Origin of the sequence: Neobacillus sp. 114, assembly GCF_030127045.1 — a bacterium.
Lineage (GTDB): Bacteria > Bacillota > Bacilli > Bacillales > Cytobacillaceae > Neobacillus > Neobacillus rhizophilus.
Map to the genome: position 1 here is coordinate 6,040,899 of NZ_CP126144.1, position 57,671 is coordinate 6,098,569.

General features: G+C 39.0%; 57 protein-coding genes and 5 pseudogenes (1 of these 62 only partly in view). 14 read left to right on the forward strand and 48 right to left on the reverse strand.

Features of this window, described 5'->3' with window-relative positions; translation table 11 throughout:
- The first annotated feature begins 171 nt into the window (after positions 1–171).
- The 3 genes from QNN06_RS29480 (at position 172) to QNN06_RS29490 (ending at position 1,008) form a co-directional block, all read left to right on the forward strand.
- A complete protein-coding gene (locus QNN06_RS29480; RefSeq protein ID WP_213117303.1) occupies positions 172–390 on the forward strand; it encodes a DUF1659 domain-containing protein in 219 nt (72 codons plus the stop codon).
- A gap of 142 nt (positions 391–532) precedes the next feature.
- Positions 533–751 (forward strand): DUF2922 domain-containing protein, encoded by a 219-nt coding sequence (locus QNN06_RS29485; RefSeq protein ID WP_213117302.1) that lies wholly within the window; start codon positions 533–535, stop codon positions 749–751.
- Between the two features lie 119 nt (positions 752–870).
- Positions 871–1,008 carry a YvrJ family protein gene (locus QNN06_RS29490; protein ID WP_217032843.1) on the forward strand — a complete coding sequence of 46 codons (138 nt, stop codon included), beginning with the start codon at positions 871–873 and terminating at the stop codon, positions 1,006–1,008.
- Positions 1,009–1,176: 168 nt separating this feature from the next.
- On the opposite strand, the gene QNN06_RS29495 is transcribed toward QNN06_RS29490, so the two are convergent.
- On the reverse strand, positions 1,177–1,698 hold the full coding sequence (locus tag QNN06_RS29495) for a GNAT family N-acetyltransferase (protein ID WP_284036587.1): 522 nt from the start codon (positions 1,696–1,698) through the stop codon (positions 1,177–1,179).
- Positions 1,699–1,900: 202 nt separating this feature from the next.
- Between QNN06_RS29495 and QNN06_RS29500 the strand changes: the two genes are divergently transcribed.
- Positions 1,901–2,362, forward strand: a complete 462-nt coding sequence (locus tag QNN06_RS29500) for a GNAT family N-acetyltransferase (protein ID WP_213117300.1) — start codon at positions 1,901–1,903, stop codon at positions 2,360–2,362.
- Between the two features lie 125 nt (positions 2,363–2,487).
- Here QNN06_RS29500 and QNN06_RS29505 read toward each other — a convergent pair whose 3' ends face one another.
- From QNN06_RS29505 to QNN06_RS29525, 5 genes are all read right to left on the reverse strand, one after another.
- Entirely contained in the window at positions 2,488–3,096 is a 609-nt protein-coding gene (locus QNN06_RS29505) for a transglutaminase-like domain-containing protein (RefSeq protein WP_284036588.1), read from the reverse strand.
- 182 nt (positions 3,097–3,278) lie between these two features.
- Positions 3,279–4,217: a class A beta-lactamase gene (bla, locus tag QNN06_RS29510; RefSeq protein ID WP_481819230.1), complete on the reverse strand. Its 939-nt coding sequence runs from the start codon at positions 4,215–4,217 to the stop codon at positions 3,279–3,281.
- A 218-nt stretch (positions 4,218–4,435) separates the two neighbouring features.
- A complete protein-coding gene (locus QNN06_RS29515) occupies positions 4,436–6,481 on the reverse strand; it encodes a peptidoglycan D,D-transpeptidase FtsI family protein (protein ID WP_284036590.1) in 2,046 nt (681 codons plus the stop codon).
- Between the two features lie 121 nt (positions 6,482–6,602).
- Positions 6,603–8,399 carry a BlaR1 family beta-lactam sensor/signal transducer gene (locus QNN06_RS29520; protein ID WP_284036591.1) on the reverse strand — a complete coding sequence of 599 codons (1,797 nt, stop codon included), beginning with the start codon at positions 8,397–8,399 and terminating at the stop codon, positions 6,603–6,605.
- Complete coding sequence (locus QNN06_RS29525) at positions 8,399–8,788, reverse strand: BlaI/MecI/CopY family transcriptional regulator (RefSeq protein ID WP_284036592.1); 390 nt, start codon at positions 8,786–8,788, stop codon at positions 8,399–8,401. Before QNN06_RS29525 ends, QNN06_RS29520 begins: the two co-directional genes overlap by 1 nt.
- A gap of 300 nt (positions 8,789–9,088) precedes the next feature.
- Between QNN06_RS29525 and QNN06_RS29530 the strand changes: the two genes are divergently transcribed.
- Positions 9,089–9,499 carry a hypothetical protein gene (locus QNN06_RS29530; RefSeq protein ID WP_213117295.1) on the forward strand — a complete coding sequence of 137 codons (411 nt, stop codon included), beginning with the start codon at positions 9,089–9,091 and terminating at the stop codon, positions 9,497–9,499.
- Positions 9,500–9,721: 222 nt separating this feature from the next.
- Here QNN06_RS29530 and QNN06_RS29535 read toward each other — a convergent pair whose 3' ends face one another.
- Positions 9,722–10,714, reverse strand: coding sequence for a zinc-dependent alcohol dehydrogenase family protein (locus tag QNN06_RS29535; protein WP_284036593.1), 993 nt, complete (start codon positions 10,712–10,714; stop codon positions 9,722–9,724).
- Positions 10,715–10,799: 85 nt separating this feature from the next.
- Complete coding sequence (locus QNN06_RS29540; RefSeq protein ID WP_284038001.1) at positions 10,800–11,891, reverse strand: low temperature requirement protein A; 1,092 nt, start codon at positions 11,889–11,891, stop codon at positions 10,800–10,802.
- A 62-nt stretch (positions 11,892–11,953) separates the two neighbouring features.
- Between QNN06_RS29540 and QNN06_RS31305 the strand changes: the two are divergent.
- Positions 11,954–12,106: pseudogene (locus QNN06_RS31305) on the forward strand (NADPH-dependent FMN reductase); the annotation flags it as partial.
- A 348-nt stretch (positions 12,107–12,454) separates the two neighbouring features.
- The gene (locus QNN06_RS29545) at positions 12,455–12,730 is read left to right on the forward strand and encodes a GNAT family N-acetyltransferase (RefSeq protein ID WP_213117292.1); all 276 of its coding nucleotides are present in this window, start codon (positions 12,455–12,457) and stop codon (positions 12,728–12,730) included.
- Positions 12,731–12,971: 241 nt separating this feature from the next.
- On the opposite strand, the gene QNN06_RS29550 is transcribed toward QNN06_RS29545, so the two are convergent.
- Both QNN06_RS29550 and QNN06_RS29555 read right to left on the reverse strand, forming a co-directional pair.
- Complete coding sequence (locus tag QNN06_RS29550; protein WP_284036594.1) at positions 12,972–13,865, reverse strand: putative RNA methyltransferase; 894 nt, start codon at positions 13,863–13,865, stop codon at positions 12,972–12,974.
- 393 nt (positions 13,866–14,258) lie between these two features.
- A complete protein-coding gene (locus QNN06_RS29555) occupies positions 14,259–14,807 on the reverse strand; it encodes a hypothetical protein (RefSeq protein WP_284036595.1) in 549 nt (182 codons plus the stop codon).
- A gap of 380 nt (positions 14,808–15,187) precedes the next feature.
- On the opposite strand from QNN06_RS29555, the gene QNN06_RS29560 reads away from it, so the two are divergent.
- Complete coding sequence (locus QNN06_RS29560) at positions 15,188–15,886, forward strand: VIT1/CCC1 transporter family protein (protein ID WP_213117289.1); 699 nt, start codon at positions 15,188–15,190, stop codon at positions 15,884–15,886.
- 184 nt (positions 15,887–16,070) lie between these two features.
- Here QNN06_RS29560 and QNN06_RS29565 read toward each other — a convergent pair whose 3' ends face one another.
- Positions 16,071–16,559 carry a DinB family protein gene (locus QNN06_RS29565; RefSeq protein ID WP_284036596.1) on the reverse strand — a complete coding sequence of 163 codons (489 nt, stop codon included), beginning with the start codon at positions 16,557–16,559 and terminating at the stop codon, positions 16,071–16,073.
- Between the two features lie 167 nt (positions 16,560–16,726).
- On the opposite strand from QNN06_RS29565, the gene QNN06_RS29570 reads away from it, so the two are divergent.
- Positions 16,727–17,194 carry a hypothetical protein gene (locus QNN06_RS29570; RefSeq protein ID WP_284036597.1) on the forward strand — a complete coding sequence of 156 codons (468 nt, stop codon included), beginning with the start codon at positions 16,727–16,729 and terminating at the stop codon, positions 17,192–17,194.
- 101 nt (positions 17,195–17,295) lie between these two features.
- Here the strand turns inward: QNN06_RS29570 and QNN06_RS29575 are convergent, their stop codons facing one another.
- The 7 genes from QNN06_RS29575 to QNN06_RS29605 form a co-directional block, all read right to left on the reverse strand.
- Positions 17,296–17,862: an MOSC domain-containing protein gene (locus QNN06_RS29575; RefSeq protein WP_284036598.1), complete on the reverse strand. Its 567-nt coding sequence runs from the start codon at positions 17,860–17,862 to the stop codon at positions 17,296–17,298.
- Positions 17,863–18,114: 252 nt separating this feature from the next.
- Positions 18,115–18,546, reverse strand: a complete 432-nt coding sequence (locus tag QNN06_RS29580; RefSeq protein WP_213117285.1) for an SRPBCC family protein — start codon at positions 18,544–18,546, stop codon at positions 18,115–18,117.
- Positions 18,547–18,671: 125 nt separating this feature from the next.
- Positions 18,672–19,187 (reverse strand): SRPBCC domain-containing protein, encoded by a 516-nt coding sequence (locus tag QNN06_RS29585; RefSeq protein ID WP_217032735.1) that lies wholly within the window; start codon positions 19,185–19,187, stop codon positions 18,672–18,674.
- 267 nt (positions 19,188–19,454) lie between these two features.
- Complete coding sequence (locus QNN06_RS29590; RefSeq protein WP_213117283.1) at positions 19,455–19,778, reverse strand: ArsR/SmtB family transcription factor; 324 nt, start codon at positions 19,776–19,778, stop codon at positions 19,455–19,457.
- An 870-nt stretch (positions 19,779–20,648) separates the two neighbouring features.
- A complete protein-coding gene (locus tag QNN06_RS29595; RefSeq protein WP_213117282.1) occupies positions 20,649–21,356 on the reverse strand; it encodes a hypothetical protein in 708 nt (235 codons plus the stop codon).
- 876 nt (positions 21,357–22,232) lie between these two features.
- Complete coding sequence (locus QNN06_RS29600) at positions 22,233–23,099, reverse strand: RNA polymerase sigma-70 factor (protein ID WP_213117281.1); 867 nt, start codon at positions 23,097–23,099, stop codon at positions 22,233–22,235.
- Entirely contained in the window at positions 23,090–24,385 is a 1,296-nt protein-coding gene (locus tag QNN06_RS29605; RefSeq protein WP_284036599.1) for a phytoene desaturase family protein, read from the reverse strand. Before QNN06_RS29605 ends, QNN06_RS29600 begins: the two co-directional genes overlap by 10 nt.
- Before the next feature lie 470 nt (positions 24,386–24,855).
- On the opposite strand from QNN06_RS29605, the gene QNN06_RS29610 reads away from it, so the two are divergent.
- Positions 24,856–25,755 carry a VanW family protein gene (locus QNN06_RS29610; protein ID WP_213117280.1) on the forward strand — a complete coding sequence of 300 codons (900 nt, stop codon included), beginning with the start codon at positions 24,856–24,858 and terminating at the stop codon, positions 25,753–25,755.
- A gap of 237 nt (positions 25,756–25,992) precedes the next feature.
- Positions 25,993–27,252, forward strand: coding sequence for a glycoside hydrolase family 18 protein (locus QNN06_RS29615; protein WP_284036600.1), 1,260 nt, complete (start codon positions 25,993–25,995; stop codon positions 27,250–27,252).
- 813 nt (positions 27,253–28,065) lie between these two features.
- Here QNN06_RS29615 and QNN06_RS29620 read toward each other — a convergent pair.
- Positions 28,066–28,533, reverse strand: a complete 468-nt coding sequence (locus QNN06_RS29620) for a GNAT family N-acetyltransferase (RefSeq protein WP_254124368.1) — start codon at positions 28,531–28,533, stop codon at positions 28,066–28,068.
- Between the two features lie 199 nt (positions 28,534–28,732).
- Here QNN06_RS29620 and QNN06_RS29625 point away from each other — a divergent pair, with 199 nt between their 5' ends.
- Positions 28,733–29,827 carry a mechanosensitive ion channel family protein gene (locus tag QNN06_RS29625; RefSeq protein ID WP_217032729.1) on the forward strand — a complete coding sequence of 365 codons (1,095 nt, stop codon included), beginning with the start codon at positions 28,733–28,735 and terminating at the stop codon, positions 29,825–29,827.
- A gap of 153 nt (positions 29,828–29,980) precedes the next feature.
- Here the strand turns inward: QNN06_RS29625 and QNN06_RS29630 are convergent, their stop codons facing one another.
- The 11 genes from QNN06_RS29630 to QNN06_RS29680 form a co-directional block, all read right to left on the reverse strand.
- Positions 29,981–30,961 (reverse strand): quinone oxidoreductase family protein, encoded by a 981-nt coding sequence (locus QNN06_RS29630; RefSeq protein ID WP_217032727.1) that lies wholly within the window; start codon positions 30,959–30,961, stop codon positions 29,981–29,983.
- A gap of 177 nt (positions 30,962–31,138) precedes the next feature.
- Positions 31,139–31,330, reverse strand: a complete 192-nt coding sequence (locus QNN06_RS31510) for a multicopper oxidase domain-containing protein (protein ID WP_217032835.1) — start codon at positions 31,328–31,330, stop codon at positions 31,139–31,141.
- Positions 31,331–31,337: 7 nt separating this feature from the next.
- The gene (locus QNN06_RS29635) at positions 31,338–31,847 is read right to left on the reverse strand and encodes a multicopper oxidase domain-containing protein (RefSeq protein WP_284038003.1); all 510 of its coding nucleotides are present in this window, start codon (positions 31,845–31,847) and stop codon (positions 31,338–31,340) included.
- Positions 31,848–32,134: 287 nt separating this feature from the next.
- Positions 32,135–33,154, reverse strand: coding sequence for a histidinol phosphate phosphatase domain-containing protein (locus QNN06_RS29645; RefSeq protein ID WP_284036601.1), 1,020 nt, complete (start codon positions 33,152–33,154; stop codon positions 32,135–32,137).
- Complete coding sequence (locus QNN06_RS29650) at positions 33,151–33,948, reverse strand: DeoR/GlpR family DNA-binding transcription regulator (RefSeq protein WP_213117275.1); 798 nt, start codon at positions 33,946–33,948, stop codon at positions 33,151–33,153. Before QNN06_RS29650 ends, QNN06_RS29645 begins: the two co-directional genes overlap by 4 nt.
- Entirely contained in the window at positions 33,945–34,946 is a 1,002-nt protein-coding gene (locus QNN06_RS29655) for an ABC transporter ATP-binding protein (RefSeq protein WP_284036602.1), read from the reverse strand. Before QNN06_RS29655 ends, QNN06_RS29650 begins: the two co-directional genes overlap by 4 nt.
- Position 34,947: 1 nt before the next feature.
- Positions 34,948–35,733, reverse strand: a complete 786-nt coding sequence (locus tag QNN06_RS29660) for an ABC transporter permease (RefSeq protein ID WP_213117273.1) — start codon at positions 35,731–35,733, stop codon at positions 34,948–34,950.
- A complete protein-coding gene (locus tag QNN06_RS29665; protein WP_213117969.1) occupies positions 35,730–36,557 on the reverse strand; it encodes an ABC transporter permease in 828 nt (275 codons plus the stop codon). The genes QNN06_RS29660 and QNN06_RS29665 overlap by 4 nt, the downstream gene beginning before the upstream one ends.
- 95 nt (positions 36,558–36,652) lie before the next feature.
- Entirely contained in the window at positions 36,653–37,471 is an 819-nt protein-coding gene (locus QNN06_RS29670) for an alkaline phosphatase family protein (RefSeq protein WP_284036603.1), read from the reverse strand.
- Positions 37,461–38,558, reverse strand: a complete 1,098-nt coding sequence (locus QNN06_RS29675; RefSeq protein ID WP_213143751.1) for an ABC transporter substrate-binding protein — start codon at positions 38,556–38,558, stop codon at positions 37,461–37,463. The genes QNN06_RS29670 and QNN06_RS29675 overlap by 11 nt, the downstream gene beginning before the upstream one ends.
- A 271-nt stretch (positions 38,559–38,829) precedes the next feature.
- On the reverse strand, positions 38,830–39,000 hold the full coding sequence (locus QNN06_RS29680) for a hypothetical protein (protein ID WP_284038013.1): 171 nt from the start codon (positions 38,998–39,000) through the stop codon (positions 38,830–38,832).
- A gap of 17 nt (positions 39,001–39,017) precedes the next feature.
- Here QNN06_RS29680 and QNN06_RS29685 point away from each other — a divergent pair.
- Positions 39,018–39,260, forward strand: a pseudogene (locus QNN06_RS29685) (DnaB-like helicase C-terminal domain-containing protein); the annotation flags it as partial.
- Between the two features lie 613 nt (positions 39,261–39,873).
- Here the strand turns inward: QNN06_RS29685 and QNN06_RS29690 are convergent.
- The gene (locus tag QNN06_RS29690) at positions 39,874–41,151 is read right to left on the reverse strand and encodes a hypothetical protein (RefSeq protein WP_284036604.1); all 1,278 of its coding nucleotides are present in this window, start codon (positions 41,149–41,151) and stop codon (positions 39,874–39,876) included.
- 354 nt (positions 41,152–41,505) lie between these two features.
- Here QNN06_RS29690 and QNN06_RS29695 point away from each other — a divergent pair, with 354 nt between their 5' ends.
- Positions 41,506–42,432, forward strand: a complete 927-nt coding sequence (locus tag QNN06_RS29695; RefSeq protein WP_284036605.1) for a hypothetical protein — start codon at positions 41,506–41,508, stop codon at positions 42,430–42,432.
- Positions 42,433–42,672: 240 nt separating this feature from the next.
- Here QNN06_RS29695 and QNN06_RS29700 read toward each other — a convergent pair whose 3' ends face one another.
- From QNN06_RS29700 to QNN06_RS29780, 17 genes and pseudogenes are all read right to left on the reverse strand, one after another.
- On the reverse strand, positions 42,673–43,338 hold the full coding sequence (locus QNN06_RS29700) for an HAD family hydrolase (RefSeq protein WP_284036606.1): 666 nt from the start codon (positions 43,336–43,338) through the stop codon (positions 42,673–42,675).
- A 126-nt stretch (positions 43,339–43,464) separates the two neighbouring features.
- A pseudogene (locus QNN06_RS29705) lies at positions 43,465–43,672 on the reverse strand (ABC transporter permease); the annotation flags it as partial.
- A 147-nt stretch (positions 43,673–43,819) separates the two neighbouring features.
- Complete coding sequence (locus tag QNN06_RS29710; protein ID WP_213117265.1) at positions 43,820–43,963, reverse strand: hypothetical protein; 144 nt, start codon at positions 43,961–43,963, stop codon at positions 43,820–43,822.
- Between the two features lie 237 nt (positions 43,964–44,200).
- Positions 44,201–44,548 (reverse strand): annotated as a pseudogene (locus QNN06_RS29715) (ABC transporter permease); the annotation flags it as partial.
- Positions 44,549–44,550: 2 nt separating this feature from the next.
- Positions 44,551–44,823: pseudogene (locus QNN06_RS29720) on the reverse strand (FAD-dependent oxidoreductase); the annotation flags it as partial.
- 245 nt (positions 44,824–45,068) lie between these two features.
- A complete protein-coding gene (locus QNN06_RS29725; RefSeq protein WP_284036607.1) occupies positions 45,069–46,088 on the reverse strand; it encodes a DUF2804 domain-containing protein in 1,020 nt (339 codons plus the stop codon).
- Positions 46,089–46,259: 171 nt separating this feature from the next.
- On the reverse strand, positions 46,260–47,429 hold the full coding sequence (locus tag QNN06_RS29730) for an iron-containing alcohol dehydrogenase (protein WP_284036608.1): 1,170 nt from the start codon (positions 47,427–47,429) through the stop codon (positions 46,260–46,262).
- 21 nt (positions 47,430–47,450) lie between these two features.
- Positions 47,451–47,621 (reverse strand): hypothetical protein, encoded by a 171-nt coding sequence (locus QNN06_RS29735; RefSeq protein ID WP_284036609.1) that lies wholly within the window; start codon positions 47,619–47,621, stop codon positions 47,451–47,453.
- Positions 47,581–49,245, reverse strand: a complete 1,665-nt coding sequence (locus QNN06_RS29740) for a glycerol-3-phosphate dehydrogenase/oxidase (RefSeq protein ID WP_284036610.1) — start codon at positions 49,243–49,245, stop codon at positions 47,581–47,583. The genes QNN06_RS29735 and QNN06_RS29740 overlap by 41 nt, the downstream gene beginning before the upstream one ends.
- Before the next feature lie 303 nt (positions 49,246–49,548).
- Positions 49,549–50,130, reverse strand: a complete 582-nt coding sequence (locus QNN06_RS29745) for a glycerol-3-phosphate responsive antiterminator (RefSeq protein WP_217032710.1) — start codon at positions 50,128–50,130, stop codon at positions 49,549–49,551.
- A gap of 36 nt (positions 50,131–50,166) precedes the next feature.
- Positions 50,167–51,189, reverse strand: a complete 1,023-nt coding sequence (locus QNN06_RS29750; RefSeq protein ID WP_284036611.1) for a DUF2804 domain-containing protein — start codon at positions 51,187–51,189, stop codon at positions 50,167–50,169.
- A gap of 28 nt (positions 51,190–51,217) precedes the next feature.
- A complete protein-coding gene (locus QNN06_RS29755) occupies positions 51,218–51,928 on the reverse strand; it encodes an ABC transporter ATP-binding protein (RefSeq protein ID WP_213117257.1) in 711 nt (236 codons plus the stop codon).
- Positions 51,903–52,646, reverse strand: coding sequence for an ABC transporter ATP-binding protein (locus tag QNN06_RS29760; RefSeq protein WP_213117256.1), 744 nt, complete (start codon positions 52,644–52,646; stop codon positions 51,903–51,905). Before QNN06_RS29760 ends, QNN06_RS29755 begins: the two co-directional genes overlap by 26 nt.
- 24 nt (positions 52,647–52,670) lie before the next feature.
- Positions 52,671–53,663, reverse strand: a complete 993-nt coding sequence (locus QNN06_RS29765; protein ID WP_217032706.1) for a branched-chain amino acid ABC transporter permease — start codon at positions 53,661–53,663, stop codon at positions 52,671–52,673.
- 73 nt (positions 53,664–53,736) lie between these two features.
- Positions 53,737–54,612, reverse strand: a complete 876-nt coding sequence (locus QNN06_RS29770) for a branched-chain amino acid ABC transporter permease (protein ID WP_213117254.1) — start codon at positions 54,610–54,612, stop codon at positions 53,737–53,739.
- Between the two features lie 183 nt (positions 54,613–54,795).
- Positions 54,796–56,052, reverse strand: coding sequence for an ABC transporter substrate-binding protein (locus QNN06_RS29775; RefSeq protein ID WP_284036612.1), 1,257 nt, complete (start codon positions 56,050–56,052; stop codon positions 54,796–54,798).
- Positions 56,053–57,568: 1,516 nt separating this feature from the next.
- A protein-coding gene (locus QNN06_RS29780) for an ABC transporter permease (protein WP_284036613.1) crosses the window boundary here: on the reverse strand, positions 57,569–57,671 show its final stretch. 650 nt of this gene lie beyond the right edge of the window; the window shows 103 of its 753 coding nt (coding positions 651–753); its start codon lies beyond the right edge, outside the window — the gene reads right to left on this strand; the stop codon is at positions 57,569–57,571.

Here is a 57,671-nt window from a genome sequence, read left to right on the forward strand (position 1 = left end):
TTGCTAGAGCAACCCGCTTACACCATAAAAACCGACAATCTTAATCATTTCAATCTCAATTCACCTACACAAACATTTATTCCTCAAATTATAAATTTTTTAAAATTAACCCTCCCCCTGTCCTTTTCCCAAAAAAAACCATAAATAAAGAGCGAAAGGAGGTGAGAAACAATGGCACAAGCATTGTTAGAAGGCTCAAAACTTCGATTGGCATTCCAGGTGGATCTGGACGAGAAGGGAAATCCTGTTCTAAAAACCAAAACATTCAGCAACATCAAAAAGGAATCGACGGTTGACCAGTTATTCCAAGTAGCAACCGCCATCTCTGCTTTATGCAACGATTCGTTAAACAAGGTCGAGCGCAGCGACAGCACAGAACTCACTGCGTAAGATTGATGCAGAGGGACGGTTCTAGTGTTTCAAATAGCTAAGGCTATACAACAACGAAACTGCAAACTTAAAAAGGAGGTAATCTGTTAAAAATGAGGCAAAAGAACCGTCCCCATGCCTCAAAGAAAGGAGGTGAACAAGAATGGCAAAGACATTGGAGTTAATGTTTGGTACGGAGTTTGGCAAGACTGCCCGGATTGCGGTGGATAATCCGAAGGAACCGGTTGATGAGGCTGCTGTCAAACAATCGATGGAGCAGATCATTGCTGCGGATGTATTTACATCTGCCAGCGGCAGATATGTTGCCGCAAAGGGTGCAAGAGTGATCGACCGCAATGTGGTTGAGTATGAAATTGTTTAATAGTTAGGTAGTGAATTTGCGGGGCAATCTAGTTAAATCAATACGTTTAAGTGGGAGGCCGGATTCCAATGCGAAACCGGCCTCTTTTAAAATATGAATCGGAAAGGAGAGAATTTGCAGTGGAACAAATCATCTCATTTATCAATGAGGTTGGCTTCCCTATCGTTGTGACCCTCTATCTGCTATATCGAATAGAATCCAAGCTTGATTTAGTCGTCCATTCGATCCAGAGCCTGCCTGAGCGCATGAAGGGGTGAAAGTAATACCGCCCTTAGGAAATCCTAAAATGACTGAAGCCACCTACCTTTTCTATGGGGAAGTTGGCTTTTTATACACAAATATTTCTTAAAAACTTGCATATTTTAGATCTTTAAACTTATCCTTTATTATTCTGTTAAGGCACTCTTTATTTGAAGAATAAAAAATTAAAATATATTCCTAATATCTTCCCAACCATACACTAGTTCGGAAAGTTTCCTGCCAGCGATTTCAACTTCAATTTTATCAATTTTTTTACCGCCAAGTGCCTCGTAAAATAGACGAGAACTATTATCTTTCAGTACAAGAACTAGCATAGAATGGATTCCCAACGCTTTAATTTCATCTATTATTGGTTTAACAAGAGCTGATCCAATACCTTTGCCCTGGTATTCTTTTAAAATATATATTGCATATAGCTCTCCATCAAATCCACTGTATTTACCGCTTCTTTCTTTACCGCCAGACGAAAAACCCACAATTTCACCTTCATCATTTTCAGCTACATATACACCGCCGTTAGGAATGTTATCTACCCATAACTGTTCTCGACTTTCAAATATTAAATTATTTAGATATTCGTCTGGAACTATATTGGCATATGTTGTTTTCCAACTGTCAACGTGTACTTTAGCTATTCCTTTCGCATCGGCTAAAACTGCTTTTCTAATTTTAATAAGCCCATCCACTTGTCACATCCCCTTTATATAATAAATTGTACCATTTATTGTATCTTCCTTTTTTCAACTAAAATGCCCAGTGGGTTAATGAAAAAAAGCATGGTTTTCAAGCGAAAGTCCTTATTTTCGATATCTGAGGATCATTATCATGTAATTAAACAATGTGGCAGATGTTCATATAATGACAGAAATGGAGTAAGAGGTGGGGAAATTGAAATTTAAGATCATACCATCAAAGCTAGCGGAAGCAAACGAATTGTTAAAGATCCAAAAAGAAGTGTTTCATTCAGATTTAATCAAATATAAGGATTATCATACAAGTCCTGCAACGGAATCATTGGATTACTTTTGTTTTAGAATGCAAAATTCTTTGCACTATTCTATTTTGGTTGGTGGGAGGCTTGCTGGCGGAATTTGTCTTGTAAAGCAAACAAAAGATCATCATTATTTGTATCGTATTTTCCTTGGCTCTGAATTTCAAAATAAAGGATTGGGATCGGAAATTTTACAGGAGTTGGAAAGGAAATTCCCTAAAGTAAAAAAATGGTCACTTGATACCCCTAAGGACAACCTTAGAAATCGCCATTTTTATGAAAAATTTGGCTATAAAAAAATAGGGGAGCAACAAATTAACGAATACTTAACTCTAATTAATTATGAAAAGATTCTTTAACCTTTTTTATGCTCCTTTTATTAAGGTTGATATTCTCAAAAATAAAGTCCCAACTGCCCCGTTAGAGGGTAAAAAGGGATTGCTGCGATCCCATCTTCAACATAAGCTACCCATTAGTGATACAATTACAACCTCTCTGGCAAGTGATATTTATACATTTCTAATGCATTTGTATTATCTTCTAAAACAGCCACAATTTTGGGATGTGGTTTTGCATAGATAACTGGATAATCCTTTTCATCAAGTTCTTCATTAATGGGAAAAGCTAATTTTTCTTCTTCAATTGAAAATTGGGCATCAATTCCCTCTTTATTTCCACGAGCGTCAACCCTAATCCATTTATTAAGTGATTTAAGGAAGATAGCATTCAAAGCGTGAATACAATACCCTTTTTCTGGAGTATCAAATAACATCAATCTTTGATAACAAAAACCTGTTGGTATTCCCTGCGAACGCAATAAAGAAGCTAATAGGTGTGATTTTGCATAGCAAATTCCCTCTTTAAAGTCTAATACTTCTGCAGCATTACAAGTAACTCGGTTCGATTGAATATCCCAAGAATGAGAAATTCCATCACGAACAAATTCAAAAGTTATTCTTGCTTTTTCAATTTCCGTTTGAGATGGATTAAAAAGTTCATCTGCTTTCTTTTTTATAATTGGATTAGAATAATTAACTTCTGTTAATTCGATTAAATAGTCATCTATTTTTTCCGACTCACAAAACAAATTCACAAACCCTTCTCCTCTCAATAAAGTGAATAAATATGTATATATAAACATTATTATACAATTTATTTTCCTATTATTGTAAAGAAAAAAATCAGCCAGCACATACTAATCTTTCTAATGATTGTATGTGCTGACTGAATGATAAGCCCGTTCACTGTTGTTATTAAGAATTGTGGTGAGTGAATTTACTTAAGAGCGTTAAGTGCAATCTTTGCCGCTTCTGCGATCAGCGCATTGTCAAAGGTGGCATTCTGTGTATCGCGGCTGGATAGAACTGCGATGACAATAGGAGCTCTATTTGGCGGCCAAACGATCGCGATGTCATTCCGCGTTCCATAGCTTCCTGCCCCGCTCTTATCAGCGACTTCCCATCCTGTTGGTGCACCAGCCCGAATCAAGGCATCTCCAGTGGCATTTCCTCGCATCCAATCTGTCAGGAGCGTACGTTTTTCAGCGGGGAGCACGTCGCCGACTGCGAAAGCCTGAAGGCTGGTTGCAAGTGCTTTTGGCGTGCTGGTGTCACGTCTGTCTCCAGGAACGGCTGAGTTCAAATCCGTCTCGTAGCGATCAGCTTGGGTTACGTGATCGCCAATCTGCCTCAATGCTGCTTCAAACCCCTCAGGGCCTCCCAGTTTCTCTAATAAAAGGTTCCCTGCAGTGTTGTCACTATATCGAACAGCAGCCTCAATAACTTCCCGAAGAGTCATCCCGGTATCGACGTGAAGGCTTGTGACGGGTGAATACGTAACGATGTCCTCGCTATTGTATGTAACTAACTCGTCAAGCTGATCAATGGAGGAATGCTGCAGCAATGCACCTGCGGCTAGAGCTTTGTAAGTAGATGCGAAAGCGAACCGCTCTTGAGGCCGATAGGAGACCTTCCGATTTGTACCTGTATCGATCGCGTAGACTCCAAGACGAGCATCATATTTGTCCTCAAGTTTTGCAAACTCACGGTGTATTTGGGGTGCTGGTGTTTTCCTCACTACCTTTTCGGTCTTGTCAGAAGGATTATCGGTAGTCATCGACCAGCCGGCAAGCGGTACAATGGCAACTGCCAGCACAAGCAGGGTAACTATAAAACTTTTTATGTTGAAAATATCATCTGTTTTCCTCAAAATCATTACCTCTTTCTATTAATATTAGAAGTTCTGAAAATAGAATAAGCGGCTTATTGCACCTTTTCAGCTCCTTAAAAAACTGCCCCGAAATGCTGGGTAGGAAAAGTATACCTCCTTTCTACAATTTGATTACATGCGTAAGATTAGGCTACGCATGGTAATACTACAAATGTAGTATTTATTACACACTTAATACTACGCTTGTAATAAAATGATGTCAATCATTTTGCAGTTGGCTGTCCTTTTTCCTTAAGGTCAAAATATGCCCGAAAAACCCGCTGGCTGATGATATTCGCTGCACTGTGCGGCTGAGCATAACCATCGCGATAGGCATTTGGCACAATTACGGCAATGGCAATCTCGGGATCATCAAATGGGGCATAACCAGCAAAAGATAGATTCCAAGTCTTCACCCCATTTTTATAGGATTCCGAGGTCCCGGTTTTACCCGCGGCATTGTACGGTTCGTCTTTAAAATATCCTCTCGCTGTTCCTTGAGAACCATGGGTGACCAGCCAAAAACCCTGTTGAACCCGCTTAAGCATCTCCTGACTCATATCCACCTGGTTCAGCACCACTGGTTCGATTTCATCGATTACATTGCCTGGTTCATCGCCATCCACATTGGGTTCGCGAATCTCCTTCACCAATTGGGGCTTCATCCGGTATCCTCCATTGGCAATTGTTGTTATATACTGGGCAATTTGCAGCGGTGTATAGGTATCTAATTGTCCGATGGCAATTTGAAAGTAGGTGCTTGGATTGGTTCCTTTAATTCCCGCCGTTTCATTATCAAAACCAATACCGGTCGGGATGCCCAAACCAAATTGATTAAAATAATAGCGGATCGTTTCAATTTTTTTCGGATCGATATTTAATGTGCCATTGGGGACATACTTGCCGCCCATCATTTCAATTGCAGTTTTCCACATATACACGTTGGAGGAACGCTCCAATGCCTCTAAATCGTTAATTCTGTTCATAACTTGGTAAGAGGAGAAGGTTCCCGATCCCTTAAATCGCATGACTTCATCCAGCTCCGTTTCCCCGAAATCCCTGACACCCGTTTGGTATCCGGTTAATACGGTCGCCCCTTTTACAACGGACCCCTGTTCAAACGCATAAGTGAAGGTTCCTGGGGTAAAATCGGTAAACTGCCCGGACTTCCTGTCATACACTTTTCCTGACATCGCCAGAATCCGGCCTGTTTTTGGTTCCATGGCCACGACAAAGGCAGTGTCAAGGGTATCCGTATGGGGCTTTTGGATGGCATTGACCAACTCTTCCTGCATAATTTTTTCCACCTGGGCCTGAAACTCCATATCAATGGTCAGTACAAGATCCTTGCCGCTCTTCCCTTCCGAAACCGTCTCTGTACTCACCACATTTCCATTTTGGTCGGTCACCGTTTTCACTTTTTCCTTTTGGCCCTGCAGGACGCTGTCATAGAGTTCTTCAATATAACTTTTCCCGACGCGGTCATTCAGTTTGTACCCTTTAGAAGTATAGTAATCTACCTTGTCCGCCGGAAGGCCTTCATCTGCACTCGTTACTTCTCCGAGCATATTCCAAAATGTTTCCCCGTAGGTTCGGCCTCTCTTCCAATCAGTCGTGACATCAACACCAGGCAGGTTATCCAGATTTTCATTAACCTTTGCAAATTCTTCCTCTGTTACATTTTCATTTTTGACTATCGTCGGAGTTAAAGCGGTGGCGGACGAAAGTTTCCGGTAGATAGCCGCCAGGTTTTTGTCCATTCCCTTGAGATCGCTTTCTGTAATGCGGTTCAATTTTAATTGATATAAATCCTTATCATTCAGCTTTTCCTGTTTGTATAATTTCTCCTCCTTCTTTGTGATTAAATCCGTGCCATTGTTATGTTCTAGCAGCCAGATATCTTTCAAATCCCGATCGGTCACTTTATTGATCTCTTTATCCGTCATGACCAGGAAGGTATTTAACTTTTTGGCCAGTTTAAGCAATTCTCCCGGCTGCGGATTTTTCGGCGGTGTATAGATAATCGCCTTTTCTGGAATATTGTAGACTACTAACCTATCGTTCGTGTCGTATATTTTTCCGCGTGGAACAGAATAGCTGACAGGCGTCACATCCGTCTTCTCAGCTTGAGCCGCAAAGGCTTCTCCTTTAAAAATTTGAATAAACCCCAGGCGCAGAATTAAGATGGAAAAAAGGACAAAGACCACTAAAAAAAGACTAGTCAATCTCCATCGAGTTTTACTTTTTACGATATTTTCTTTTTGCTTCAAAACTTATCAGCCCTTTCCTATTGGGAAATTTGTGTAAAAGGTGAACTCTGAATACTACATTTGTAGTATTTGGAGCAAAAAACACCCAAAAAGAAAGATACATCCTTTCTGGGGTTATTTTTTAATAAATCTGTTTATCATGCAGGATCTGCTTGGCAATCTCCGCTGCCTTACTTCCCTGGGCCAGGCCATCCTTATTTTGAATATTAATGGCAAAATAAAAACGATCCTCACCTTTATCGACAAAGCCGATAAACCAGCCATTTACATTCTTTCCATTAACCCTACCGGTTCCCGTTTTACCGTATAACCGCCCATTTCTTTGCTCATCTATAAAAAGTGCCTTTTGTACCGCTTTGATATTTTCCGCTTTAAAACCCCATTGATTTTCATCTAATTGGGATAACAATTGGACTTGTTCAATGGGTGATATTTTTAGAGAAGATTCCATCCAGTAACTGTCCAAATTCCCTGAAAGATCCTCATTCCCGTATTTTATCTTGTGAAAATAATCTTGCAGCGGCTTTCTGCCTACCTCCCGATCGGTATTCTGGAAATACCAATTCACCGAACGGCTTAAGGCAGTCGCCAAGTTTTGATTTTGATTCCATTCTGCAAAGGGATAAATTTTCCCATCCCAAACCTGGTTATTGTTATTCGGGGAAATCACATTGGATTCCAATGCAAATAAGGCCGAATATATTTTATAGGTACTATCAGGAGAAACCCTCTGTTCACTCATCTCGCGATTATAGATTTGATATTGATTTTTAGAAGAGTCATATAAAACAAAGCTTCCCTTGTAGCCCTTAAAATAGGCGCTTAGATCTTCATAGACCGCATTCTTCCCGCTAAACTGATACACATCATTTGGGCTGGCAATAACGTTGGTGAAGGGAGCAAGGAATAGCACCACCATTGCTAAAACAGCAAATATGACCTTGCTTTTCCATTTCAATAACAGAGAATCTTTAGAGTAGCTAGCAATGCACTGGATTCTTTGTTTGATTTGTTTTTTTGTCCCGCCTATACCTGGAGCAATCTGTTCAAAGGGACGACCCTGCTTTTTATCTGCAAAACGAATGATCGTATACCCGTATTCGATATATCCGCTTTCATCCAAAAGATTTAACACGGATGCATCACAGGCCAATTCCCGATCATTTCGGATCCTTTTTGAAGCATACCAGACGACCGGGTTAAACCAATACATAATCTGAACCAGCCACATGACGTAATTAACGAACAAATCTTTGCTTTTATGGTGGTGCAGCTCGTGCAAAAGCACATATTTTAATTCATTTAACGAGAATTCTTCTCGCGTTTTGCTTGGTAAAAAAATATAGGGTTGAAAAATCCCGAACGTGATTGGCGAGGAAATCAGAGAGGTCTCCCGCAGTCTTACGTTTCTTTTTACCCCAACCATCTTTTTGCAAGCTTCTAATAATTGATTTAGCTTTTGGTCATCAATAGCCGCAGCCGACTTTTTGATTTGATAGATTTGATAAGTTGAATAAACAGCAGCCCCTGCAAAAAGAACCACTCCAATGACCCAAACTATAAAAAGTGTATGGTACACGAAATCGGGAGCTGATTTGTTTACCGAGACCGTGAAATCATGTAATAAATCGCTGTTTGGCGCCTGAGAGGCAGCCACTCCATTCATCCCTTCACTCTTCAATGGCGCTTCTCTATTAATAGGAAGTAAGCTTTTTAAATAGCGAACTCCTTCTCCAAAGCGAAAATAATTCCAAGGTAAAAAGGCAGCAAGGAATGGAATGCAAAGAAGATACCAAATATGATAATGTGCTTTCACTGTCATATGATGGTTTAATAGCTTTTTAATTAACAGAATGATGAAAATAAGGAAAGATACCACGATTGTACTTACTAAAATTCGCAGCAGCAGGGTATCCATTATTTCTCCCCTTCTTTCTTTTCCCTCATGGACAATATTTTCTTTAATTCCGATATTTCTTCGTTCGATAACTGATCATTTTCAATAAAATTTAAGACCATTGAATTTAACGTACCGCCGAAAAACTGCTGCAGAAAGGATTTACTTTTTTGCTCAACATATTGGTCCTTTTCAACTAGTGAAGAATATATAAACACTCGACCATCTTTCCTTGCATGCAAAGCCTTTTTCTTAACTAGGCGCGCCAGCATGGTGTGTATGGTATTGGGCTTCCAATCACTCTTATTCGATAATTTCTCCACTACCTCAGGAGTCGAAATCGGCTCATAGTTCCATATAACCTTCATCACTTCATATTCTGCTTCTGATATTTGTGGAATCTCCTTCATGATACCTCTCCTACTTTTACAACTGTAGTATTTATTATAGCAGGAAGGTCCAAGTATATAAAGTATTTTGGGGACCTAGCCTGTGGTAAATAATCCCCTGTGTGTTGAGGATTTATTTTTGATCCTATTTTTACGATATGATTTGGACTTTAATAATTCTATCGTATTTTTACCATTAGCAATGACTTTGCCATCATCCACTAACATGTCAATGGGGAACATCGTGTTTTCTTTGGAATAACACCACTACATTTGTTTTACATACAATAAAGCAAAATTGTAATTCTGGGGTTGTTAATAATGGATAATCCAAAGTTTTGGAGTCATAGTGGAAAAGACTTGAATGATGATTATAGAAAAAAAATACTGCAACTGGAAAAAGAGGTTTCGTTTGGTCTTTGGGTTCAAGTGCTTGGACAGATTATCGAACTTAAAGGTTTATCAGAGCTTTATTATTTAGAGAAAGATTCCAATAAAATAGGTGAACAACAAATACTAACCGGTGTTTGGACTAGGACCATTGGACAAATACTTGAGGCCATATCCGTTTCAAAACAAATAGGTGAAACAGATTTAGAAAAACTTATCCAAGACCAAAAGGTCGCAATCACAGGAGACTTGCTAGTGTCAATCGGTTCAGCGATTGAAGTAATCGGAGGAATTAATGTACTTGAAGAGGAAACAGTCTCCCCTCCAGGAATTGTTCCATAGCATAATCGCCTATGGCATGTCCACAAGTGCCAATCAATTATGTTGACCAATTTTAAGAGTGGTATCCTTTCTATTAAAATAATTTGAGTAAGATTTAATCAATGATCTACCACAAATCTGGCCATGAATTGAAAAAAAAAGAGCGCATCCATGCTCTGGATAGCGCCCTTTATGTAATAACAAAAAGTCCTTTATTACCAATTTCAATTGAAGATTATTAACTCAATAACTAGTTAAAAACACTTTCCCTTTGGTCATTTTAGAAGATTCAACAGCTACAATAGCCCTTTTTATATTTAATAAATCATACTGAGAATCTACCGTCATCAAACGTAATTTTGTATCACTTATTAGATTTATTATGTGGTTAAAGGTTTCTTGCCATTTATCTGCTGAAACATTTTTATTCCAATTCCGTAAATGAAACATATTCGCGTTCACTTTAGCTTTTTTGATAATTTCTGCCCAATTAACTTGGATCCCTGATAAAAGACCGATGGTTAAAAAATTTCCGTTAGGCTGTACACAATTAGCCAATTCGTTTCCATCCGAACCCCCAACAGAGTCAATCGCTGCCTCAGCACCCATTCCATTAGTTAATTCCATAACCACTTCATTTAAGCAATTTTTAGATGTATCAATTACATACGAAGCACCCAGTTCAAGTAATTCCTCTGTATACTTATTATTTCTAGTAACTGCAATTAGTCGAAAACCTAAAACTTTCGATAATTGAGCAAAAATATGCCCAATAGCAGAACCGCATGCGTTAACCAATAAAACATCATTTGGTTTTAATTTTAAAACTTCCGTACAGACTACCCATGCTGTAATTGGATTGATATACATCTGTGCTGCCGTAAAATCATCAATCAAATCAGGGATAGGAACTGCAAATTCTGATGATGTCTTAACGTATTCTTGCCATGTCCCCTCCCCACGCAAAGGTAAAACACGTTGCCCAATAAAATGATGGGAAACTAACGGACCGACATCTTCTACTATTCCAACTCCTTCATATCCCGGAATAGTTGGTAAAGAAATCCGATGTGAATATGCCCCTCTAATCGGTATTAAGTCAGATGGATTGATAGGGCGCGCCAACATTCGGACAAGGACTTCATGATCTTTTGGTGGTTCAATGCTTTTAGACTCAACTCTTAACACATCTATAGGACTACCGAACTCATAAAATTTAATACATTTTACATCCAAAATGAAAGGTCCCCTTTATTAAAAATTAGTTTTATATAAACTAAATTCTCTTACACACAGGTTTTAAAAATATTTAGCATCTCTTTCAAGTAGTTGTTAATTTAGCATAGATGATAAAAAACAGGGTCATTTCTCCCATGATTACAATGTTTGAAACTTCCACTATCAAATTACTAATAAAAAGGGTTGCTAAAATCCCTAAAAATAACGCTAAATGATAATATTTCAAACGGTCTTGTTTAAACCTGTATTGATGAAAAACAATAGTAGTTGTAATAAAGTAGAGTAGTACGGAACCGAATATAAAATATAAGTTAAATGAATAACGAACCTCATTTAGAAACAGAAGCTTGATGGAAGCAGCAATCATGCTCAAAGACATTAATATGAAAAGATGACCATAAATAATGGTTTGTCCGGGTGTTTGGATCGATTTGTCAACTTTCTTTTCCACATTTTCGAAATACTGCCACCACATCGAAATAATTAGGATAAATGATATTATCGAAAATAAGATTGAATCCCAATCCCCTTTTTGTGGCTGTAGCACATAGAGGGTGCTGATGACGGATTCTCCGAAAAGGATTAATGTCAATGAAGCAAAACGTTCTAATAAATGAACAGTATTGGACGAAGCTTTCACCAAATACTTACGTCCGAAAAATGGCACAATAATATCAACAAAAATTCCTGCATACAATACGCTATATCGAATCCATGAATCAAATAAGATAGAAAAACATGATATGATGATTCCAATCCAAAAACGCGTTCCTAAATATTGCGCTACCTTTTTCCTATCCCCTTCTTCTAAACTTCGAACAACCAGATACTGGATCGCTGTAAGTGCTCTTATTCCAATATAGCCAATAAGAAACGGAAGATAATATTGATCAAAGTCAACCGATAAGCTGGATGTCATAATAAGGACAAACAACATCTGAAGAATCGTAAAGATCCGTTGATGTAAAAAATCCTGTCCAAACCGATTAATAAACAACGTTTGTCCTACCCAAGACCACCAGATAGGGATAAATATTAAAACAAACTTCAAAAAATATTCTGGATAAATTTCTCCTTTTTCAACATGAAGTAATACATGAGTCGCAGTCGAAACAGCTGCCGCAAATAACAAATCATAAAAGAGTTCTAACCATGTAACTTTCTTATCTTGCATTATCATCATTCCTTCGAACCCTAATAGCTTATAGTTTAATAAAGTGATTTTTTTAAAAAGAAATTCTTCCGTTTAAAAAAGTACTTATTTCGCAAATACATGAAAAAATTGACTCCAATCAAAAAGGACTTACTGATGAAAAAACTATACGATATCTTCAGAGTTATTTACAACAATTTATTTATTGGATCGATCACACTCCTAATTTAGATTAAAAAGGATAAAAAACAACATCAAAAATAACTTTGAGAATGTTTTTCTTAAAAATACTCTTCCGATTAATAGCATGGAACAATAAGCGGATGATACTAAATATTACGGTGTTTAAGATTCTAACTTGTTTCTTGCTTCAGAAGATTCATAGCTTGTAAGGAGACACTAGGAGATCAGCTGATGTTTGTTAATCCAAAAGAGAGACAAGCAGGAATATAATGATTGCATACAATGCACTTCTACAGTTCCAAAAATAAACCATTTTGCGACAATAGCCATTTACATGATTCATGAGACTTAACAAGGAGCAGAGTTTTTAGAAGACATTTTTATTAGGGAGGAAATGTAAAATGTTTGACATTAAAAAAGAGAACAATACTTTTTATGTAGGAGAACCGAATAACAAGGATGCAGAAATAAGTTATGTCCCAACTGGAAAAGATAAAATTATCGTGGATCATACCTTTGTGTCAGACAGTCTTCGAGGTCAAGGAGTAGGAGAAGCATTAGTAAAGAAAATAGTCGAGTTTGCACGAGAAGAAGGGAAAATGGTTATCCCCTTATGTCCTTTCGCAAAGAATCAAATTGAACGAAATGAAGAATATCACGATATTTTAATAAAATAGTAAGATTCCTCCACAAATCTGGCCTTGAAATGAAAAAAAGAGCGCATGCTTGTTCTAGGATAGCGCCCTTTAACGGAATAACAAAAGTCACCTATTACCAATTTAAATTGAAGATTTTTAACTCAATAGCTAGTTAAAAACACTTCCCCTTTGGTAATTTTGGAAGATTCAACAACTTCAATAGTCCTTTTTACATTTAGGCAGCCTCAACATGAGACTACCTTAATGTTTTATCTACTATTTAAATGATCTTTTTACCGATTAAAATTTCCAAATCAACACTTATTTGAGCAGCATCCTTATTTAAAAAAGATTTTACTCGTTCCTTTGTTGCTGTCCAAGTTAAAGGAGTCATCTGAACCAGCCACTCAATTGAAGATTTGTTAAGGCAACTCGTATAACTTAACCTTACAGAATCTACAAACTGAAAACTCTCATTAAATCTCTCCACAGTCTCTACATTAGAATAATTTTGTTTTTCAGGTTTAGGAAAAATGTGTTCCCTTAACTCTTTTAAATAACCACTTTGAGGCACAATTTTAATGACTAAACCATCTGATTTTAACAATCTATTAAATTCAGTATAATTTGAAGGAGATAAGATATTTAGAATTACATCGAACTGTTTATTCTTAAATGGTGTATTTGCAAGGTCAGCCACAGCCCAAATTTTATTAGAATAGTTCTTAGAAGCCACCATGATCCCTTCTTTAGAAATATCTATTCCTATTCCTACTACACTTTTGAAAAAGTCAAACCTAACCATATCGCAAATAGCAGAAAGATGTGAGCCCTCGCCACACCCCGTATCAAGTATAGATATTGTTTCATTTGTCTTAACAACATGTTCATTTATAATTTTTGCAATTTTATTGCTTAATGGTTTATGAAAGGCACCTTCGGTAATAAGTTTCCTTCGTGCTTCAAAAAGTTCCTTGCCGTATTTCGTTTTCACCGAGCGAGAAGTAAAGTTGATATAACCTTGCTTGGCAAAATCAAACGTATGATGGTTTGCACAGATTAAACTTTTTGACTCCAAAACCTTCATAGACGAATGGCAAATAGGGCAAGCAAAAATAGCTTCATAATGGCTTGCATAATTAGCACTCTTTATTCTTTTATTTTCTTGTAACAAGGAAGTCACCTCATTCATTCGTTTTTTAGATAAATGAAAAAGGCATAGACAAATAAACCCTCGTCATATTTTTCAAAAAAATATGAGTTGGATTTTTTAAGCAGTCTATACCTTTTTTTATCTATAACGAATGAATTGAATAATCATGGTAATAACTCCTTGTTTATCTAGTTAGGGGTTAAACCCCTAACTAATCATAACAAGGCTTTATAAAATTTGTAAATAAATATCCAGCTCTTTTAGAGACTTTTTATTCTCTAACCTGCTTTGTTAGCGGAAGAAGAAAAGCTGACATTTGAAGCACTTTTAAAAATCACTAAGTTGTTACAGTTACGTCCTTACATCTGAAAATAGACTATTTCTCTGACGCTAAAACGGCTTATGCACATGTGTTTATAAAAAAGAATGAATTAAAAATAGAATTGCAAAAGCAACACCAGACCGTAAATGCCACTTCCGGTCCATCCTTTGATATCGAAATAGTCCTGATATAGGAACGGGAAGCAGGACGATCAAGGAAAGCAATCCACTTATATTATTAAAATCAAATTTGAAGCCGTGCATAAAGACAGCTACTGTATGCAAGATAATAAAAGCGATGGCGAGAATGGCTACTGGAGTATGCCATCTTCGGGCAAAGCGCAGTACAGTGGACAACCTTTTTTTCACATTGGCTTGACCTTTTAAATAATCAAGCTTAATAACACGAAGAAGCACATAATAAGCAAGTACAAAAAATAAGGCAATTCTTGCATTGGAGCCAAAATCTTTAAATGTATGTTCGAACTGCTTGCTGTGCAGAGTGGTTAAGGGAAGCTGTAATAGTCCTTTAAGTTCCCAAAGCATGATCGCAGCAGCGATAATAATCGCCACGATTACCCATATGCGTTCTTTTTTAGGAATCCATCCTTGTTTTTGGACCTTGATTGCCCGCGTATTCATTGGTTTGTCCTCCTATTAAATTTTTTCTGCATTTTTAAATCCAAAAGCAACTTTTAGATTCTTAATTTTGGTCATTGTCACCGAATCCTATTTTTTCGGAAAACAAACCACCTAAAGTTAAAATAACCTTCAATTTTATTTAAATACAATGTAGCACGATAAATGAATACATTTTCCAAATTAATGAATTTTTAATTATATATTAATAAATAAATAGATTAATTATTTGCATACTAAATGAAAGTTTTTATTATAATTGACGAATAAAATATTCCCGATTTTATTCGTAGAATTTTTCACAAGCAACAGGAAATACTATAAAAAATTTTTTCTTTTAAGAGGAGTTATGAAAAAATAAAAATTTAGTTGGAGGTGAAAAAATGGATCAACACTTGCATCACGTTGAAGAACATTTTTCTGGGTCTGACTTCATTCGGGATGTTGTAATTGGTATGTCAGACGGATTAACCGTACCATTTGCATTAGCTGCTGGTTTGTCTGGTGCTGTTGATACAACAACATTGATTCTCACGGCAGGGAGTGCTGAAATTGCAGCAGGGTCAATTGCAATGGGACTTGGTGGATACTTGGCAGGAAAAACAGATGCGGAACATTACGAATCTGAACTTGCTCGCGAAAAGCGCGAAGTAATAGAGCTTCCGGAAAGCGAAGAAGAAGAGGTATCTGAAATTTTCAGGGAATATGGACTTGAAGAAGAGCAAATCAAATCTATTACCGAAACCATGAAAAAGAACCCTGAAAAATGGGTGGATTTTATGATGAGATTCGAATTAGGGCTGGAGAAACCAGAGCCTACAAGAGCCAGGAACAGTGCGATTACCATTGCAGTTTCTTATATTGTCGGAGGATTAATCCCTTTGTTCCCTTATTTTATCTTAAAACATCCTGCAACAGCATTAATGGTTTCTGTAGTGGTCACACTTATCGCCTTGATGATTTTTGGATACGTAAAAGGAAGGTTCACGGGAACTTCACCTTTTAAGAGTGCTGTTCAAACCACGATTACTGGGGGACTTGCAGCAGCAGTTGCGTTTGGTCTGGCGAGAATTCTCACTTGAAGGTAGAATTCCGCAAGTGGTAAGCAATAAATACATGCATCCCCTGCCTAATGGTGGGGTCAATTTGTGAAAAAATACCCTTAAATAAACCTGCTTCGTGTACTTTAAGTACGAAACTTCACAAACTTACTCAACAAAAAAGGCAATGTCAAGTAAACATCGCCCAAAATACTTCTAGATTAAATTAATCTTCTGTCCCTAATACATCTGTATTTGGGGGCTCATAACCCATCTGACGGAGCATGGCTACTATTTGTCCCTTGTGATGAAACTCGTGAGTAATGGTGTGCATTAGCAATTTTCGAGGAGTAATAGATAATAGTTCAGGTGCTTCTCTCCAAGGGATCTCTCTCTCAATTAGGACGTTTAATTCATGCCCATGTAGTTCTAATAATTCATTTACGATTGAATCTACTTGTTCAAATCGTGCTTTTATTTCCTCAAAACTGAGATTATTTAATTGTTCTCTTGGAGTAAGAGGTTTTTTTGTCTTCAATAAAACAAATGAGCCAAGCCATGCAACATAGCAATCTGCTATATGAACCAATGTGTCTCTTACACTTTGCCAACCGAAACCATTTGTTTGAGTAAAATGATTAGGATCTAATTTCCCACAAAAATCTAACAAAGTTCCTCTAGTCTGCCGAACCCATTCATATTCGTGTTGAAGCATCAAAACACCCACCCTTAACAGATATAACTACTTATTCTATATACATACAGTAAAATCCTTTCCCTTCTATCACCAAACAGCTTTTCCTAAAAACACATACAAGTTCAATTTTTGGATATCCTAACAAAATAGGAGCAGTTAGCCTAGATTTGAAAAGGATGATCATGATGTCAATAAAGGTTCAAAGGATTTTAAATATTGCTACGGTCTTAATTGCATTGTCAACATTACCTCTTATGGGGTTACAAAATATAAAGCGATTTTTACCTGTTTCAATCCTTATCGGTATTATAGAAGTGATTAATGCACTAATTGGGAAAAAACGTAGATGGTGGGTCTTTTATAATAAACCAAATTCATACTTATTTAATGAATTCCCATTTAATATTGGTTTGTTTTTGGTAACTTCGCTTTGGTTAATGAAGTGGTCATATGGAAAATTCATAAAGTTTATCTTACTTAATGGAATCGGTAATGCCTTTTTTGCTTATCCATTCGCCAAATTTGCGAGAAAAATTAAGTATTTCACATTGGTTCGTCTTAATCATTTACAATTTTTCTTCTATTTCTTTTCTAAGGTATTTCTGTTTTATGGATTCCAATACCTGTTTGAAAAGTACAAAAAGCCAAATTAAACTAAGGAAAAGCATTCTTGAATGATCCTGCCCTTTACATTAAGTACATTTGTCCATAAACAAGATTAATTTCACTAAAGTATAAATACGCACTATGCTGGTTAAACACGTTCAAGCTTTTTAAATGGTCTAGGAGGTAATACAGCGCGGATGGTATCACCTGGTTTCACTTCTCCACTCTGCAATATAACTCCCATTATTCCTGCTTTTCTTATTAGATTTCCGTCTGAATCCTTATCCAAAACAACCTTTAAAAGACACTGTTTAAAATGATCAATTTGAGCACAAGGATTGCGTAAGCCTGTTACTTTAATAATTGCAGACTCACCTATAAATAATATCGTGTCAGTAGGTAATTCAAGAAGATTTATTCCGACAGTTGTTATATTTTCACCCATTTGTCCAGGATTAATATGAAAACGGTCTGCTAACTCTTCGAATAACTCATTTTGAATTAAATGCACTTGTCTTAGGTTCGGTTGGTTTGGATTTTGTGCCACTCTCGATCGATGTTTAACCGTTGAACCAAAGTGTGCATCGCCTTTGACCCCAAAACCCTTCACTAATTTTATTATCTCTTGATTTTCTTTACTAAACGTATGCTTCTTACTCATACTAACCGCTATGACTGTTCCTAAAATTGAACTCTCTTTTTTTTCATCTAACATTCAATCCTCACAGCCTTCCTTTTTCAAACTCCCTGTTTGTTCATATTCGATAAAGGGTTAATTTTTCCTTCTTCTACTAACTTGCATCGTTAGAATAAGAAAAGACCCAACTAGTATGCAGCTCGTAACAAAAAAGGTTACTCCTTATAGGAGTAACCTGGCCGTAAGTACACAAGAAAAGACCGCAATTTAGCGGAACAAGACAAGGGGTTGCAGCATCGACCCTTTGTTTAACTCTAAGCACCTGTTTGTTTAGGTATATTTTTTCACAATCGTGTCGAGCGCATCGGACCAGCCGTCGTACACGTACTGATCACCGGGGTGACCGGCCAATCCGCGCAGGTGGAAAATCATCTCGGTACGGTCGCCGTGTGCGGTGAGGGTTAGAGTCACGACAGGGGAGTTCTCGATAGGAGCATCGGGGTAACCCCAGGTGAAGACGAGCCGTTCGAAAGGTACGACCTCTAGAAACACACCTCCGGTGGGATACTCCTCGCCGGTCTCGCTGTTGACCATCGTGTAGCGGTAGCGTCCGCCTTCGCGAACGTCGAAGGAGATAGTCTCCAGGGGTGTCGAAGGCAACCAGTTGGCGAGTTCCTTCTCCTCAGTCCAGGCGCGCCACACGAGCTCGCGGCGGGCATTCAGGGTGCGGGTAATGGTAAACACCTGTTCAGATGTGGGCATGTTCAATATTCCTCCTTTGTAGTCATGGTAAATATCAATAACCATGTTTTACCATAGGTACGAAAATCTTGTTCAACTGAACTGGTTTAAAACCTTACTAACGCTGAAACAGCGTTACGATAAATCTAATTCAGCGATTCCACTAGCTCGCTCAAACGGTCCCAAGTTTCGGTGATGCCTTGTATCATACCCATGTCCATGACGGTCTTGAGGGCCTCTTCGGAAACATATTCAGCACGGTTTATCAGCTTTGTCTTTCCACCCAAATCGATGAATTCCAATGTGACCTCGGTCGACGGCATAGAGTCATTCACATTGCCTTCGGCATCCGAAAAGTAATCGGTAAGAACGATCTTCTCCGGCTCGATAATCTCCTTATAAACCCCTTTACCCCAGGATTCCATACCAAAAAATTGACCCTGATTCTGATCGACACACTTCATACAGTAATGCCAAATGCCTCCCGGACGGAAATCGACGGTGCAGACTGGAATCTCCCAGCCCCTCGGTCCCCACCAGCGTTTCAGATGCTCCGGCTCTTTAAACATCCTGAATACGAGATCTCGTGGCGCATCGAAAACGCGCTCCAGTACCAATACCCGATCATTCTCTACTCTCGATACCATTGTGTTGTTTGCCATTGTATTTCCTCCTTGTTCAAATGTTTTATATTTTTTAAAGGGATTAACGCATTGCTTTCAACTGTGCTTCAAGTCGATCGAGGGTTTGGCTAGCTCCTTCAATAGCCCCAAACTCTTTAACTACTGATGTTCCGGTTGGGTCCATGCTTTCCAGATTAGTTCACGGGACGCACGAAAAACTCGTTTTACAATTATTTCTTTTCCTTCAGCTTCCACGGACGTATGCTTTTTTGTATTCATTTTTAAAACATCCATTAATTTTAGGTTTTATTTTTCTTCTTTTTCTTGCATTTCCTTTAAATAATCGTCCAAGCTATCAAATCTTTCTTCCCAAATTCGGCGATAAGACTCAAGCCACGCATTTAATTGGATAAATGGCTCAGGTCGTAATTGGTAGATGCGCCGATTTGCATCAGCGTGTACTTTAACAATTCCGGCATCACTAAGAACACGAAGGTGTTTAGAAACTTGTGGCTGACGGATTTGTAAGCGTTCGGAAATTTCCCCCACTGTAAGGGGACCTTCTCGCAAAAGCTCTACAATCTGTAAACGATTGGGTTCGGAAAGAGCGTTCAGTGTTGTAGTATCCATTGATAGAACCCACCCCTATCCATAAAACAGCTAAATTTAATATTCATTTAACCCTTTTTAATTTAATAATAAAAAGTACTCTGTCTCAATATCCCCACCCAACTGCACACAATTCTCCAAGTACGGAGTTCTAACTCTGAATAATATTCCTTAAACAGAATATAACACAATAGGAATATTCCCGTAAAGGAATATTGTGATTATTTTTTATTAAATTAAAATCTTTTGTTTCCTTTTATAAGGATAACCTATCAGGTTGACAATTTATCTTACTGGAGAAATGTACTGGGACATCAAATCGTTTGGAATAAAAAAGAATCCATATTAATCACTCTTGATTAAAATGGATTCTTTTTGAAAAATAGATGACTGTATTCGGTTAAAAATCGCGGGACATTTCCCCCCTAACTTTCAGTGCATTTTTATTTATATTAGGTAAGCATTAACATCCATTAGCAAAATTTTAGGTATTTCCCGGGAATTTGTTGAAATTTGAAGAATAATGACTCCGACTATTCGAACAAAGGAATATCTGTTTTGATCTGCTTGTGATATCGTCTAGGGGCTTGTCTATATCGGGTATCGCTATAGATTTCGGATTGAAAAAGATACGGGGATTGCCGTTTTTTTAAATCGCATGGACATTAGCTCTAAGATTTGGCCATACTTTCGAACAGCTAATGTTGCATCCATACTCCTTTTTTAACTTGCTTGGTGAAGAAACCTTGTTTATTCCATGTATATCATGTCGCATATCGGACCGCCTATATTATTAAATTATGAGGGTTCTAAATTTAATTGTGCCTATATCGCATAGCGATACGAAACAAAAAAAAGAGCCGATTAAGCAAAAAAACTTAAATAGGCACCTTATTTTCGGATTATGAAAAAAAGCCTCTCCAATATTCCTTTAGGTTTTTGTATCGCTTCCTCTAAACGTTTATTAAAATCATTTTGTGAATGCCATTCCTTTTTCTGTTCGTCACGCATATTTTGAATTTCTACTTGTAAGAATTCGTTCATTTGTTTTTCTTGTTGCAGTAATGTTTCATAATGGGTCATTTGTTGTTCAGTTAATTTTTCAATTTTAGCATTAGTTTTTTGCGCCGAATTTGAAATATTAGAACTTATACTATGATGATCTTGTTGCAGCCGAGAAACCGCAGTTCTAAGCTGTGACATATCGTTTGTCAGTTGGACATTCATTTCACGTGTGGCTGCGAGTTCATTGACTAAAAACCTTAATACCTCTTTTAATTGATTGGGGTCTTGGGGTAAATTTTCAAATGTATCGGATGTCGCTATCTCTGTTTCATTGAATCCTTCTAATCTTTCTTTTTGTTGATATACAAGGTCTTTAGCTGTATCGTCTAGCGGCTTGTCTGTATCGCGTAACGATATAAGCGCTTCTAGATCGGATTGAACAAAGATACGCCGATCGCCATCTTTTAAAAACTCATATCCATTTCGCTCTAAGATTTGGCCATATTTTCGAACAGTGGGTGTTGCAATCCCCACTTCTTCTGCCACTTCCTTGGAAGAGAAAGCTCGCTCATTCGGTTGTATATCACGTCTCATATCGGACCTCCTATTCTAATACATTATGAAAGTTTTTTGGATTTATTTCAAGCTATATCGCCAAGCGATACAAATACAAAAACCTCCTATCTGGAGGAATTCTATTAAGGATGACGCTGTTTTTGCCTTAGGTTTTCAACCGCTACAACACCCTTTTTATCCAGAATGCCTTTTTGGCCTGCTTCAAGTTGTGTATTTTGTTTAATCGCTGAAATAGATCTCCAATAAGTTCCACTTTGCATGCAGTTGCTTTTGGTAGGTCAGTCAATACAATGGATGTATTCCGAGTTCTTCAAAAGCACGCACCAAACTCTGTTAAGAGATGCTTAGATTTATCCGTATCGCCTAACGCTATAAGTGCTTCGAGATCGGATTGATCAACCCCCCCTTCCTTCTGCCACTTCCTTGAAAGAGAGAGCTTTTTGTATATCATAACGTATATACAACTCATTTTCTAATAGATATGAAGGTTTTTTGGATGCTTTTTCAAGTCATATCGCCCGGCGATACTAAACACAAAAAAAAGCACCTTTCATCCGTATGGTTATGAAAATCAGATTTCCACCATCTAGTTCCTTGTTAAACAACAAAATATCCAAATCATGTAACTAAAGAATCATTATTAGGTATAGTTCGACAAACTTGGACAAATTTCCTGCAAGAACCGATATTGATTTTATATAGGCTAAATCGGCACTTGTTCGGTTCGAAACGTCATTTAATCATCCTCGGAAACAGGATGGAGATGATCCAAGTAATTGAAATCGATTTGAATAAAAAAGAATCCATTTTAATCAATCTTGATTAAAATGGATTCTTTCATACGGTTCTTAACAAGCAAACCGACTTTCCCCCACGTCTAAAGCATGTTCTCCTCTATGGTAAATGCCGCAGTTTGTCGGGATTGCCAACTATATAAATGGTCTGAATCCGATTACCATTAAAGGCGAAGGTATAGACATACTTCAGGTTATTATCCGTTGTTAGGGTCAGTCCTGGACTCCCATTGAAGGTGGCAAAGGAGAAGGTAAACCTATCTGCATACATTTTCATCAGGTTTTGCAGCAATCGGATGACTCCTTCAGCGCCGAAAATAGGCACCCTTGCTGTTGGTACCTTTCCGCCGCCATCCGAGTACATTGCGATATCTTCGCTGACAAGCTCCAATATTTGCGTAATGTCTCCATTTAAGAAGCTGTGGACAAACTCTTTTATTTTTGATTCCATAATCGTCACGGATGGCTGCTGGTCAGGGGTAAAATCCATACTTTTCTTGGCGCGGTGGAAAATTTGCCGACAGTTCGCACTGCTTTTGTCGAGAATTTCTGCGATTTCATCATAGGAGTAATGAAAAGCCTCGCGAAGTAAAAAGACGGCCCGCTCGTTGGCATTGAGCTGCTGCAGCAATAGCAAATAGGCTGTGGAGATAGACTCTTGTTGTAAAAAGGCCTGTGAAGGGTCGTTTGCCGGATTCTCTTTTTCAAGCAACGGTTCCGGCAGCCAGGGTCCAACATATACCTCGCGTGTCTTTGCGGATGACCGGATTAAATCAAGACACCGATTGGTGACAATCTTGCAAAGATAGGCTTTTTTGTTTTCAATCGTTTCGCGGTTAGGGAGCTGGTTAAAGGCAATAAATGCTTCTTGCACGATATCCTCCGAATCCATCACGCTGCCCAACATGCGATAGGCTAAAGAGAAAAGCAGAGGCTGATAGGCTTGATACAGTGTTTCTACACACATAATTCGGTATCCTTTCTGACGTTCGATAGCTGTGAAACAGCACGTTTCGCACTGGCCACACATGCGTCTACGAGCAGTTCCCCATGCGATGCCCAATCACCGGCGACATAAAGCCCTTCAATTTCAGGTACTGTGGGACCTGGATTTTCGATTCGATTCAGATGAGGAAAATCATGAACCACCGTCATTTTGGGCAGATACTGCCGGGCAACCACGTGATTTCGCCAACCAGGCTGAGCGAGATCTAACACCTGTTCTAACTCTCTTTCATCCTGCTCCGGGTCCGTTTGCGGGCCCAGATATTTGAAAAGCGAAACTACTTGTATTTCATCGTCACTTAGGATGGCCGGGCGTGGTTTTCCGGCACGTGAATGATTGGAATATAAAATGGGTTGATCTACGCCGTAGATAAATTGGTGTTTAGGATTGGGCAGCTGGCGTAAGCCAACATCTAGGCAGGCGCCGGTAACAGCGATTGCTTGCTTTTTCCACGTATCGAGTGCCGTATGTTCTGCATGAGGGACCAGGTTGTAAGAAATAGCTGGGGGTGTAGTCAAGATAACATTCGTTGCTTCTATTTTACTGCCATCGGCACATAAAATCGAGCGGACTTTTTGCTCATGATGTTCGATTAAAGCCGCTTTGCAATTGGTGACTACTTTTACTTCCAGCTGGACAGCATGCTCATAAAGCTCATCTACGAGCGACCCCCAACCTTTATCCAGATAGAAAACACCAAGCAATGCATGTTGCATATGCTTTAAAGCTGGTCCGGCCGGGTGTAAATCAAGTGCAGCAGTATAAGTCGTTGTTCGAAGTAGTGAATAGAACAGATTGCGCAGCATCGGGTCCTGTATTTCAGTTTCAATCCAATCTCGGATGCTAATTTGACCCAAGACTCTTGTATCCATTTTCCCAAATTTTATAAACCATTTTGCAAATTCGAGCTTTCCTCCCCAGCTTAGAAGCGGACTTTGAAGGAGGGATGAAATATTCGTTGGCACGGTTAATAATTGATTTTTCCATAATCCATATGCATCAACAGAAGGTGAGCTTCCCTCCAATTGCAATCCGAGTTCGCGAAATGTTTTATACGCTTCCCCATTATACAAGGCATGACCGCCTAAATTAAAATAGACACCCTGCTTTTTATTGGTAATGGCCCTTCCTCCCAACCGTTTGCTTTGTTCCAGAACGATCGTTTTCTTTCCTGCCTTTGCGGCATAAATCGCGGCAATTAAGCCCGCAATTCCCCCGCCTACTATTGCAACATCATATTTTGTCAATGTAATCACCCTTTTCGATTGTTTACAAACATAACGGGTGAGCGGATGATTTTGTGACAAAAAGAAGGAAAACTTTTTTGAAGTTTATTGTCTCCTTGGAAAATGAGAAGGGATATGCTCCGAAGTTTATGAAGTACCACAAAAATAAGCGTTAATTCTTAATAAAAGCTAAATACCCTAATTCTTTTATTTTCAAGGTAAAAGCTGGACATATTATCGGTAGGAGATGATAAGGTGGCTGACAAAGAAAAATACCAAACGCATTGAAAAGTTCTAAAATGCTTTTATTTCACTACAGTACCCATTCTGGCCATGTTTCGTGTTTGTATTTGAACGACAAAAATTAATACAATTCCTAACAATCTTGGCTGCAAAAGGATTCCTTTCCAGAAATACATGTACTGAAGTAGATCTCCCAGTACATGAAATAGTGATTTCAACTCATAATGATAGTAGGGAGGTATAAACAGATGAATTTCAGTTGGTTACTTGGGCTAATCATGTTGTCTCAACAAGTGACGATGCCAGGAAATTTAGTGATCACTCACAACGGCCATCCGATCTCAGTTGCTAACCTTACTAATTTGTCGATGCACTTGCCATTCTTACCTATTATCGATAATGATAAGTTTCAAAAATTCATGGACGAAATCGATCAGCAGGTTACAAAAAACCCTAAAAATGCAATGATAGATATTAATGGGAATATTATTCCAGAACAAGTCGGTTACCATTTAAACCGCGAAGTTTTCACAGAAAAAATTATCACTTATTATTTTAACAATACTTCATCTGAATTCGAGGTCCCTTTACAAACCACTTTTCCAATGGTCGACAGTGAATTGCTTGAAAATATTAGAGCAAAAAAAATTGGAGAATATGTTACATTCTTCAGCTCCAATAACAAAGAAAGAAACAATAATATTTATCTTGCTGCAAATGCCATTAATAATTATGTACTTTTTCCAGGTGAAACATTTTCCTTTAATAAAGTGGTTGGTGAAAGATCCGCAGGAAAAGGATATCTGCCTGCCACTGTCATTGTGAAAGGGGAATATGCAGAAGACTTAGGCGGTGGAATTTGTCAAGTATCCTCTACCCTTTTTAATGCAGTGGATAATGCAGGTTTAAAAGTCGTTAAGCGTTATTCGCATAGTAAAGAGGTTTCATACGTTCCGCCAGAGCGGGATGCCACCGTCAGTTGGAACGGGCCTGATTTCATCTTTAAAAATGAATACAATCAACCTATACTCATTCATACAAATGCGTCAAAACATAAATTACAAATTGAAATCTATTCTTCTGATGTCATCACATATACGCCAAAGGAGGTTCCATACCTTCCTGCTCGGCAACATCCCCCAAAGTAAAGAGATACTTTGGGGATTTTTAGTTTTCATCAAAAGGATAGTGTTACTCACAAATCTCCCTTAAAACAACTAGAAAAAACGACCGCCACTTAAGCACTTTGGGTATAGTACCCAATCCCTAACAATATTGACTTGGTAAAAGCATATATAGGCTGGATAGGTAATATTATTTACATAGTATCCCAAATTTGAAATTCTTTTGAGTCTAATCATAAATGGTGTATTGGAGGGTTGACCATGTTTCTTCACATCGTTCAGCCGGGTGATTCTTTATTCTCAATAAGCAGAAGGTACGATGCTTCTGTTGATCAGATCCGTAGTACCAACGGTTTAGGGGAAACGAATATCGTTCAAGGCCAAGCACTTCTTATACCGCTTTATATATATACTGTTCAGCCGGGCGACTCACTAACTAGTATTGCAGGAAAAGCATTTGTTACCTTAGAGCAATTAAGAGCAGCCAATCCCTCAATAACCCCCAATTTATTACAACCAGGGATGAAATTAACGATTCCCAGAACGAATTACTTGGCATCTATAATCGGTTATTATGCTGTTAGATCCCCGGAATTGGATCGGAATTTAATCAGGGATTTTGCCCCTTATAGTACAGCTATTTCGATTTTTGAATACCACATTGCTGGTAACGGGGATATCGCTAACACCTTAAATGACTTGACTGCTATACAAACACTTTGGAGTTTAAGGGTAAGACCCATTGCAACGATTACCAACTTGACACCCGGGGGTTTTAGTCCCGAACTGGTTCATCAAGCAATAAATAATCCTACCGCAAGGACGAATTTAGTTAATAATATAACTAATTTAGTAACGAATAGGGGGTATGGCGGGGTTAATATTGACTTTGAACGCGTCTTGGCTGTGGATAGAGATCTGTATACAGGCTTTTTACGTGAATTACGAGATCGTTTAAAACCATTAGGGCGTACTCTAACCGTTGCTGTTCCTGCAAAGACAAGTGAAGAAATTCCTTGGCTAAAGGGGTATGATTTCGGAGGAATAGGATCAGTAGTGGACTTTATGTTTATCATGGCATATGATTTTCACCATGCAGGAAGTGAACCAGGACCTGTAGCTTCTATTCCAGATGTACGAAGAACAATTGAATTTGCTATAAGTAATGTTCCCCGCAGGAAAATTATTATTGGCGTTCCTTTATACGGGTATGATTGGGTTATTCCGTACCGTCCTGGAAGTGTTGCTCCAGCCATTTCAAATCAAGATGCTGTGGAAACGGCCATGAGGTTCCAATCACCGATACAGTATTCAACTGAATGGGAGTCTCCTTCTTTTCGCTATAGAGATCAAGGGGGAGTCACACATGAAGTTTGGTTTGAAGACGTAAGAAGTATGGCAGCTAAAATGATGTTAGTTCGAGACTATGGTTTACAAGGGATAGGCGCATGGCAATTAACACTGGGATTTACACCAGGACCTTGGCTTTTAAGAAAGTTTTTCACCATAAGGAAGGTATAATATTCAAGTTAATGATTGTCTTGTTTAATTCTTTCCCCCGATCGTTTAAGCTCCTCTCTTCCCAACCACCTCCATGAACACCTGTCTCGAAAATAATGGTAAAATAAGTTAGAGGTGATTTTATGAAAAAAATGCCGAAACATAAATTTCATTTTATTGTTTCATTGATTTTTCTTGTTATCGGTATGATCCTTATACAAATACTCCCTAACGCCATTCCTACTCTCATTATTTTCGGCTATTTCTTTCTTTTTTACTTAAGAACGGGTATTTCTGATTTCATTAAGCAAAGTAAGAATACAAACTCACCTGTTAATTAAAAAGAAGACGGATAACCGTAACGGGTTTACTTTAGAGGTACAAACATTGAAAAACACTTATGAGAACGCACTTGAATTCACGATATAATTCACAGTGCGTTTTTTATTTTTCAAATTTTAATTGTGTATTTTGTCTTAATTTACATAGTAAATCACAGGGTATGAAATAATTATTGAAGGGTGTGTGAATGATTGGTGATTTATTATGTAAAATAAGCGGAGATTTTTCGGTTAGACTGCAGATATAGCTTGATTCGGGGCATATAAGCGGAGATTTTCCGATTAAGCAAAGCAAAATTAATCATTTTCATGTTTTTCGAGTCAATAGTCGGAATCTTTCCGTCTATTTAAGCTATTTTCAGAGCTATTTCCTAATTAAGAGAAATTTCTCCGCTTATTTATCAAACTCGCTTTATCGTTTAATGAACTTGTACAACTTACGGATGCTTTAGTGAAAAAAAATTCAAAAAAGGCTTTGAGATATTTGCATCTCTTAGCCTTTTTGAATGTGAAATATACTGTGAAGGTTATGTGATTTGCTATTTGATTTGGAATAATATTTCTCCATTATAACGTAGGATTTCCCCTCTTTTATAAAGCTAGAGTTGGTTTCTTGTAAACCAAACTTTTTATAAAACTCCACTTTGTTTTTTCTAGCATTACACCAAATTTTCTTCATGCCGTTGTTCTGTGCCTCTTTTATAACATAGTCTAACAATGTACTTCCGTACCCCTTACCTTGTTCTTGCTGAAGAGTGGCAAATTTACGGAACTGACATTCTCCATTGTTTATAAAAAGCGAGATGACAGAAATCAAAATCAATCCTTTAAAAAGACCATAATGAATCCCTACATCATCATCTTCTAATTTTATATAGTCAAAGGGCTTATCTGGCCACATCACTTTATGCCTTAATTCCCAAACTTCTTCTTTAGCTACTTTTCTAATCGTGATATCCATAGTCCTCTCCTTTGCATCAACACTATTAATTAAGGAATCCTTAGCCAATGTTAAAAATGAAGCACGAGAACCGTCCCCATGCATCACCCGGTCAGATTCGCGAATACTAAAAGTAGTCCATAATAGGCTGTATAACTTTTATAAAATAGTATATGTTCAATTGCAAATTTAAGTTGCGAATTATTAGGAGAGAATCGTTATGTCATGGAAGTTATTCTTTTCATACGAATTCATGAACGATGTTGGAATTTCAGTAGGTATCTTTGTGCTGTTCTTACTTTTTCGGAAGTTATTTGCCAAGTATGTCATTGCTCTTATACTAAAATGGCTTCGAAAAGAAAATCATCCTTTTTTCTCTCACATTTTTTCATCATTCGAAAAGCCAATTCAGTGGCTGTTTATTCTATTAGGAATTTATATATCCGCTTGGTATTTCCCTTATTTCAATCATTCAAATGTTTTATTTGTGAAATTAGTAAAATCCGCGATTATCTTTCTTGTAGGTTGGGGATTGTTTAACTTATCATCTTCATCTAAGTTTCTTTTTACAAAGCTTAACAAAAGATTCAATTTTGAAATTGATGAAATACTGATTCCTTTCTTGTCTAAAGTTTTGCGATTTATCATCGTGGTTGTCGCCTTTAGTGGGATTGCAGAACAATTTAATTATAATGTTGTTGGTTTGGTGGGAGGGTTAGGATTAGGCGGACTTGCCATTGCCCTAGCAGCTAAGGATGCAGTCGGTAATTTATTTGGAGGAGTCATCATCATTACAGAAAAACCCTTTACCATTGGAGATTGGATTTTGACACCTACCGTAGAAGGTACAGTTGAGACGATTACTTTTAGAAGTACAAGGATCCGAACATTTGCACAAGCACTCGTCACAGTACCAAATGCAAAATTAGCAAACGAAGCAATAACGAACTGGAGTAAAATGGGAAAAAGGCGGTTTGTGTCCACTATAAGTGTAACGTATGAAACACCCAAAGAAAAGTTAGAAGGTGTAATTAAAAAGATCGAGGATATGCTAAAAACTCACTCTGGAATCCACCAAGACACAATCGTTACTAAGTTTGATAAATATGGAGTAGATGGGTTAGATATTTACATTTATTTTTTCACAGAAACAACAGCTTGGTTAGAATTCTTAAAAATAAAAGAAGAAATCAACTACAATATAATGGATATCCTTACTAATGAAGGGGTTTCCCTTGCCATACCTAATAGAAAGTTATATGTAGATTCAAAATCTGATGTGAATGGTAAAGTTAGATGTGAGTTTTTAAAGTAAAGCACCTAAATTCTACACTGGATTCATGATCTTTATCACGTTTTAACAAGCTGAAGAGAGTGTCCCAAAAGTAAAACTTTTAGGAGCACCCTCTATTTGTTTATGGCAAAACGGTTGGAAATTCCTTGTTGTTTGGTCTTCTGACGTTACCCATTATGGTAGTAATAAGATTTTACCCGTACTTTTTCGGCTCTCTAGAAATCGGTGAGCTTCTTGTCCATCTCTTAACGCAAAAGTTGTCGGCTCCGATACTTTTACTTTTCCTTCTTCTATCCATCTAAACAGCTCTTTTGATCGTGTCACTCTTTCTTCCCTAGAAGTGAGAACATTCCAAAGATCTCCCCCCGTTAGAGTTTTTGAGGTATCCATCAACATACGGGGATCCACTGCAGCCGGATCTCCACCTGCCATCCCATAAAATACAACTGTACCACCGATGCGCGTAACAGCAAAACTGTCCATGAGTGTAGAGCCTACTGATTCATAAACAACATCCACCCCTTTGCCATTCGTTTCTTCCAGAACTTTCTGCTTCCAGTCATCCCTGTACTGGAGAACCAAATCCGCTCCCACTTTTCTTGCCGCTTCAACTTTTTCCTTGGAGGATGTTAAGCCTATTACCTTACCACCAAGGAGCTTTACAATTTGAACAAGAAGCTGCCCGACACCTCCGGCTGCTGCGTGTACTAAGACAACATCATTATTTTTTACAGCATAGCTGTCCCTTGTAAGATAATGTGCAGTTAGCCCCTGAAGGAGTATAGATGCAGCCTCCTTAAATGAAACTGATTCTGGCAGAGGTATCAATTTCTCGTATGGAACAGCTACTAGCTCTGCATTGGCAAATGGAACATCAGCAAATGCAATACGGTCTCCTGTGCTTATGCCTTGCACTTCTGCTCCTACTTTTTCTACAATTCCGGCACCTTCATAACCTAAAATATATGGAGGCTCCCCGGCAAGATGATAATTTCCTTTCCTTCTATAAATGTCTGCAAAGTTTAGGCCAATTGCTTTCATTCTTACAAGAATTTCATCCGGACCGATGACAGGATCTTTTACTTCGCCATATTCCAGGACTTCCGGACCACCAAATGTTTTAAAAATAAGTGCTTTCATATATAAATACCTCATCTCTAGGGTTAATTATTAAATGCAATACTAACGTGGGACAATATGAATTGCGAACCAGTTCAATTTTACAACCACTTTCTTTTATTGTAAGCATAAATAGGTCCGTATATCTACTATCCTCCTCTTCCTCCATTTGGAATACCCTTGATTTAGTACGCAAAAAGGAATACCCCCCACTTAACTCTCGTGGTTCATGATTTTTTCTTCAAATCCAGGATATACAATGAACGTATGCATGCCATGTGTCGCGTGAGGTCCCATATGACAGTGAAGCGGCCATGCACCAGGATTATCTGCCACAAACTCAAGGTCATAACGTTCACCTGGGGCTATACTGATAGTATCTTTTACCTGCGGATTTGGATTGATTCGCCCATCAAGTTGCTACCACTTTAAAGTGATGTCCATGCGTATGGATGGAATGAACATCAGAACCGGCATTAATTAAACGAATCAAGTATTTTCCATTCTTCTTTACTTTCAACGGCGGAATATCTCCATCCATCTTTCCATTGATGGTAAAATATTTTGGATGGCGATCCACAGTATCATATTCACCATTTAAATGTTCATTCTCTGTAGCTGTTCCCAAGTATGCTCCTGCTTCGGTACCTTCAGCAACACTTAGTAACGGGTCACGTTCTCCCAGCATGAGAACAAATTCTTTATCATACTTCACCTTTTGTTCCTTTGGTTCCACAATAAAGGCACCATACAATCCCATTTCAGGGTGGCGGTCCGGTTCAACGTGGCAATGGTAGAAGTAGGTTCCAGAATGCCCCGCAACAAATTCATATGTATAGGTTTCACCATCCTCTACCTCCTTTTGGCTGACTCCTGGTGTCCTATCACCTTTGAAACTGTTGTCGATCCCATGAAAATGAATGGTATGTGGTTATTTTTGCTAGAATAGACAACATCATTATTAATTTGAGTATGTAATTGTTTAATCGTTAGGTAACGAATTGTAGGGGGAATCTATTCAAAATCAAAATGTTTAAGGAGAAGGCCGGATTCTTTAGCGAAACCGGCCTTTTTTATAATATGAGGTAGAAAGGAGAGAATTTGCCGTGGAACAAATCATCTCATTTATCAATGAGGTAGATTCCCTATCGTTGCGACCCTCTATCTGCTTTATCGAATAGAATCCAAGCTAGATTTAGTCCCCACACCTCACCGGGTAGTACAAACACCTTCACCAATCCCTCTCATCACCCGCCGCCCCTCTTTAAAGGTGGCAATTTCTTTTACCCCTTTTTCCAAAAGGGTTTGTGTATTCTGTTCAATAAAAGACCCAATATCATCAGGAAAATGAGAATCGGATGAAGTGGTAAAACACACACCCGCATTGATTAAGATGTCCAGGAACGCTGGGCTTGGACACATTTCTTTTACAGGGTAACGGTAATAAAGCCCGGCATTTATTTCGGTTGCCGTGTCGGTTTCGACAAGAGCTTTCGCTATTCTTTCATAGTGAGGGACGAGAAAGGCTTCGTCTGGTCGGTAATTAAATACCTTTAGATTATCCAGATGAGCTACAAACTGAAAGATGTTGCTGCGAATCGCCTTTTCGACCTCAGCAAAAAAGTCCTTATATAAATCGACTAAATTATAATGATGAAACCGATTTTGGGTGTCCGGATTGTCAAATCCCCAACCGTACATATAATGAACAGAGCCAATCACAAAATCCCACTCATATTTCTCAATGAGCCCCTTTAATTCCGCTTCGCTTCCGGAAAAGTAGTCTGCTTCCAGCCCCAACCGTAATGTGACGCCTTGTTGCGCCCAGCGCGGCTTCGCTTCATGAATAGATCGTACAAAATCCCCCATTGACTCCGTAATGACCTGGTTCAGCCAAACCTGCTGTTTGGTTCCGACATCGGAATCACTCAGGTCAAGATTCTTTTCAAAATAAGCCCGTGATTCCTTAAAACGGTATAGATGGTCGACTATGCCTACCTCCTTCAGCCCTTTTCGCTTGGCTTCAAGCAAATAGAGATCTAGCCAGGAAGCATCGTATGCGCCTCGTTCCAGCCGTGCTGCCAGCCGCTCCATGCTTTTTTTCAGCCAGCCCCTGGTATGCGGCTTTTCTTCCAGGGGACTGAAATGGTTTAACGCCTGATTGGTACGGTCTAGCCAGCTTAGTGAATAAGGGCCTTCTTCAAGATGTAAATGATAATCAACCTTCATGTTTGTCGCCCGCCTTTGACTGTAATCCATTGAAGCATCGTATCCATGCCCGTTTCTTTCCATGAGTTTGGCATGTCTTGATCACAAATCACATGATCAATTTTCGTTATCGGACAAATTTTATAGAACGATTCATGGTTAACCTTAGAGGAGTCGGATAGCAGAAACACTTGGTTTGCCCTTTCTACCATCGCAGTGGATACTAAACATTCCTCAAAGTCATAATCACTGATATCCGTTAAGGTAATGCCTCCACAGGATAAGAAGACTTTGTCAAAACGAAAGGATTCCAGTGTTTTGCAAGTCATGGCACCGACAATCGATTTTTGTTCAGGAATCGTAACGCCGCCAAGTACGATGACTTTCCCTTCAAATTCTTTATTTTCCAAACTGCAGTTAAGTTCTTCTGCACAAGCGAGGGAATTAGTCACGATCGTCACTCCCTGAACACTCGAAATCGCACTTGCGAGATGAACGGTCGTCGTTCCAACATCAATCATGACGGTATCTCCGTCTTTGATAAACTCAGCCGCTTTTCTCCCGATAGCTTTTTTATCAGAGATCCTGACATTCATTTTTTGGGAAAAATGCGGTTCGCTTTTCGTTTGCTGATACTTAATCGCCCCGCCGTAGACACGCGTCAATTTTTTTTCTTTTTCGAGGATGTCCAAATCCCGCCTGATCGTTTCAGGCGTTACCTCAAGCTCACCAGCAAGTGAAGTGACCAATATTTTCTTCTGTTTTTCGAGTTGCTGTAAAATGTATTCATGACGTTCTGTAACCAGTATATTCATGACAGTGGAATCACATCCTTTTTATGAAGATAAAGAGTTTTCCGAGCTCCTTCCTGCACATCTTCATCTGATTGATGCAGGTGTTCTGCTGTCACCACGATTCCATTTGAACTGAACTCATAACGAGTGATATTTCCGAGCATCATGACCTTATTGACTCGGCCGGAAAACGTATAGCCATCCTCCATGTACTGGGCACTGAATGCCTCTGGTCTGATCGCGTAAAGTCGATTTGAAAATTTCCTTTCCGAGGTGGCAATCGATAACTCCGAGCCTTCGAGAACATTATAATTACCAATAAATCTTGCGACAAATTCACTGCCCGGCTTGGTATAAATCTCATGAGGCGTACCGGATTGGGCAATCCTGCCTTCATTTAAAATATAAATCCGGTCACTCACAGCCATGGCTTCCTCCTGGTCATGAGTCACGAGGACAGTAGTAATATTCAATTCCTGCTGGATGGTGCGCAGCTGCTTCTGAAGATTTTTCCTAATCTGTGCATCCAGGGCACTTAAGGGCTCATCGAGCAGTAATACCTTAGGCTCAGTGACAATGGATCTTGCCAAGGCGACACGCTGCTGCTGGCCTCCTGACAATTCCCTTGGATAGGCATTTTCCTTCCCTGCCAAGCCTACCAGCGCCACCATCCGCGCGACCTTTTGTTTAATAGTTTCGCTAGGAATCTTTTGCATTTTCAAGCCAAAAGCAATATTTTCAGAGACTGTCATATTCGGGAATAGTGCGTATGATTGAAAAACCATCCCGATTTGCCGGTCTTTTGCCTTGACATTCGTGACATCACAGCCATCAATCTTGATGACGCCCTGTTCTGGGCTGGTTAATCCCGCAAGGATTCGCAGCAAGGTACTTTTTCCACAACCGCTTGGTCCCAGCAGGGTAACAAATTCGCCTTGCTTAAATGATAGATTCAGATCATGCAGGACGGTTTGTCCTTTAAAGGCCTTACTAATATTTTCAATGGTGACATGGCTCATTTTATAAAGTCTCCTTTCTTGACCGTGTTACTTTGACAATGATAGAAGATAGAATGGAGATTAAGATAAAATAGCAAATGACAATGGCACTTGCGATATGCCCGCTCACATTCAATTTTTTATACAAGTAGACTTGAACGGTTTCGAAGCTCCCGCCTATTAATAGATTCACTAACACAAATTCCCCGAATAAGATTGAAAATGACAGCAGCGACGAAACCAGTACGCCCGGCATAATATTCGGTAAAATGACTTTTAAAAAAGCGGTAAATCGGCTAGCCCCTAATATTTCAGCCGCCTCCATAAGCGAAACTGCCTGAATGTTCCGCAGGCTATTTCGGGTCCCCTGGTACATGTAAGGGAGGATTCCAACAAAATAGGCGCCCACGGTGACAACAACCATTGGCATGCCACTGTTCGAATAAGCCCTGATTAACCCTACCGCAATAATCACACCCGGCATGGCATACGTTAACACAATCAGGGCCTGGATAAATTTCTCCAGCCTTGGTGCGTAGACCACAATCGAGAAGATCGCCGGAACCATGATGAGCAGGGAAAGAATGGTTGCCCCGACTGAAAGGATGAGAGACCGTCCCATTGCTTTTAAAAATAACGAATCACTAAAAAGCTCCCCGTACCAGTGAAATGTTAAGCCCTCGGGCAAAATCGTTTTATGCCATTGAGTGGAGAAGGAATAAATGAGCGTCCCTAGCAGCGGTACAAGCAAGTATAAAAGGACTGCTCCGATCGTAAGATAATGAAAAAATGGGCGGTTCTTGTTCACGATAAATCCCTCCGAACCTTGCGTGTTAACCACTCATTGAGAAGCATCGCCACCACAAGGGTTAATCCTAATAATCCCGCAATCGCACTGCCAAGCTCAGGCTTGGCAAAAATATCGCCAGTCGTCAATGCGCCAATTCGGATCGTAACCAGATTATAGGTGCTTCCCGTTAACGCATAAGCGGATGCATATGCTCCCATCGCATTGGCGAAAAGAATACTAAATGTACCGGCAATGCTTGGAAGAATAATTGGGATACCAATCCGCAGCCAAAACTGCGTGGAGCTTGCCCCGAGCAGAGAAGCGGCTTCTTTCCAGTGCTTATTTATCCCCTGGTAGACCGGGTAAAGAAGCATAACGGCCAATGGCAGCTGAAAATAAAGATAAATAAGAACAAGGCCAGACCAGGAATAGACATTAAACGAGCTTAGCGTTTCCCAGCCGAAATGCTTAAACAGCAAGGTGAATAAGCCACTGTTTCCTAACAGAACAATAAAGGCAAAAGCTAACGGAATGCCTGCAAAATTGGATGTTAGATTAGCAAAAATCAACACTCGATTTTGAATACGACTAGAAAAATGCGTGATGGAATAGGTGGCAAAAATGGCTAAGAGCGTTGCTATGAAACTGGATAAAAGCGAAATCAAAATACTATTCTTAAACGCTTGGCGGTAATACTCATTCTGAAAAATTTCCTGATATTGCTTGAATGAAAAACCAGTGCCCCCATCCGCTTGAAAACTTCCATATATCATAAAAAATAAAGGAATGAACAGGAACAGAAGAATCAAGAAAAGAAAGGGGATGAGACTAGCGACAAGCATTCCATTTATTTTTTTCAATGAAAAAACTCCTTTATAGACAGTGGTTACTCTGATAAAACCCTTTAAGGAAAAAGGTGCCTCCTGAAAGAAGACACCTATTTTAATTTCGGAAAGGACAGCTTTTGCATGGCTGACGATGGCTGGATATTTAATAACTCGCAAGCCAAAGGCGCAATTTGAAGCTGGGGAATGACCTCTTCATAAATGCCATGCTTCATCTTATCCGTGATGATAAATAATGGCACATCTCGGTCAGCTGCTGTCGTACCGCCGTGCTGGCCGTCATGATTCATGCCATGATCGGCGGTCACAATAATCTGGTAACCTGCCTCCATCCATTTGGGAAGAATATTCGCCAATAGTATATCAACAGCAATCACACGATTCCGATACTCTTTTGAATCAGCTGTAAATAAATGGCCATCATTATCAATATTCATGGAGTGGACATACAGGAAATCCGGTTCATACTGATCCATTAAAAAATTAGCATCAGAAAATAGATGGGAATCAGGATAATGGTCTTCCCAGTAGAAAATACCATGTTGAATGGCTTTTTCAGTATTCAATTGAATTCGGTCTGTCATCGGATGAAAGGGCGCCGAATTATACAATTCACTTACCCAATAGTAAGAGGCGGTCGCATTTTTTAAACCAGCCTTGTTTGTTAAATGAAACAAGCTTTCTTCATGAGACAACCGAACCGTTTGATTGGATGTAATCCCATTTTTATAAACCGGCGTACCTGTTAAGAGCACCTCATATAGCGGCCGGGAAAGGCTCGGAAGCTCAGATTTGACCTTAAATCTCGATGCTTTTCCCATTTCGATCAAATGGTGCAGATAGCCCATTTGGGAAATCGCGGTGTCATAACGCAGACCATCGAGCATAATAAAAGCTAGCTTATTTGACATTCATTAACACCTTCTCTTGCCATAATGAAAGCAACTGCTGCATGCCTTGTTCCCATGCTTTCGGATCTGATACGGGTTTCGCATTTTTGTACATGTCATTTGGCAGCAATTTTGCTTTCGCATCTTCAGGCAATTTTACATTTTCACGGATCGGACGAGCATAACCGCGTGCCAGGTTTGCTTGTCCTTCATCTGAAAAAATATACTCACGTGCAAGCTTGGCGGCATTTGGGTTTTTGGCATATTTGTTAATAACCGATGCATATCCAGAAATAACGGATGCCTCCTGAGGGATGACAACATCAAAGCGGTTCTTGTCAATCTGGTCCCTATACCCAAGACCATTGAAGTCCCAAACGATAGCTACATCTACTTCACCCTTTTCTAATGCCGTTAAGTTGACATTATTCGTTTGAAGACGACCTTGTTTAGCCAGCTTGGCAAAGAAATCGATACCAGGTTTAATATTCTTCTCATCCCCGCCGTTTGCATAGGCCGCGGCCAACACACCGTATTGAGCCTGACTCGCTTTTAACACGTCTCCAATCGCAATCTTGTAATCGCCGGTTTCAAGATCCTTCCATGTTTTCGGAGGATTTTTCACATTCGTTTTATCGGTCAAAAAGGCAATTGTTCCGGTATAACCAATCATCCAGTCCCCGTTATCATCCTTCGCCCATTTCGGAACATCGTCCCAGTGTGAAGTTTTAAACGGAAGAGTTAATCCCTTTTGTTCCGCTAACGGCCCGAAGGATGCGCCAACATCGCCAATATCTGCCGTGGCATTTTCTTTCTCCGATTCAAATTTTGCCAGCTCTTCCGCACTGGACATATCAGTATCCATATGTTTAATACCATATTTGGAATCAAGATCCTGCCAGGTCCCCTTCCAGTTTGCCCATGTGTCCGGCATTCCGACAGAGTTTACTTGACCCTCTTGTTTAGCATTCTTGATCACGTCTTCAACGGAAACTTGATTTGAAGCTTGGACATTCTTTGTGTCCTCATTTTTATTTGAACAACCTGTAAATATCGAAACAGATAAAACTCCTACTGCAGCCATCGTTAAAACAGAACCTTTTCTCATCGAAACAACCCTCCAGAGTTTGTTTTTTGTTTGTTTGTATTTGCTTTACACTTTTCATCATACAAAGCAAAGGTAAAACACGTATTAAACAAATGTAATGATTTCATAAAGGTTCGTTAATAGAATGTAAATTCATGCTTGTTATGAACCGAGCCAGAAATAAACGACAAAAAGAAGTTGATTTTTTTACAACCAACTTCTTTTTACCTATTATAGATAAAACTCTCCTACCGAATCGTTAACGTACGATCGGATTCACGTCCAAAGCCATCTACTGATTCGCAGGATAAACGGGCATATGGGAGAACACAACAACTTTTTCTTGTGATTGAGCCGCTTTTTGGAGCACACCGCGCAGCCATGTCAGCTGTTCTTTCCTAACTCCGCCATTCCAGGTTTGGGCGTTGATTGCGCTCGTTTCTTTTAACGAATTATACATCATCACTTGGGCCTGTTGATAGCCGCGGCGTGGAAAGCCGCCACGACAAGCATCCGATTCTCTCCGACCTCCGTGAAAGCGGGCAAATCGAGCAGGATGCCGACCTCATCGCCTTCCTTTATCGCGATGATTACTACACCAAAGACTCACCACAACGAAACAAAATTGAAGTCATTCTCGCCAAGCACCGTAACGGCCCCACCGGCACCATAGAACTCGGCTTCCAAAGGGAATATGGACTGTTCACTCATTTGGAAAACTGAGGCATGGGGACGGTTCTTTTGTTTCACTTACAAGAAAAATGATGCACGAGAACCGTCCCCATGCACCATTATTCGCGACCATAATTGTTCGAGGTAATTCAACAAATTGTTGCTCTTTTGCAACCTAAACAAACGTTTGTGTAAACCGATTCAATGTCTTGCCGCTGGCGGATTTTTTCTTCCGTTAAGGAGAAAATGCTTGTCGATCAGACCAACGTTTAATTAGATTGCCCCTAGATATTGATATATCAACGTTTCTGCTCCAATTTTCGGGAGAAATTTAATGCATGTTGTCAGATTACGGCGGTTCATATCTGGCAGGTGTATCACAACCTCGGAAATCTGCTAATTTTCACTAAGAATCTACTACTGTTTTCTCACTCAAACGTTTGGTTAAAAGCTAAAAAACTATTGATTTCATAGACTTTTACTTCTAATTCCAGCAAAAATTTTGTCATTTAACTAAACGTTTGTTTAGTATCTACGTGAACCTTTCCGGCAATTGGATTTATATTGATTTTGGCAGCAGAAGTATGTCGAAATCATTTGGACGAATCTCCAATTAACGCCCATCTAAATTACATAGCTTTTGAGTATTATGGAAAATACAACGCTAATTCAAAATTACTGTATCATATAGTAATTTTGCTTTTTCTGAGAATAAATGAGGAATTTGCTCTTTCAACAAATCTTTAGGATGAATAAGCATGGCATTTCCTTTATGTGTTAATGCGTATAAAATTAATTCTCCCGCTTTATCCATTTTCCCATTAGGATTATTTGAGATCTTAACAGATAATGATGCATGATTTACACAAGCACCATCATGACCAAGGTTAACTTCACAAACTGCTAAATTCATCAATAAATCTGAAAGTACCTCAAAATATGAAAACCAATATTGGTTATTGCTAAATAACCTATTTTTGTAACATTCACGGAAAAATTCTATCATTTGAAAAAATAATGGCTCCAACCCTTTTTTGGCTAAATCATAATCACCTTGATTGATCATATGTAGACAAATGATATTGATCTTTTGTGAAATGTCTGTATAATCCAATAAACCATTCGATGTATATCTAATCGTTAGTATTTGTTCAGATACTTCCATGTATTTTTCTGAGATTTTAGTAGCGTTTTTTGCGCATGGATGGCTTTGAATATATGTAAGATTTTTCAAGTATCTATACACTTCACTCCACATGGAGTAAGGGACTTTACTTTTATGTACAACCATATCTAGATGGTCACTAAAATCTATTGCACCCCAAGAATTTGTGAATACCATTTCTATTCCCTTTTTTATATCATAACGGGTAGATGGATCATATTTCATTAGTAATAAAGAAGCTACAAATTCAATTGCTCCATTTTCACCAAATCCTGCTTCATTTTGATATTTATTGCTTAAATCCTTATAGTTGGTATCAAGAATATATGTAGTTTCCTGAAAAGATAATAATTTGACGTAATTGATAAAATCTAGTTGAGCACCAGAATTTTCTCGGTCTCTTTTAAAATCTTCTCCACTTACCTTCTTATCCGTACGCTGAGCAAGCTTTTCTTCGCCAATACTTTTGGATTGTGTAATATTATTTTTAAAATTAGAAGACTGGTCATCTTTACTCGGAGGAACATAGACAACATATGGTTTGGGTTTTCTTATATATCTTTGCTCACCATTTATTGATTTGAAGAATCTTATGATAGGATTTCTGAATATATAAATAATTATAGAAAGAATCACTAAATATATTACTCCGCTTGTAAATACTGCTATAACACCCCTAAAAATTAATTCTAAAATAAATAGAATTAATTTAAGAACAATGTAAAGTACGGCAATACCTCCGACCACTAAACCAATACTTTTAAAATATTTATTCATTCCACACCTCTTTATGTAATATGAATGTTTCTTGTTTATAAGGGGATAAACCTAGAAAAGGGCAAGACATTTTCAAATGGCACTAAAATCTATCTTCTAATAGTAACGGATGATTGTAGTGAGTTGTTTAATTCGGAGGCATCACGCAAGGTTTCAGTGGATCGTATTTTAGCAGCAGAGAAATGTCGAATCATCTTAACCGGTAGAATCCATATCGTGCTTGAAAAGGAAAAGGCCCCCCTAACAAAACTCTATCAATCTTCCAAAAAATTCGGGTTATGACAGGCATAGGTAATAAGTACCAAGCCCCTATTTATGTTAAGATATATTTACATATAATGGAGGATTTTGCAGATGAAGCGAGCATTAGTGGAATTACAGAGTGACCCAAGGTTTTTGGAGTATATAAACAATTTTCATAAGGAGTATTTTCAGGATTTAAGTGCAGGCGACTATGTTGGAAACGATTTATTGTTTTTACTCGTTACCAGCCAGGCCGTTAAGAATAACGATATGGCGGTAAAACTAGTAGAAGCCTCCTCTTATAAGGACTATGTTGTTGGGGAGTTCCTAAGAGAATACTTCAATCTTAAAACAAATAAACATTTTGAAATTTTAAAATCGTTTAATTCTAAAATGAAAGAATCTGCGGTTATTTCCCTCTTGGGTGCATTGTTTGACATCAGCGGTTTAGGCTTGATGATTAGGATGGATGACGCCAGATCATTATCCAAAATACGAAACCAACGGGCAATCTTGAGAACGCAGTATCGGGAAGAAGCAAAATCGAATATAAAAAAGCTCAAACAACACCGTCGGCAACCCAACACCTGGAAAAAGCTATCTCTCATCCAATTTTTCACTTTCAAGAAACCAATGCAATCCAAAAAGACATTAACTAACGAAACATATTCTAAAACACGTGCAGCAGCAACCACCAAGACAAAAGCCAAAAACAACGTTGCGCTTAACTTAAAAAGATTCAAGTTTACTGGTCAGGTAACCTACTTAAGAAAATATAGTGATGATATGATGGAGATGAAGGTAGAGTTTATAAAGGGAGAATTAAAACTTAACGATCGAGCTGCCATTCGATTTAAAGCAAATGGAAAAGCCCTGGATTACGTATGGATTAAAGACATAAAGGAATGGAATAACGGCTACAAACCAGTCAATGCTGCCAAAAAGGCAGGCATTTATTATATCTATTTTTATTCAGCAAGCGGAAGCAGCTCCTTAGTTTACGAAGATATGAAACAACTGTTATTAGTTAGAGAATAATAGATAGGAGCAATTGAGGTGGCTTTTTTTCGAACAGTTGGTAAAAGTAGAAGATCTCGATACAAGAAACGACCATTTAAATGGAGACCTTCATCCTGAAACAGGAGTACCCTTTATCGAGAAAACCGTAGAATTGCCAAGTGGTGAATACGTTACAGGTACCTTCCCTGTATCTGAAAGTGGAAGAGCTTTACCTACAATCAGACTACCTGGATGGTACCTGTCACCTATTGTTTTAAATTATTTGCCTAATACTAATTGATTGAATTGTTCTACTGTCTCAAAGTAATATTTTGATTCCAATTTCATTAGTTCCTTGATTTCGGGAATATTGTGAGACCATCCAGCAGCCGCAAAATCTACATTACAACTCCTTGCCATCTCCATTCCAGGCTTTAGGTCATCCACCATTAGTGCTTCCGTTTCTTGAAGATTAAAGCGTTTCAAAATTTCCTTTATTGGATAAGGATGTGGTTTTCTCTGATGTTCAGGAAGATCCCACCCAAAGACTGCATCCGGCAAATATCCACAATGGATAGAATAATCTCTTTCAATTCGATTTCTCTCAGAATGGGAAACAACCGTCACAATTCCACCTTGTCTTTTGAACTCTTGGATTGTTTCAGTAAACATCTCATAAAAGTCTGGTACAGTTGATTCAGTATATTTTTTCCATACCTCTTGCTGATGTTGCTGCTCTGCGTTTGTAAATTTTATAATATCTTTACATAAAGAAGAAAAGCCTGGATTAAAGCAGGATCTAACAAACTCTTCAAGGGTAATAGGTTCATCATTTGGTCGTAAATTTTTAAGAGCTTCTACAAAGGATGGATAATGTATATCTGGAGTGCTTTTTACCGCTGTATCATCGTGGTCTAAGATTAAACATTTGTATTTTAAAGTCATTTAATATCCTCCAGTATAAACCTCTAGTAATCTGCCTTGAAGCTCCTTTTTTATTGCTGTTTTTTATTTACTTCTTGCTAACTGCATGCGTTTGTTAAAGATCGTTGGGTAACTGGGTGTGAACGGCTGTTTAGGTGTTCCTCTAAGAAAGAGGATCAGTTCTGTCTGGTCCTGGTGGGACTCGGTCTCCGCAATAAACCGATTAAGAAATAGGATAGCCAGCACCATTCCATTGCCAATCATCATTCCGCTGATGGGAATGACATATTGGGAACGTATGGGGTGTTATATTGACCTCGAGTAAGATGCTTTGCGTTAACACTTTGATAAAAATTTAGTGGGGGTCTGACCCCATAGCAAATAGACTCACTTTCCATAATGAATATTTTTCTATATAATAGACATATAATTAAAAAAGAGAAGTGCTGGTAACACTTCTCCCTGCAACTGCTACCGTCAGGGTGGTGGTTGTCAGTGTCTATTATTTGTGCGAACCACCCTTTTGCTTGCGACGGCGTGAGGGTGGTGTCTTGTTTTCTAGGACGTTATTACGAAAGAAATGCGCCGTTAATTCCCGCACAATTCCCTTCAGAATTTCACGAATGAATTCAAGAACGGTTTCCATGATTATCACCTCCCTTCCCCAATAAATGCAGGAACAGAAGATCGACAACCAAGCCACCCTAACAATATTCAGTTGCAACTCTATTTTAACACTCTACTCACACATATAAATCTATCAATTTTCGACAAAATTCGGGCAGTGACAGTGGCACCATGTGTTCACACAGGGACGGTTCTTCCTCCTCACAAAGTGAGGCAGAAGAACCGTCCCCGTACATCACCAGGCACCATCCCATTTTTATTTACCTCTCACTATCTGCATGCGTTTGTTAAATATCGTTGGGTAAGATAAGAACCCAAGCATGATACTTGTGATGGATGCTGTCGTTAAAAGCAGGAACAGCACGAGCAGCTGGAATTGACCGCTCATCATTCCAGGAAGCTGAACCAGCCCAATCGTTTTTTGACTCTCAATGGTCGGAATCATACTTGCTTTGATGGAGGTCATCAACTGGGTGTGTACGGCCTGTTTAGGTGTTCCTCCAAGAGATAAGATCAGTTCTGTCTGGTCCTGATGGGACTCGGTCTCCGCAATAAACCGATTAAGAAACAGGATGGCCAGTACCATTCCATTGCCAATCATTATAAGGGGAGCGTCATCCATTCCGGTGTTGTTACATGTGGCGCATTTTCATAAACAATCTTACGTTCTTTCCCGACTTCAGCGACAAGATCGCCTTCGAATTGTTTTAAATATTGCAAGCCCCCGTGGACTAGTTTTGTTGAACGACTTGATGTGCCAGTAGCAAAAAATCTTGCATCTCCCACTAACCCTGTTTTTAAGTCGCGTTTTGTAGCATCCAAGGAAATTCTCGCTCCAGTAATCCCTCCACCGATTACAAGTAAATCGTAAAATTTCATTTTGAAATTTTGTTACAGTTTGTGCACGTTTATGCTTGATGTAGTTGACGTCGTATCTACTTCCTTCTAGTATTATCATTTCTTAAAACAAAATAGAAAAAAACCACAAATAATCCATGTTTTATCTAACATTTGTATTTGTGGTTCTCCGATCCCGACCAAAAATATTAACTTGTTAAATCAAATTTACATACTTTAGTTAATTTTCAACATGGGAAAATTCATGCATTTATTTCCACCTACTATTACAAAAGGGAATTAACAACCTTCTCTGCAAATCCCATGAAATCGGACAGCTCAAGTACAGTGCCATCATCCAGAACAGCTTTTCCACTAAATTTTCCGAAAACCTGATGCTGATTTGACCGATATTTGTCCCTTGGAGTATCAGAATGACGATCCAGTACCGGTATAAAATCCATCTCAAATCTTCCATCGGAGGATGAGATAGTCCATGGATCTGTGTATGAGCTCTCAGGAATATGAAATTCTACCTGATCAAGTTTGTGCGCCTTTCCATCATAGATAAGTAGATTCTCAGATGCGGCGGAAGTATTTCCAAATCCGTAGCCAATATTGAAACCAAAATCCACACCATTTATACAGCCACTTCCACTGCCCCAGTACCAAGTACTAGTTTCAGGCCATACTCCTCTTCCCCAATCCAGAACTGCAAAAGAATCATCTGATGATAAATGATACTCTTTATCACCTATTTTTACTGTACCTTCTGGATGCAAACAATTAATTTTTTGATTGTAATAAAACATGGTTGGATCTTCATCAAACGGAACGACAATCACCATAGACTCTGTTTCTGGAATAGTGAGAGTGATATTCCCTTCTATAACTAATCCATCCTTAAAATTTTCAAATTTAACCTCAATACAATGGGTTTCCGGTGAACGAATATAACGGCACCGTGCATTTTCACTTTCAAATTCAACATTACCTTTACTGTCTAAGGGCATCTCATATTTTTCTTCTACCATTGGGAAGAAAGAATTTTTTATATAATATTTCTTGTTTTTAAAGTCCATAAATTTTACTGATAGCGCCCTTAGCGTTCCTATATTGGCAATGGAAAAGCTGAATCCATAGCTTTTATTTCCCACATAGTAATAATCCCATTCCTTGATATTATCGATAGGGGCGTTGATATTTTCCCTATTGTATTCCAATATAAGATCATGAGCCCAGCCGGACTCAATGACATGTCCCTTCTCATCAAGGAGAGGATGTTTGAAAGTAAGCTCATTTTGCATTTGTCAAGCCCCCTTTATCTTCTCCCACCAACAAACTCGTTATCTAAAAAAGGATTATCGGCAGGAATATCCACTCAATAATATTGCAGCCGCCTTCCACATAAAAATCCACGGTTTCCAGTGTTTTTTCAATGGAGGGATAGCCGTACGACAAGTAGCAAATTGCTTTTGTTATGATTGACTACCTACTTTTACACCAAAATAGATTTGTTCAATAATCTCCTTAAATTCCTCAACAGTTGGAGTCAAAGGATTCGTTTTCGTGCACCTATCTTTACTTGCTAATTCGGCAAGCTCTGGAATGGCAGCAGTAAAATAATCATCTTGATGAATCACTGCTTTAAGATTCCCAGGGATATCAAGTTTTTCATTTAATACCCGAACAGCGTCTGCTAAATTTTCAGCTCCAACTTTTGCAGCAAAACTCTTATAAATACTTTTAGCCTTAATATCTTGTGAATTGAATTCAATTACAAACGGAAGGATAATGGCATTTGCCAAACCATGTGGAACACCAAATTTCCCTCCAACCGCATGTGCGATACTGTGAACAATCCCTAACGAGACGTTCGTAAAAGCCATACCAGCTAAACAAGAAGCAAGAAGTAACTTCTCACGTACTACTAAATCACTTCCCTCCCGGTATGCCTGTGGTAAATACTCAAATACATCCAGTGCTGCTTTTTCTGCCAGCGTATCTGCTACGATATTAGCCCGACGGGATACAAGCGCCTCCAAAGCATGGGTTAATACGTCCATTCCCGTAGCTGCAGTAAAGGCCGGAGGAACAGATGCAGTAATCCCTGGCTCTAAAATCGCGATATCCGGTATCAGTTCCATATCGCCTATGCCGTGTTTAATATGTGTTTCTGTATCAGTAATGACAACAGAACGGGTAACCTCACTGCCAGATCCACTAGTTGTCGGTATACAACACATTTTCGCTTTTTTACGTAAAGGCGGGATTCGATTAGGCGGACAAATATCTGCCAGCGTTTTATATTCTGGATATTCGTAAAATACCCACATTGCCTTGGCTGCATCCATAACAGAACCGCCGCCAACTGCAATAATCCAGTCAGGTTGAAACACCAACAATTTTTGAGCCCCTCTTTGCACCGTTTGGAAGGATGGGTCAGGCTCTACACCGGTAAAATAATCAAAGCTAAAATTTGCTTCCTTTAAATAAGCCTCAATCTTAGGTAAATAGCCGGTCTTCTTAATCGATTCGCCACCAAGGACAATCAGTGCTCTTTTCTGACTTCCTTGTAATTGCTTCAAATATTCTAATGAATTTTCCCCAAAAATAAGGTATTCTCCTGCTAATTTCATCGGTAACATATGTAATAACAGTCCTCCCTATTAAATGCTTTCTACTAAACTCTTCACTTTTTCCAAACTAACAGCTGATGACGGATCGCTGGATACTTTTAAACTAGATCCAACAATGGCACCGTCGACTAGCCAACAGAACAGTCCCTCTGGTTCTTTTTTAAACCCCAACTGGTTCAACCGCTCCACTAAGCTCCACATTCAACTCCCTCGTGTACTCTTCAACCTGTTTATCACTATATCCTAAGTTATCAGCCATAACAGAAATGACACCTTGTTTCCATTGCTCCACCCAGTTAGTGTTGAAGAGCACAGCTCCTGTTCGACGGATGAAGAAATCGATAGGCTTGACCACCATTTCCTCCTCAATCCCATATATAAGGGCAGCGTACACATCTGCTGGAAGACCATACTGTTCACCACCCCTAATATACTCGATCACATGATCATAAACCGACGTAACATTCGTACCATATCGGCAAGTCAGCGTTTCAGCTGCCTTTCTAGTTAACCCAAGCCGTTCTCCCCGCTCTATCATGAGACGTACAAACTCTGGGAACTTCGCCGCTCCTCCCACATCACCACCAGAAATCGGTAACGTCAGTGTTGAGCATGGAGCGAATGGTCCATGTCCAGCGGATCTTAGTTCCCTATCGAGAAGATCCGTTACCGTCTCGGCCATCTTTCGATACCCAGTCAGTTTTCCACCTGCTATTGTAATCATACCGGAGGCCGAGCAGATTATTTCGTCCTTCCGTGAAACTTCCGATGGCGCTTTGTTCTCCTCGTAAATTAGCGGCCGCAGCCCTGCCCAACTTGATTCCACGTCACTAACCGTCAGCTTTAATTCTGGAAACATATAATTGCTTACATCCACTAAATATTTCTCGTCTTGGATTGTCATTCGTGGATTGGCTATGTCACCTGTGTAATCGGTGTCTGTGGTACCGACATACGTTTTACCATCTCGTGGAATGGCGAACACCATCCGTCCATCCGGGGTATCGAAATATACCGATTGTCGTAACGGAAACCTATTTCCGTCAAATACAAGATGGATGCCCTTAGTAAGTCGTAACTTTTTACCCTGCAATGATTGATCGAGTTTACGTAGATTATCTACCCATGGCCCGGTTGCATTCACTATCTTTCGTGCCTTAATCGTATAAAGCTCTCCATCCATCACATCTCTTACCTTAACACCTACGAGCTTACCACCTTCATAAATAAATTTTTCAGCCTTCGCATAGTTTACTGCATTAACCCCTGTTTCAGCCGCTTTCTTTAACACCTCGATCGTCAGTCGGGCATCATCCGTCCGATATTCCACATAATATCCGCCTCCCTTCAGACCATGCCTTTTCAATAGCGGCTCTTTTTCGAGAGTTTCCTCAAGACTAAGCATCTTTCGCCGTTCATCGCGTTTAACTCCAGCAAGTCGATCGTATACCCTTAATCCAAGTGATGTCGTGGCCACACCGAACGTCCCATCTTTATAGAGCGGCAGTAACATCCATTCCGGAACCGTTACATGCGGACCATTCTCGTAGACCACTGCCCGCTCTTTCCCAACCTTAGCAACCATCCGCACCTCGAACTGCTTTAAATACCGCAGTCCTCCGTGGACAAGCTTTGTTGATCGGCTTGATGTGCCCGCCGCATAATCCTGCATCTCAATTAACGCCGTTTTCATCCCACGAGTTTGGGCATCCAGCGCTATTCCCGCTCCTGTAATTCCTCCACCAATAACGAGTACATCATAATCCTCAACAGTCATTCTTTTTAGATGATCTTTACGACTTAAAGCAGAAAATACATGTTGCATAAAGAATCCCAACCTTTCCTCTAAAGAAGTCAAAAAAAAAAACACACAAACATTCTCGCTTCGCTAAAGCCGCAACGAGTAGTCTGTGGTTTCTCCTAATCTCCTACCAGATATGAACTTTTCTATTATTTATTGATGACTGGGTTTACAAAAGTACTATCATTTTTCTACTTCGTCAAGCAGCCATTTTATTTTCGATCCGGAAAAATAAGCGTCAATCAATAGACCCGTCCTCTATCGAAACAATTCTGCATGCCTGCGAACTGGTCGTGCCCTGATCAATGGCTAGTATATAGCGCTCTGTCATGGCTGTATTACCTCATCCGGGATTTGCTCAAAATGCTTCCACAACTCTGCCTTTGAAGTCGTTACCGCAGATGCTCCCGCATTTAATGCCAGTTCCACATCATTTATTGAGCGAATCAAACCCCCAGCGAATATCGGAATCCCCGTACGTTCATTCACCTCTGTAATGATATGCGGCATGATACCAGGCAGGACCTCAATGAAATCAGGCTGCGTTCTTTTAAGAAGTGCGTAGCTTTTCTCAAGTGCATTGGTATCAAGCAAAAACATTCGTTGAATGGCAAGTAATCCATTCTGTTTTGTCTTTGTGATAACACCGGCCCTTGTTGATATTAATCCTGCCGGTTTAACGACTTGACATAAATACTCAGCAGCATACTCATCATTTTTCAATCCTTCAATTAAGTCTACATGAAGCAATGGTTTCTTCCCATGGGCTTTCGTGAGCTCTACAATTGATTTAACTTGGCTTATATGGATATCCAAGACTACTATATATTCATAGGACATCTTAATAAGTTTTTCCAAATCCTTCATCTTACGGACAGCAGGCAAAATCCGTTGGTTGAGATTAATCATAGCGGTTCGTCTCTCCATCCATATAAATTTTTTGAATTACAAATAGGAATTGACAACTTTCTCCGCAAAGCCCATGAAATCCGATAGTTCTATTACAGTGCCGTCATCCAGAATAGCTCTGCCGCTAAATTTTCCGAATACCTGATGTTGGTCTGACTGGAATTTACCGCGTGAACCACAAGAGTGGCGATCAAGAACCGGTATAAAGTTCATTTCAAATCTTCCATCAGAAGAAGTAAACGTCCAAGGTTCCAAAAATGAACTCTCTGGAATGTGAAATTCTATTTGATCAAGTTTATGAACCTTTCCATCAAATATAAGAAGATTCTCTGACGCAGCGGAAGTATTTCCAAAACCATAACCAATATTAAAGCCAAAATCGACTCCGTTTACTCGGCCGCTGCCGCTCCCCCAATACCAAGTATTGGCTTTCGGCCATACACCTCTGCCCCAATCTAGTACAGAAAAGGCATTCTCTGATGAAAAATGATATTCTTTATCACCAATTTTCACGGATCCTTCCGGATGTAGACAATTTATCTTTTGGTTGTAATAGAACATGGTCGGATCCTCATCAAATGGAACGACTATGACCATGGACTCTGTCTTTGGAATAGTCAGAGTAAGATTAGCTTCTAACGTCAAGCCATTTGTAAAATCTTCAAATTTAGCTTCAATCTGATGACTTTCCGGAGTTCGGATATAATGGCAGCGTGCATTTTCACTTTCAAATGAAGCATCGCCTTGACTGTCTAGAGGCATTTTATGTGAATCGTTTTCTAATAAAGGGCAGGTTGCTATATTCATATACTGTTTGTTATTTTCAAAGTCAAGAAAATGGACAGACAAAGCCCTAATTGCACCTAAATTAGCCATAGAAAAAGCCACACCATAGGATTCATTTCCAGTATAATAGTAATCCCATTCTTTAATACTATCAGCAGGAGCAGTGATATTTTGCCTGTTATATTCTAGTAACAGTTCACGAGCCCAGCCCTTTTCAGTAAGATGTCCCTTCTTATCAAGAAGGGGTTGTTTTGTTGTTATTTCATACTGCATATAGGAGCCTCCTTACTTCGCTGAATTTTTAGAGTCCAAGATAAGCGACACGTACGTGGTCGTCGTTTAGAAGCTCCTCGCCGGAACCTTCCATAACGATTCTTCCACTCTCCATTACATAAGCTCTGTCAGCAATTTTAAGTGCCTGTCGTGCATTCTGCTCAATTAGCATGATGCTAATTCCAGAGCGATTTAGTTCCTTAATCGTTTTAAACAAGGCTTCAGTAACCATAGGGGCAAGGCCAAGTGATAATTCATCAATCATTAGGATTTTCGGTTCACTCATCAGTCCCCTGCCGATACTAATCATCTGCTGTTCCCCACCTGAAAAGGTGCTGGCGATGCGGTCTGCGTTTTTTTCTAGCACTGGAAACATTTCATATACCTTTTTCAGGTTGTTTGCTACTCTCTTAGAATCTTTTCTATAATGATAGGCACCTATTAAAAGGTTCTCTTTAGCTGTCATTTCAGGAAACAGCTGTCTGCCCTCGGGAACCATACATAAACCAGTTGCCGGAAGGGTGGTAGGTGACTGATTGGCAATCTCCTTGCCCATATATTGTATGGAACCTGATTCGGCTGGATTTAGCCCCGTGATCGTACGCAGCAACGTGGATTTCCCTGCGCCATTGGCTCCAACCACTACAACTAGTTCACCTTCGTTGATATGCAGGCTGACATCCTGCAGAATTTTGAGCCCGCTTAAAGTGACATTAAGACTTGATATCTGTAGCAGCATAAAAATCATCATCCCCTAAATAGGCTTTAATAACAACTTCTGAGGAAGTAACCTCCTCCGGTGTGCCGACGGCGATAAGTTGACCGTACTCAAGTACATATACCTTTGTGCATATTCCCATAATAACTCTAAGCACATGTTCAACAATGAATAGAGCAGTGCCAAATTCTTCGTTGATTTTTTTTACGAGTTCTAGCATAAGTTCTACTTCTGTAGGAACAAGGCCGGCAAAAAGCTCATCAAGCAGCAATAACTTAGGCTCTGTAGCCAATGCTGCAGCAAGTTCCGCCTTTTTCCGCTCAAACATATTAAGTTTTGAAATTTTTACCTCTTCTTTACCCCCAAGACCGACAAATTCAATCATACGGTGGGCCAAGGGCAGTGCCTGGCTTTTACGTTTATGCCTGCAATAAGCACCGACCAGCACAGATTCCTCCAAAGTTAGTGCCGAGAATAGCTGTGACTTCTGAAAAGTACAAGAAATGCCAACTTGGCATATTTTATTAGGTTCATATTTAGTTATATCTTTGCCACCGAAGGAAATACTTCCGCTATCAGGTATGTGGAAGCCGGTGACTGTTTTAAACATGGTCGATTTCCCAGCACCATTTGGACCAATAAGTCCAACGATTTCCCCCTCTGCTATTTCAACAGAAATGTCTTTATTGGCAACAAGGCCGCCAAAGCTTTTTGTTACATTGCTCATTTCGAAAAACACGTTTAACTCCCCCTTAAACCGAAGTTATTTACTAATTGACACCTTTTTCATACTTTTCCCCTCCAATTTAAGACCTATCGATCGACCGATGCTGATAAGTCCTTCCGGATGACGAATAGCCATAATAATCAATACAAGAGCGTAGATAATAACTGAAAACGGCGCCATAGTGGTTGGCATAATCCCTCTTATCAGTTCATCCATCACGACAAGTGAAGAACCAACGATAGGGCCCCAAACACTTCCTATTCCTCCAACAATCACCACTATGATTATTTTTAAAGAAATGACCATACTGAATACCTCGGGATTGTTGGACATCATAAACAAGGCGTAAAACGAACCGGCTAAAGAGGCCATAGATGCACTCATAACGGTGGCCATAATTCTCCATTTCCCAACATTTGAACCTAGGGAAAGCGATAAATCAGGATTTTCCTTTAGAGCAACAAACATGGTACCCATACGGCTTCTTCTTATAAAAGCAAAGGCTAACGTAGTTAAAATAGCTAGGATCAAGGCAATCCAATACAAGGTAGATTTATCCATCAGATATTCACGCGGCATGGATAAGCCCGTTACCCCGCCAGTTAATGGGAATAACTGGATTGAAAGTGTATAGATTGTCTGGGACAATCCGACCTGCGCCATTACAAAGTAGAGTCCTGACAATTTGGAGCCGATCATACCAACAATTGCCGACATGACGATATTAATAAGGAGCCCTACTAGTAAACCTGCAATAATTGGTAAATGAAACTTGGCAACACTGATAGACATTCCGTAAACACCGAGACCAAAAAACAGTGCATGAGTAATGGAAAACATTCCCGCTAATCCTGTCAGCAGGTTCCAGGAATGTCCAAGTATGATATAGATCATGGCCATAATGGCAATGTTCATCATTAACCTGTCACCAAAGATTGGTACGAATGCAGCAAGTATAACAAGTGCTAGACTTACCGCTGTAAGAGGATGAAGCAGACGCTCCCGCCTAAGTAGATTATCAGATCTCACAGTTTTTCCTCCTCTACTATGCCGTGCACTTGGCGCGGCCAAAAATAAAATAGTTTGCTAACTTGCCAGCCCATTAAATCTGTCTTGCAATCCTTTTGCTAGAGTTAAATAATCCATTAGGTCTAACAAGCAATATTAAGACAAATAAACCGAAAAGCACTGGATCATGGAACTGAGCACCAAGCAGCGTAGTAATAAGTGCTGACAATATTCCTATAATAATACCGGAAAGAAAAGAACCTCCCATATTTCCAATTCCTGCTGTCACACATACTAAAAAGGAAATGGTCATCATATAGTTACCAAAATGCGGTTCAACCTGAAACATGGTCATTAGCATGATGCCGGCAATCGCAATAATCAAATAGCTAATGGAGAATGCTAAGTCCATAATTCGCTCGCTGTTAATCCCCATGATATTGGCAATTTCCTTTTTCTGTACCACAGCTCGGATTGACATTCCCGCCCAAGTTTTATTTAAGAATAAATGGAAACTCACGAGAACTGCTGCTGCAAGGAAAAAACATATCAATTGGGTCAAGCCTACACTGATAGTATCTGTAATATTGATCCTTTTTTCAAAAATAGCCATATCACGTGGAAACCCAGTAAAGAAAATAATAACCAAGTTGATAATAACCAATTCCACTGCCATGGTGGTCAAAATCTGTGTACCGTGGTTGGTATTGTTTAGGATCGTTCTTCTCATTATCCAACCAATGGTAAAGAAAAGGGCAAATAGTATCACAACTGCAAATACGATTGGTATATTCCATTCCTTAATCAGGAAAAACGTTAGATACATGGCCAGCATGGTGCTGGAACCGTATGAAAAGTTTACTATTTGCAAGGCACCGGCTTGGAATGTAAAGGCACTGGCAACGAGACCATACACACCACCAATTAATATCCCGTTTAATATGATGTTAATAAAAGTATCTATTCCCATTGATCTTCCTCCAATAAAACAATTAAGTACTCAAACGTCGACAAACAGCCCCGGCAATGTTGGCAGTATTCACCTTATTGTCATTACATAAGCATTCAACTGATTATTAATAGAATAGAAGGGCTCGATGGCCCTTCTGCCACTTAATTGTCAACCGCTATTTAAGATTTCATTTTTATTTCTTTACTTTTTTTCCCACGGGATAATCGGATCTTTGGTTTTCAGATTATCTGGGAAGACAGTCTCAAGACTTCCATTGTTCCATTGGCCCAAGATAAATTTATCAGCCTTTGTATTGGAATTGTTTTTGTCAAAGGATACTCCCCAATACCATGGAAGTTCTCCATAATCGATATCTAGCTTTTTGACTGCCGTTGCAAGTTCTTTCGTATCATCCCATTTAGCAGGATCGACACTCTCGAGCGCCTTGGCTAGCACATTAACAATGCCATATGCCTGGAGAGCGTGTGTAAGAGGATCGTGACCATATTTTTTCTTATAATCCTCTCTAAACTTCTTAGATCCCTTCGCAGCTTCTTCGTTAATGAAAGGGGTTACATACGATTGACTAAGGATACCATCTGTAATGTCATTACCCAAATTTGAGAATACCGGAGTATCATAGTAAATTCCTGCCCCAATAGTAAGAGGTGGGGTGTACTTCAGCTCATGCATCTTTTTCTGGAATGGCGTTCCATCTGTAACACCTTGAAATGGTACTAAAATATCATAATCGGTATTCTTGAGTTTTGTAATAATTGGTACAAAATCCTTTGTATCATTCGGATAGGCTTCAACCAATGCAAGTTTAACACCTAATTTCTTTGCTCTTTCCTTAAATGGCTCAACAATGTGTTCAAAATTTGAAGTGTACACAACCGCTACTTTAAGATCCTTGGCATCTTTGCCAAGGTATTTCTCTCCGACAGATACAGCCTGGTCCATAGCGCCTGAAGAGAAATCAACTACGTTTGCACCAACTCGGTAGAAATAGTCACTTTTACCTTGAATAAGGTCCTTATCCCAGGCTAGAGATAGATATAATACCTCCATTTCATCAACCATCGTAGCAAAAGTACGATCTGCTCCTGAGCCATAACCACTCACAAACACCCTGGAACCCTTATTATAGAGACGTTCAAATTCTGACAGCGTGGCATTTTGGTCCGGACCGTCCGCAAACTCCATTTCGATTTTGCGGCCGTTGATTTCACCGCCCAAATGTTCAATGGCTAACTCCGCTCCGTTTTTAAACTCGTTTCCACCGAAGGTATTGTTACCTGTAAGAGGAGTAATCATGGATATCTTAAAAGGTTCAGACCCCTTAGAGGATGAAGATGAACTTTCATCTTTTGCGGATGAACTGCTACTAGCACACCCTGCAAGAGTAGATGCCAGTAAAAATGTAGATAGTATTGTTCCAATAGTTTTTTTCAACATTAACTTTTCCCCCTTCAATTATTGTAATTTTCCGGCATTTAAATCCCTACGGAGACCCTTGTCTTTCTTTTATTGTTTCTCCCCCAAGGCTGAAGCTGCGACAATTACTCAAATATACTATTAGAGGTTTCGTCACATTCTTACAGACCTTTTTGTTTTTCACTACGGTTGTTTAGATTAATTCAAAAAAATGGCCATATTCAATTAACTGCTACAACATTCCTCCTTCTTCGACTTTTGAGACGGAAAAAAAAAGAAAATAGACCTCTTGAACTAGTCCCAAATAACCAGGACACAATTCACGCGATCTATCTCCTTATCTCCATCACACTTTTAACTTGCTTAAAGTATATTTTGATAAAAGAATATTGTCAACATACCAAATTTAATAATTATTTTAAATTTTTGTTCTATTTTTATGTTAAAATAATTTCCCCCTATAGTTTACCTATTTGCTCTATTATGAAAATAGTTGATTTGGTTATGACGAGAAGATGTATTCCTTAATATGGCGAGGCTAAACCTCGTTCTTAGAAACTCCTACACCTATACGCCAAAACGGAGCTCTTATGTTAGTTAACTGCTTAACTGAAATTCCATCTTAAAATCATATCACCTGTAATTCCACCACTAATTGTTAAATTCTTAATAAAAGGCAATAAGGTTTCAAAATTATATAGAAACTAAAAGAAACCCTTTCGGATTCTATACATAATTTAAAGTATTAGATCAGTCAGCTAACTGTTAATTTTTTCTTTAGTAAAATAATAAAAAAATATAAAAAATTATATTATTTTATTTTAATTTTTATATTAAGGGAAGCGTCAAATAGCCCCTATATTCATGTAGATAGGAGCTTAGTATTTAGTCGACTTATAAAAATAATAGGAAATAACATAAACGGTAAACTCGGAAAGTTAAAAGAATGATGAGGAAATATTAAATAAGCTTCGGAAATAGAAAAGTTAAAAGTTAAAAGTTAAAATAATATGAGATTGGATTATAGATTCTCTTTAATATTACTACAAAAACTTTGCTAATTCTTCATAATTTGATAAAAAAACAAAAAATTTTCAAAAAACAAACACCGAACCCACAAACTACGACAAATTCCATCCTTTTTCTTCCGACGGAGTGAGTGAGTGACGATGTTCAAGTTATTTACGATCCTAAAGCTGATGTATATAAGACAAGCATCCGTGAAGTTCTTGGGGTGGCTTAAATAAACAATAGTTTTTTACCAGGGATAATGTAAAGGGAAATTCACAATCTACAACGTCAAGAAAACCCAAAACAGTCTAATTTCTCGGTGTTACAAGTGAGAAATTAGGCTATTTTTACTTCATAAATGCGCAGTTTGTTAATAATTGATTTCATTTATCAATAAGTCCATAAGACAAGAATTTATCCTTTTAAGCTTTACTTCTTTGTGTCTCATTATTGTCTCTAAAAATTCTATACACTACTTGTCACTGTTTCTAGTGAGGATCTGGCCCCCATAGCCCCTTGCTGTTTTTTATTTACTTCTCACTACCTGCATGCGCTTATTAAACATCGTCGGATAAGACAAAAACCCAAGCATGATACTTGTGATGGAAGCTGTTGTTAAAAGCAGGAAC

Coding starts and splice junctions, on each gene's coding strand:
- QNN06_RS29620 (WP_254124368.1), bottom strand. CDS start 28,533: ATGGATATCACGATTAGAAAAGTAGCTAAAGAAGAAGTTTGGGAATTA.
- QNN06_RS29665 (WP_213117969.1), bottom strand. CDS start 36,557: ATGCTTGTCGCTAGTCTCATCCCCTTTCTTTTCTTGATTCTTCTGTTC.
- QNN06_RS29570 (WP_284036597.1), top strand. CDS start 16,727: ATGTCAATAAAGGTTCAAAGGATTTTAAATATTGCTACGGTCTTAATT.
- QNN06_RS29670 (WP_284036603.1), bottom strand. CDS start 37,471: ATGTCAAATAAGCTAGCTTTTATTATGCTCGATGGTCTGCGTTATGAC.
- QNN06_RS29560 (WP_213117289.1), top strand. CDS start 15,188: ATGGATCAACACTTGCATCACGTTGAAGAACATTTTTCTGGGTCTGAC.
- QNN06_RS29745 (WP_217032710.1), bottom strand. CDS start 50,130: ATGATTAATCTCAACCAACGGATTTTGCCTGCTGTCCGTAAGATGAAG.
- QNN06_RS29735 (WP_284036609.1), bottom strand. CDS start 47,621: ATGTGGAGCTTAGTGGAGCGGTTGAACCAGTTGGGGTTTAAAAAAGAA.
- QNN06_RS29700 (WP_284036606.1), bottom strand. CDS start 43,338: ATGACTTTAAAATACAAATGTTTAATCTTAGACCACGATGATACAGCG.
- QNN06_RS29600 (WP_213117281.1), bottom strand. CDS start 23,099: ATGTGTGTAGAAACACTGTATCAAGCCTATCAGCCTCTGCTTTTCTCT.
- QNN06_RS29630 (WP_217032727.1), bottom strand. CDS start 30,961: ATGAGGTATTTATATATGAAAGCACTTATTTTTAAAACATTTGGTGGT.
- QNN06_RS29725 (WP_284036607.1), bottom strand. CDS start 46,088: ATGCAAAATGAGCTTACTTTCAAACATCCTCTCCTTGATGAGAAGGGA.
- QNN06_RS29645 (WP_284036601.1), bottom strand. CDS start 33,154: ATGAAGGTTGATTATCATTTACATCTTGAAGAAGGCCCTTATTCACTA.
- QNN06_RS29545 (WP_213117292.1), top strand. CDS start 12,455: ATGTTTGACATTAAAAAAGAGAACAATACTTTTTATGTAGGAGAACCG.
- QNN06_RS29595 (WP_213117282.1), bottom strand. CDS start 21,356: ATGAGACGTGATATACAACCGAATGAGCGAGCTTTCTCTTCCAAGGAA.
- QNN06_RS29610 (WP_213117280.1), top strand. CDS start 24,856: ATGAATTTCAGTTGGTTACTTGGGCTAATCATGTTGTCTCAACAAGTG.
- QNN06_RS29695 (WP_284036605.1), top strand. CDS start 41,506: ATGAAGCGAGCATTAGTGGAATTACAGAGTGACCCAAGGTTTTTGGAG.
- QNN06_RS29625 (WP_217032729.1), top strand. CDS start 28,733: ATGTCATGGAAGTTATTCTTTTCATACGAATTCATGAACGATGTTGGA.
- QNN06_RS29710 (WP_213117265.1), bottom strand. CDS start 43,963: ATGGAAACCGTTCTTGAATTCATTCGTGAAATTCTGAAGGGAATTGTG.
- QNN06_RS29555 (WP_284036595.1), bottom strand. CDS start 14,807: ATGAATACGCGGGCAATCAAGGTCCAAAAACAAGGATGGATTCCTAAA.
- QNN06_RS29480 (WP_213117303.1), top strand. CDS start 172: ATGGCACAAGCATTGTTAGAAGGCTCAAAACTTCGATTGGCATTCCAG.
- QNN06_RS29770 (WP_213117254.1), bottom strand. CDS start 54,612: ATGGGAATAGATACTTTTATTAACATCATATTAAACGGGATATTAATT.
- QNN06_RS29750 (WP_284036611.1), bottom strand. CDS start 51,189: ATGCAGTATGAAATAACAACAAAACAACCCCTTCTTGATAAGAAGGGA.
- QNN06_RS29690 (WP_284036604.1), bottom strand. CDS start 41,151: ATGAATAAATATTTTAAAAGTATTGGTTTAGTGGTCGGAGGTATTGCC.
- QNN06_RS29730 (WP_284036608.1), bottom strand. CDS start 47,429: ATGTTACCGATGAAATTAGCAGGAGAATACCTTATTTTTGGGGAAAAT.
- QNN06_RS29655 (WP_284036602.1), bottom strand. CDS start 34,946: ATGAGCCATGTCACCATTGAAAATATTAGTAAGGCCTTTAAAGGACAA.
- QNN06_RS29575 (WP_284036598.1), bottom strand. CDS start 17,862: ATGTTAGATGAAAAAAAAGAGAGTTCAATTTTAGGAACAGTCATAGCG.
- QNN06_RS29755 (WP_213117257.1), bottom strand. CDS start 51,928: ATGCTGCTACAGATATCAAGTCTTAATGTCACTTTAAGCGGGCTCAAA.
- QNN06_RS29540 (WP_284038001.1), bottom strand. CDS start 11,891: ATGCAAGATAAGAAAGTTACATGGTTAGAACTCTTTTATGATTTGTTA.
- QNN06_RS29565 (WP_284036596.1), bottom strand. CDS start 16,559: ATGCTTCAACACGAATATGAATGGGTTCGGCAGACTAGAGGAACTTTG.
- QNN06_RS29590 (WP_213117283.1), bottom strand. CDS start 19,778: ATGGATACTACAACACTGAACGCTCTTTCCGAACCCAATCGTTTACAG.
- QNN06_RS29525 (WP_284036592.1), bottom strand. CDS start 8,788: ATGAAGGAGATTCCACAAATATCAGAAGCAGAATATGAAGTGATGAAG.
- QNN06_RS29775 (WP_284036612.1), bottom strand. CDS start 56,052: ATGTTGAAAAAAACTATTGGAACAATACTATCTACATTTTTACTGGCA.
- QNN06_RS29740 (WP_284036610.1), bottom strand. CDS start 49,245: ATGCAACATGTATTTTCTGCTTTAAGTCGTAAAGATCATCTAAAAAGA.
- QNN06_RS29680 (WP_284038013.1), bottom strand. CDS start 39,000: ATGATGTATAATTCGTTAAAAGAAACGAGCGCAATCAACGCCCAAACC.
- QNN06_RS29615 (WP_284036600.1), top strand. CDS start 25,993: ATGTTTCTTCACATCGTTCAGCCGGGTGATTCTTTATTCTCAATAAGC.
- QNN06_RS29585 (WP_217032735.1), bottom strand. CDS start 19,187: ATGGCAAACAACACAATGGTATCGAGAGTAGAGAATGATCGGGTATTG.
- QNN06_RS29530 (WP_213117295.1), top strand. CDS start 9,089: ATGGATAATCCAAAGTTTTGGAGTCATAGTGGAAAAGACTTGAATGAT.
- QNN06_RS29675 (WP_213143751.1), bottom strand. CDS start 38,558: ATGAGAAAAGGTTCTGTTTTAACGATGGCTGCAGTAGGAGTTTTATCT.
- QNN06_RS29580 (WP_213117285.1), bottom strand. CDS start 18,546: ATGCCCACATCTGAACAGGTGTTTACCATTACCCGCACCCTGAATGCC.
- QNN06_RS29650 (WP_213117275.1), bottom strand. CDS start 33,948: ATGAATATACTGGTTACAGAACGTCATGAATACATTTTACAGCAACTC.
- QNN06_RS29520 (WP_284036591.1), bottom strand. CDS start 8,399: ATGGATACCCTGCTGCTGCGAATTTTAGTAAGTACAATCGTGGTATCT.
- QNN06_RS29485 (WP_213117302.1), top strand. CDS start 533: ATGGCAAAGACATTGGAGTTAATGTTTGGTACGGAGTTTGGCAAGACT.
- bla (WP_481819230.1), bottom strand. CDS start 4,217: ATGATTTTGAGGAAAACAGATGATATTTTCAACATAAAAAGTTTTATA.